We start from the raw sequence: 57671 nt of genomic DNA, 5'->3' as shown, positions 1-57671 counted from the left end.
GGTCTGATAGTTATGAATTCAAATCTGAAAAAAATTGTTATGACAGCTTTATTTGCTGCTTTATCGTGTGTAGCAACCATGTCGATTCACATTCCTACTCCTGGAACCGGCGGATATATCCATCCGGGTGATGCAGTTGTGATTCTCTCCGGTGTGATCCTTGGTCCGGTATACGGACTCCTTGCCGGCGGTATCGGTTCTGCAATGGCTGATTTGATTGGCGGATATTTTATCTATGTACCGATTACATTTGTGATCAAAGGTCTGGTTGCTCTTGCAGCAGGACTGATTTACCAGAAACTTGGACATTCTTCCAAGACAAGATTTACATCAGTTATCCTTGGTGGAATTGCTGATATTGTACTTGTTGCCGGCGGCTACTGCCTCTGCGAAATTTTTCTTTATGGTGTATCTGGTGCACTTGCAAGTGTTCCTGCCAACATCATCCAGGGTATCGGAGGACTGATCATTTCCGCAATCTTATATCCGGCTCTGATCGCTATCCCGGACGTGAGACAGCTTGCCGGGGAACGCGCTCATTCCTAAGTGACATTATCATTTTTGTTCAGATATTTGCCCCTCATAAAAGAACCAGCACATGAAATCATGCGCTGGTTCTTTTTAACTACTTATGTATGTTTTCTTTTTAGACGTTTATATTATATTTTAAACTTTTCACCTTATATTTATAAGATGATTTTGAGTTCTTAACAATTCGGATGAATCTTAAGTTGTTTTTTCTGTCCTTACACAAGAACGACCTTTTTTGCTGAATCTGCCGACGCAGTTATGCAAGTTCGTCCAGATGCAAGACCTCCCACAACCAATGCAGAGAGCATGACAAGCAGGCAGCTTTGTACGACTTTTCTTTTTGATCTTTTCATTTTCCTTCTCCTTTTTCTACCGAAAATCCGGTGTTCATAACATAATATATCTCCCAATATATTAATCAAATTACTGCTTTTTTACAATCTTTAACTCATATCCTAATGCATTTAATAAATTATTAAATGCCGTTATAGTAGGAACTGTTTCCTTGCGTTCTATCTTTGAAATTGTCTGTTGTCTTTTACCGGATAATTTTGCTAATTCTTTTTGTGTTATATTTTCTTCCTTTCTCAGCATAATCATTTTTTCTATTAATTCATACTCCGCACGAGATTCATCCCATGCTTCTCTAAATTCACTGTCATCCTTTCTTTTTTCTTCAATTTCTTTTTTTATATTTGCTTGTATGAATGGCATATCTTTCACTCCTCTTTTTCTATATTTTTATATAAATTTCTTTCCCAATGCCTTTCCCAATTCTTTTGCTCTCTTTTTTATTATTTTTGAATCTCCCTTTTCCGTTTTGTTTTTTTGCTTTCTGCATGCATGTAATAAATAAATATTGTCACCGTCTGGGATAATATAAAATATGCGATTGTATTTGTAAAAATATACTTCGTATATTTTTTTCTCCCATCTTTTAATATTCAGTTTCTCGAATTCTCCATTCTCCATTTTTTCTCTGACACTATATCCATCAACCATTTCAGGGATTGTCAAAGAATCAATATATTCTTTAATTACATTCCTTCCAGAAGAAGTTTCATAATCATGTAGTATCATAATTACATATTCTCCTTTCTTCTTTTATATTACACATAATACATCATATATGTTGTATTCGTCAATGTAAAACATCTGTTTATATTATTTTTGCATTAAAAAAAGGAATGCCTTAATTGGCATTCCCATTTTTTAACAATTTTTCTATTTCTGTACACCTTTTCTACACCATTTTCGTAACAAATCATACTAAATTATAATAAATTATGTGATATATAGGATACTCGTAATCCCCGTAAAATCAACGAAAATCCGGTGTTCCGATCATATCATACGGCGTTGCCTGATATACGTAATAATTCAACCAGTTTGTATACAGGTTATTCGCAGTCGCTCTCCACTTAAGGAGCGGTGTCTTTTCCGGATCATCACCCGGATAATAATTCTTCGGCATTGCGATCTCCAGGCCTTTGGAAAGATCACGTTTGTATTCGCCATCCAGAGTTACCCGGTCATATTCCGGATGTCCCATTACGAAAATCTGTCTGCCGTCATCTGCCATAGCAAGGAAAAGTCCAACTTCATCGGACTCAGCAAGCACAGTAATTCGCTCGTCATTCCTTACTGCATCCATCGGCACTTCTGTATGTCTGGAATGTGGTGCAAGGAAGCAGTCATCAAATCCACGGACAAGTGGAATCTTACGGTTGAGTACTTTATGCCAGAATAATCCAAAAGCTTTCTCCGGCAACGGCTTCTTATCAATTCCGAAATGATAATACATACCTGCCTGCGCACCCCAGCACAGATGCAGTGTTGAGGTAACATGCGTCTTTGTCCATTCCATGATCTGCTTTAATTCTTCCCAATAATCTACTTCCTCAAATGGGATCTGCTCTACAGGAGCTCCCGTAATGATAAATCCGTCAAATCTCTCATCCCGAATCTCGCCAAAACGATTATAAAACTGGTTTAAATGACTGGTCGGTGTATTCTTTGCTTCATGACTGGATACCATAACAAACGTTACATCCACCTGCAACGGTGTATTGGACAGCGACCGGAGGATCTGAAGCTCCGTATCCTCCTTAAGCGGCATCAGATTCAGAAGTCCGATCTTGATCGGACGGATATCCTGATGCATCGCACGGTGTTCATCCATTACAAATATGTTTTCACTCTCTAAGATCTCCTTTACCGGGAGATCATTCTGCACACGAATCGGCATAATTAAATTCCCCTTTATTTGTTATCTTTTTTATGATTCTCTTCCTGATCATCCTTTTTCTTTGGTCTAATTTTTGCATCAAAGGTTTCCATATGACCAAAATGCTCCATATGTACTGCGGAATGTTCCGGATACTTATATTCCTGCGTCGCATGCACATGCTCCTGTGAAGAATGTACATACTGTCCTGCATTGTCTACATAACTGTACTGATCGTAAGCTTCCGTATTTTTAGGAAGCATTTTTTGTTCCAGCTTGCTGCTTACAAGCATCTGAACAATGTAATAGATCACAGCAAATGTCGGCACTCCCATAAGCATACCCGGGAATCCGAACAAACCTCCCCCGAGAAGAATTGCAACGATTACCCAGAATGCAGACAATCCTGTGGAATTTCCAAGGATCTTCGGTCCTAATATATTACCGTCAAACTGTTGCAATACCAGTATAAATATCAGGAAATACAGTCCTTTTATCGGACTATCCAGCATGATCAGGATTGCACTCGGAACAGCTCCAATGTACGGTCCAAAGAACGGGATGACATTCGTCACACCGACGATCACACTTACTAATAACGTATATGGCATATTTAAAATTGACAATCCAAAGAAACACAGTACTCCAATAATTGCAGAATCAATGATCTTTCCAATAATAAATCCACCAAATATCTCATTACTTTTCGTTGTCAGATGCAGGAGCAGATTAGCATGTCTTATTGGCAATACTGCATAAACAATCTTCTTGCACTGTTTTGCAAACAGTTCCTTACTGAATAAAATGTAGATGGATACAATCACTCCAATCAGGAAGTTCACAACTTCACCAAGAAAATTGAGCACTCCGACTGTTAGATTCGACATCAGTTCATTGACCTTTCCAAGAAGGTCGTTGCGCAGCCAGTTCTGAAGCATTGTTGTTCCCTGCTCAATCGCTGTCTTTACAATGGAACCGGTTGTAGAATCATCCATTTTGATATTATTCAGTGATGACACCATATGGTTGAGCTGTCCCGGTAATGTATAGATCATATCACGGATACTAACATATAATTCCGGTATCAGTAGGTTGCATAAAGCAGATATCAATGCGCCCAATATAATCAGCGATGTAAACACACCGACAGATCTGGAAATATTCTGTGCTCTTCCCGGTTTTGTAACCTTTTTCTCTAATACAGGGATCAGCCTCTTGTCTACTCTTTTGACGATTGGGTTCAGCAGATATGCGATCACGGCTCCGTAAATAATCGGTTTCAATACGTCGTATACCTTCCACAGCACGTTAAAAATATGCCGGAAACGCAACAGTGCAAAATAAAATGCAAGCGATGCCGCTATCACAAGAAAATATGTCATTCCTCTGTTAAACTGCTGTCTGATTTTCGAAGGACCATTTCCGCCAAGTCTTGGTTTTGAATTGTAATATGTTTCCCGTTCTTTCTTTTCATTTTCACTCATATAATTATTCCTCTTCTTTGCACAAATGCACATAAAATAATTATACTCTCCGATCTTTTATGCGTCAACTATAAAGGCGTAACAGTAAGCAATCAGCGGCACAAAAGGAAACTCCCGGAGAGAGATCTCCGGGAGTTTCCTTTGTGCTATGAGAGGCACGCTTATTTTTCTTATCTGCAGCTGCAATCAAATGTTGCACATTCTGTCTGCCCACATGTGCAGGCGTTTCCACCTTCCACGCTGATCTTACCAGCCTGACAGGAACAGTTGTTATTATATTTACATTCTGTTGCCTGGCAGTCTACCTGGCTGACCGGCGATGCCTGTTTTCCTGTGCTGTTTGAATATCCGTCTTTACGTTCTTCAAAACTGTCGCAACAAGTGTCCTTCGGTGCAACTGCGGCGTCTCCGCCCACTGTGATCTTGTCAAGATCACAATAATAATTCTGATTGTGCTTACATGTCTGTACGGTACACTTTAATTCCGGCATATTATACCCTCCTTTTCTATCCTGTTACCAGATCAAAGTTAGTATATCCGGAAATAAAATTTTTACCCGTTTGATATCATAAAAGTTTTAATCTTCTTTTTCGACTTCGCGGATTGTTTTTGTATCGATCTCTTCTTTCAAAGCATCCATAAATGCTGTCAGATCTTTCTGTCCTTCGTCACCTGCAAAACGACTTCTTACAGATACCACACCTGCTTCTTCCTCTTTTGCTCCCACAACAAGCATGTATGGAATTTTCTGCATCTGTGCTTCACGGATCTTGTATCCAATCTTCTCTGCTCTGGAATCAATTTCTGAGCGGATACCTGCATTGTATAATGTATCCTGTACTTTCTGTGCATAATCCATGTATTTATCGGAAATCGGAAGTACTTTAACCTGTACCGGTGCAAGCCATGTCGGGAATGCTCCTGCAAAATGCTCGATCAAGATACCAATAAATCTTTCGATAGAACCAAATGCAACTCTGTGGATCATGATCGGACGATGTTTCTCTCCGTCAGCTCCTGTATATTCTAATTCGAATCTTTGTGGAAGCTGCATATCAAGCTGGATCGTTCCGCACTGCCATGTTCTTCCGATAGAATCTGTCAAATGGAAATCAATCTTCGGTCCATAGAATGCTCCATCCCCTTCATTTACAACATAATCCAGGCCAAGATCGTCTAATGCTCCTCTTAAACCTTCCGTTGCAAGTTCCCAATCTTCATCGCTTCCCATACTGTTGTCCGGACGGGTAGATAACTCTACGTGATATTTAAATCCGAACAGGCTATATACTTCATCGATCAGTGCTGCAACACCTTTGATCTCATCACGGATCTGTTCCGGCATCATAAAGATGTGCGCATCATCCTGTGTAAAGCAGCGTACACGCATCAGTCCGTGAAGCTGACCGGATTTTTCATGACGGTGTACCAGTCCAAGTTCACCGACACGGAGCGGAAGATCTTTATAAGAACGAGGCTCTGCTTTATAAACAAGCATTCCACCCGGACAGTTCATTGGTTTGATTGCAAAGTCTTCATCATCGATCACGGTTGTATACATATTTTCTTTATAGTGATCCCAGTGTCCAGATGTCTCCCACAGATGTCTGCTTAAGATGATCGGTGTGGAAACTTCCTGATAACCACAGCGTTTATGCAGTTCTCTCCAGTAATCGAGCAGTGTATTCTTTAATACCATTCCCTTTGGAAGGAAGAACGGGAATCCAGGTCCTTCTTCACACATCATAAAAAGTCCGAGCTCTTTTCCGAGTTTTCTATGGTCACGTTTCTTCGCTTCTTCCATCATATGCAGGTATTCATCTAACTGTGCTTTCTTCGGATAAGCAACACCATAGATTCTTGTCAGCATCTTATTCTTCTCATCTCCACGCCAGTAAGCACCTGCAAGGCTTGTCAGCTTAAATGCTTTTACTGCCTTGGTAGACATCAGATGTGGCCCTGCACAGAGATCTGTAAATTCTCCCTGTTTGTAAAAACTGATCTCTGCTCCTTCCGGAAGGTCTTTAATCAGTTCTACTTTATATGGTTCCTCCTTTTCTTCGAAAAATGCAATTGCCTCTTCTCTTGATTTTGTAAATCTTTCCAGAGGAAGTGCTTCTTTTACGATTTTTTTCATTTCTTTCTCGATTTTTTCAAGATCTTCTGCTGTAAATGCAGTTTCACGATCCAGATCATAGTAAAAACCGTTAGCAATAGAAGGTCCGATTGCCAGTTTTGTCTCCGGATACAGACGTTTTACAGCTTGTGCCATAATATGTGCTGCTGTATGATTAAATGCACCATTTCCGTCTTCTGAATCAAAAGTAAGAATTTCCAGTTCGCAGTCTTTGTCAAGTACAGTACGAAGATCTACAATATCTCCGTCTACTTTTGCAGATGTTGCTACTCTTGCAAGACCTTCGCTGATTGATTTTGCAACATCAAGAACGGACATTTCCTGTTCAAATTCCATAACAGATCCATCTTTTAATGTGATTTTCATAATGTTTTCTCTCCTTTTATTTTATTATTTCGCTTTTTATTCGCTGGTAAGGGGTTAAATAGAATGTGCGAGTACACATCCTGCCGGAGGCTTTTAAAATAATAGGAAATGCGGTTTTCTATTATTAAAAAAATCCCTTACAGCAATCACTGTAAGGGACGAGTTCTCTCGCGGTTCCACCCTGTTTGAAACGATCATACTTGTATGTTAAAAATATCTCTGATCGAAACCACTTCATTCATGATGATAACGGAATCACCGGGCTGTTTTACAGCCACTCCGAGGTAGTCTTCAGAAGGTTCCAAAATAAGAAGCTTGCAGCCGGTGACTTCTCTCTCTGCTATTCCTTTCCCAACTTACTCGTCTCATCTACGCATTTGGCATATGTCTTTCATATACGCTTTATATTATATCACTGTCTTTTTCTTTGTCAAGCCAGAACTTCCACATCGCCGGAACCTCACGCATCATATAATTCAAAAAGAGACTTCCTTTACATCCGGCAGAAATCGGATACACATGTGGATATCCGAGTCTATTTGCAAGAGCACATGACCTGTGTAAATGGAAATTATTTGTCACAATTCCAACCTTTACGATCTCCGGTGTAAATAATGCTTTGGAAAATCTTAAATTCTCTCTCGTCGTTGTCGATGCCGTTTCCTTTAAAATCCGTTCTTTCTCAATGCCATGCTCCCACAGATAGATCTCCATCGCTTCTGCTTCTGTAATATCTTCGCCCTTTCCCTGACCTCCGGAGACGATGACTTTAGTCATCGGATGTGATTTCAGATATTGCTCCGCTTTTCTGATTCTGCGTTCCAGTGAATCACTTGGTACCCTGCCATTCACATGCGCACCCAATATGATCAGATAATCGCATGCATCATTTTCTTTAACAAACATCGTATACAGAATCGGTATACAGGTCAGTATGATCAATACACAGATTGCCAATATTGCCAGCATCATTACATGTGGCAGACGTCCTCTCCATTCCAGATAGGAAAAAGCCAGTAACAGGACTCCTGCTACTGGCCAGACTCTTGCAAATGTTGAATTCCATCGCCCGGTTGCCAGTCGAATCACTCCATAATAGACCAGGCACAAAACTGCGAGCATTAGCAATATTATTTTCCACAACATTTCTTATACTTCTTTCCTGAACCGCACGGGCACGGATCGTTACGTCCGATCTTCTTGCCTTTGCGGATTGTTGTAGACTCTTTCTGCTCTTTGTATAACTTTTTCAGTTCAGACTCAGAAAAAATCTCTTCCCACTGCGGAAGTTCATACAGCCAGTCAGCTCTCGCTGCAACCATGTTTTTGTAAAGCTTTTCCTTGTCAAACACAAGATTCACAACGGTATCTTCGTCCATTGTATCGATTGGGTTTGGCACAACCAAACTCTCGTCAATACCATCCAGAAATCCTACCATTGTCATGACATCCTGTCCATATCTCTCAGCCAGCTCTTTTACAGTTCCTCTGACTTCTTCATCCGGATTAGAAAGAAGCTTTTCATAAATCTCCTTCTCAATCTGGAAATAGCTTCCCCAGAAGTTCTGAAGCTGTCCTCTGTCAGCAGTCTCATCATAAGCGATGTCTTTCCACTGTTCTAATAATGTACGACTCATATCTATGTTACTCCTTCTTATGTTTCTAGTTCATTTCTCTTATATATACATCTCGGCGAACGCCCATGCAACATTCACAGGAATGGTAGCTTCCATCTTGCTACTGTTCTCAGGGGCATTCTTTTTCTGTCTTTTTCTCTTGTCTAAATACTCTTCCATCGATATCACTTCCTGATATTCTGAAGTAGTTTTCTGATTCATAAGTATACCTCCTTCTCGGTCATTCTTACTCCCGCCTTACTATTATATTCACAGATTGCTCTGTATATGACGTAATCTTAGCGGCAAAATCATCTTATCAGCAGAATGTGTACATCCTGTGGCAGATTTCTAAAGATAAAATAACACTTTTCTTAAGAGGTATTAAGAATCTTAATTATTTATTACGATAAATAATGTCTTCTCTTCCAGGTCCGTTTGATACCATTGTGATCGGATAACCAATCTGTTCTTCTACGAACTCGATATACTTACGGCAGTTTTCCGGAAGGTCTTCATATTTCTTGATTCCACGGATATCACAGTTCCATCCCGGCAGTGTCTTAAATACCGGTTTTGCTTTCTCAAGAAGATGTGTCGGCGGGAAGTCTGTTGTAACTTCACCGTCAATCTCATATCCTACGCATACCGGAATCTCTTCCAGGTATCCAAGGACATCCAATACTGTAAATGCAACATCTGTTGTTCCCTGCATACGACATCCATATTTGGAAGCTACACAGTCAAACCATCCCATACGTCTCGGACGTCCGGTTGTTGCTCCGAACTCGCCACCGTCTCCGCCGCGGCGTCTTAACTCGTCTGCTTCTTCTCCGAAGATCTCACTTACAAATGCACCTGCTCCAACTGCACTGGAGTATGCTTTGCATACTGTCACGATCTTCTGAATCTCATACGGTGGAATACCTGCTCCGATTGCTCCGTATCCAGCCAGTGTGGAAGAAGAAGTAACCATTGGATAAATTCCGTGATCCGGATCCTTCAGAGAACCTAACTGTCCTTCTAACAGAATATTCTTTCCTTCTTTTAATGCATTGTGCAGGAACAGGGATGTATCACATACAAACGGCTCAACTTTTGCTTTGTACTCCATCAGCTCTTCATAGAGATCATCCGGATTGATCAGCGGTTTGTGATACAGATGCTTCAGAAGAACATTCTTCTGCTCTGCAACTCTTACTACTTTTTCTTTTAATAATTCATCATCAAATAACTCGCTTACCTGGAAACCGATCTTTGCATACTTATCTGAATAGAACGGTGCAATTCCGGACTTTGTAGATCCGAAAGACTTGCCTCCGAGTCTCTCTTCTTCATATGCATCAAAATCTTTGTGGTAAGACATTACCATCTGCGCTCTGTCAGATACAAGAATCTTCGGCATCGGAACATTTCTGTCAACGATAGACTGTACTTCCTTGAAAAGTACCGGAATATCTAATGCAACACCATTTCCGATGATACTTGTTGTATGATCATAAAATACCCCTGACGGTAATGTATGAAGGGCAAATTTTCCATAATTATTAACGATTGTATGTCCTGCATTGGCTCCACCCTGGAAACGTACGATAATGTCAGCTTCCTCAGCAAGCATATCTGTAATTTTTCCTTTACCTTCGTCTCCCCAGTTAGCACCTACGACTGCTTTAACCATATCAATTCCTCCTGTGTTATTATCACATATCATTCTTCATTCGGGTGTCCTAAGACACCATTCGTTATTATACTATATTTCCGTGTTTCTGTAAAACAAATTTTGTACATTTTCACTGTTTTTCTACGTTTTTTTCTATTTTTACATAAGCGGCGCTACAAGTTTTAATACCTGTCCGACAATCTTGGTCAGCAGTGACCGATTCTTTACTTCCATCAGCGTCACTTTATGACATTTCTCCAGTGTTTCCTGAAAATCACGTTCAATTCTGTCAATTTCTGAATTATTGTAAATAAAGGCTCCGCATTCAAAATGCAGATATAGGCTCCGGTAATCCAGATTGATCGTACCTACACTTGCCGTATCATCGTCTGCCACAAATACCTTTGCATGAACAAACCCCGGCTCGTATTCATAAATCCGGACGCCGCCTTCTATCAGCTCTTTGTAATATGTCTTGGCCACAGCAAAAGCATACCACTTATCCGGAATATGTGGCATGATGATACTGACCTCCACGCCACTTTTTGCCACACGCGTCAACGTCGTGATCATCTCGTTATCCAATATCAGATACGGGGTCATAATATGTACATATTTTCTCGCATGGTTCAGAATATGGAAATAAACCTCTTCGCCTACATTTTCATCATCATACGGACTGTCTGCATAAGGAATTATATAGCCGTATTCCCGGTGCAATTCCCGGCGTTTTGGTGTCAGATAGCGATGATAGTTTTCTGAATATCGCTCATCTACATTCCACATCTCCAGAAACATCATTGTAAAGCTCTGTACCGCATCCCCCTTTAACATGATTGCTGTATCTTTCCAATGGCCGAACCGTTCTTTCCGGTTAATGTACTCATCTCCAATGTTGATTCCTCCTGTAAATGCTGTTTTTCCGTCTATAACACAGATTTTCCGGTGATCTCTGTTATTCTGTGTTGTAGACAGAAACGGCTTTACTGCATTTGCCATTTTACACTGGATTCCATAGTGTTTTAATTTCTCCGGATAATCATACGGAAGCATGGAAATCGCACACATTCCGTCATACATAAAACGAACTTCCACACCTTCTCTTACTTTCTGGATCAATATCTCCAGAATCTGATCCAACATGTATCCTTCTTCGACAATAAAATATTCCATAAAAATAAATTTTCGTGCTTTCTTAAGCTCCGCAAGCAGGCAACGGAATTTGTCTTCCCCCAATGGGAAATAACGGACCTGCGTATTCCGGTATGTCGGAAAGTTCAGCTGGTTTGAAAGATAATGCGACAGCCTTGCATTCGCTGATCGGCTTGCCCATAGTGCATCTACTGTATCTTTATCCTGCACCATATACTGGGACATCTCTGTTTTGAGTGTACTAAGTCTGTGCTTCAGAAAGCGTGTCCCCACCTGCAGCTTCACATAAATATAAAACAGCGTTCCTACAACCGGAAACGTGATAATACACAAAATCCATGTCATCTTAAATGCCGGATTGCCCTCCGAATTGATTACGTAAATGATTACTATAACTCGCATGCAAAGCATGATTCCGCTGATTGCTGTCGAATATTCCTGCAGCCGGAATGTAGTTATCGTAAAGACTCCGATCTGCATGAGAATCAGCAGGAGCATAATACCGGAACGACTGAAAACAATACGAAACAATCCTTTTTTTGCTGTTTTTTTTGGTTCATGTTTCTTCATAAACTAACTACCAATCTCCTCTTTTACTACACTTTCTTCAAAAAATATATTTTACAGTGTATCACAATTTTGTCAAGTTTTATAGTATTTTTATAAGTCTATCCCTTTCTTTTTCTTCTGAAAAGTATTACAATACATCTATTAGAACAACACGACGAAAGGAGTATTTACTTATGAATAAATTATGGAAACGTTTATTCGGACTCGCTGCGATCGGCAGTGCTGCCGCAGGTATTTTCTATTACTTTAAGAAGACAAAAGCTGACGACGAGGACGATTTTGACGATGATCTCGACGATATCTTTGAAAATGAAGGCTTTGATCTGGACAATGATCTGAAGCCGGTCTCTGACAGAGGTTATGTACCACTTACACCAAAGACTAACAGCGAAGAAAATGCTGACTCTGATGAGGATCACTCCTCTGATAACAGTACTGAAACTGATATAACAGAAAACGTTGACACTTCCAGCGAAGGAACCGAAACAGAAAATACTGATCCGGATAAGGAAGAACAGGAATAAATTTTCAAATCAGCATTCATTTAATAATAAACACAGATTTTGTTAAATGAGCAAAAGGGCATTACACAAATTCTAAATTTGTATAACGCCCTTTATTTTATGCCTGTGCTCTATATGCTCACATCTTGTTTATTTCTGCCATGGCAGTAACCGACAGCCGCTGAAGCTTTTTATAACTCTGTCCAGCACTGGTTCAGAAGGTTTACTGCTTCTTTGATATCTTCTTCAGACATATTCGCATATCCAAGAAGAATTGTCGCCGGCTCTTCTGTAGTTTCGATACGGTACTGGGACATTCCGTACACACGGACGCCGGCTTCCTTTGCCTTCCGGATCAGAAATTCTTCTGATGTACCATCCTTGAAATTAAGTAGCAGATGCACACCTGCATGTTCCCCGGAAATCCTGCATCTGCCAAGCAGTGGCTTTAATGCCTCAATCAGCACGTCATGCCGGTTCTTATATAACGCTCGCGTCTTGTTCAGATGGCGCTCATAATATCCTTCTTCAATGAATTTTTGCACAATCAGTTGATCCACCTTCGATACGGTAGAATTAATGAACCGGTAATTTCCCCTGTATTTTTTTAGAAGCGGTACCGGCAGAACCATATAGCTCAGTCGGATCGCCGGCGCGATCGATTTGGAAAATGTTCCCAGATAAATAACTTTCTCATCGGAATCATATCCCTGTAATGCCGGAATCGGTTTCCCTTTATACCGGAACTCACTGTCATAATCATCTTCAATAATGAAACGTCCTTCCTTTTCATTTGCCCATCGCAATAATTCCAGACGGCGTTTCAACGGCATGACAATCCCTGTCGGATACTGATGAGACGGCGTTACATAAGCAATATCAGCATTTTTCATTTTCAAAGCATCCACACGCAGACCATTTTTATCTACCGGAACAGGCACTGTCTCGTATCCCAGACCGGAAAGTACGTGGTATGCCTGTTTATAAGTCGGATCTTCAAAAGCAATCCGGTGATTCTTTCCTAAAATGATACTTAACAACATCAGAATATAATCACTTCCGGCTCCGATCAGAATCTGCTCCGGCGTACAATGCACTCCCCGCGCCTGATACAGGTAATTACAGATTGCATTGCGGAATCCATATTCTCCCTGCGAATCCCCGCTTCGGAATAATTCTGTCCGATCATCAATCAATATATCTTTGGAAAGCTTTCTCCAGACATTATACGGAAAACTCTTAAGATCTACACCATTTGGTGTAAAATCAAACCGATATTTTTCTTGTTTTTCTTGTTTTTCTTCCACAACTGCAGGCTTTGCTGCCGACAACTGATACAATTCTTCAATCTGTGCTACAAAATAACCGCGGCACGGTTCTGATTCCAGATAACCTTCGGACAATAACTGTTCATAGGCTAGTTCAATCGTGCTGCGGCTGACTTCCAGATGTCTGGACAGCGCTCTCGTAGAAGGAAGCTTCTCCCCATAGGAGAGCTTCCCTCTGCGGATCTCTGTTTTAATATGTTCGTAGATCTGCTCATAAAGTGGAACCTTACTGTGTGCTTTTAGATCAATCGTTAATTCATTCATATCCTTTATTTTGGAAGTTTAAACGAACTCTTCAGTGAAACAATCCGGTTAAATACGAGCTGCTCCGGTGTAGAATCTTTGGAATCTACGCAGAAGTAACCATTTCTTACAAACTGAAAACTGTCAGACGGACCTGCCTCAGCGAAGCTGTCCTCTACATAACATCCCTTGCGGATCTCCAGTGAGTTCGGATTTAAATTAAGAGAACCATCTTCTTTGTTATACACACCCTTCTCTTCATCGATCAGATTCTCATAGAGACGGATCTCTGCCTGTTTCGCAAGAGGTGCATATACCCAGTGGATCGTTCCTTTCACTTTTCTTCCTGTAAATCCGGTTCCACACTTCGTCTCCGGATCATAAGTTGCATGTACAACTGTTACATTGCCATACTCATCCGTCTCATAACTTGTACAAGTCACAAAATATGCATGCATCAGGCGTACTTCATTGCCAGGGAACAAACGGAAATATTTCTTCGGAGGCTCGATCATAAAATCGTTACGCTCAATATATAATTCTCTTCCGAATGGAACTTTACGCATGCCAAGCTCCGGATTCTCCAGATTATTCTCAACATCCAGATATTCTACTTCTCCTTCCGGATAGTTGTCGATTACTAATTTGATTGGATCTAACACTGCCATCATACGTGGTTTCTTCATCTTCAGATCTTCACGGATGCAGTACTCAAGCATTGCATAATCTACAGAGCTCTGGGATTTGGAAACGCCACATAATTCTACAAACTTACGGATAGATTCCGGGGTAAATCCACGTCTGCGCAAAGCTGCAATAGAAACAAGTCTCGGGTCATCCCATCCATCTACGATTCCATCCATAACAAGCTTCTTGATGTAACGTTTTCCCGTTACAACATTTGTCAGGTATAATTTGGAAAATTCGATCTGTCTCGGTGCCGGATCAAATTCACATTCCTTTACAACCCAGTCATATAACGGTCTGTGATCTTCAAACTCCAGTGTGCAGATAGAGTGTGTGATCTTCTCAATCGCATCTTCGATCGGGTGTGCAAAATCATACATCGGATAAATGCACCACTTATCTCCTGTATTGTGGTGTGTCATATGTGCCACACGGTAAATAACCGGATCACGCATGTTGATATTCGGTGATGTCATATCGATCTTCGCACGGAGAACACGTTTTCCGTCTTCAATCTTACCTGCACGCATCTCTTCAAATAACTGTAAGTTCTCTTCCACGGAGCGATCTCTGTACGGGCTATTCTTTCCCGGTTCTGTCAGCGTTCCACGGTATTCACGGATCTCTTCCGCACTCAGGTCGCAGACATATGCTTTGCCTTTTTTAATCAGCTTGATCGCGCATTCATACATTGTATCAAAATAATCGGATGCGAAATAGAGATGGTCTCCCCAGTCAGCACCTAACCACTTTACATCTTCTTTGATGGACTCTACAAATTCCATGTCCTCTTTCATCGGGTTCGTATCGTCAAAACGAAGGTGGAATGTTCCTCCATACTCCTTTGCCAGACCGGAATTTAAAATGATGGATTTAGCGTGTCCGATGTGAAGGTATCCGTTCGGTTCCGGTGGAAAACGGGTACATACTTCCTGGTAAACGCCCTCTTTCAGATCTTTATCTATCTCTTGTTCTATAAAATTCTTAGAAACTGTCTCTTCTCCCATGTTCTTCCTCCTAGTGATTATTCTGCCCCTTATCTTACCATAAAACATATGGACGAACAAGGTTTAAAACAAAAGAAAACCTCTGAAAGTCATGACTTCCAGAGGTCTTTATCTTTTGTACAAGCTGCCTAGCGGAATCGAACCGCCGACCTCCGCCTTACCAAGGCGACGCTCTACCGACTGAGCCAAGGCAGCACGCATATGTGCTATGCAACGTTAATACTATACAACACATACGCTATATTTGTCAATATGATTTTTCGTCACTCTTTAAGATTTTTTCGGTCTTATTTTTGATGCGCTGCAGTGCATTATCAATCGTTTTCGGGCTCTTATCCAGAAGCTTTGCAATCGTCTTATAGTCTGTTCCCCGAAGGTGCAGATACAATACTCTGCTTTCCAGATCACTGAGTGCTTCTTCCAGACGGCTCTCAATAAGAGTCGCATATTCCTGGCTGATAAGCAGCTCTTCCGGATTGTTCTGACCTTCCGCTTCTACTGTTTCAATCAACGGATTCTGGTCATCCGCACCGGTCTCATACAGAGAAATGTACGAATTTAACGGGCTGTGTTTTTTTCTCCTGGATGCCGTTATTGCTGAATACAACTGTCTTGTAATACATAATTTTGCGAAACTGTAAAAGGATGAATTCTGATCCGGTGCATAGTCACGAACAGCCTTAAACAGACCGATCATCCCTTCCTGAATCAGGTCATCTGTCTCACCGCCGAGAAGATACATTGCATTGGCTTCTTTGCGGACAAGATTTTTGTATTTTTCCATAAGAAAATCAATGATCTCTTTCTCACCGCCACGCAGCTTCTCAATCAGCAGTTCATCTGTCATCTTCTCATATTTCATGCGCTTCCATTCCTTTTGATTCTTATGACATTCTCTGTCTTACGATCTCATAAGCAAGGACACCGGCTGCCACAGACGCGTTCAGTGAATCGATATCACCGTGCATCGGAATGCTTGCTACATAATCGCAGGTTTCTTTTACGAGGCGGCTGACTCCCTCGCCTTCGTTTCCGATCACCAGTCCGATCGGTCCTTTCAGATTAAGATCATACATCTTCTCGCCGCCCATATCGGCACAGACAAACCAAAGACCTTCTTTTTTCAGTTCTTCCATTGTCTTTACCAGATTTGTAACTTTTGCTACCGGTGTATAGTTCAGTGCACCGGCAGATGTTTTTGCCACGGTTGCTGTCAATCCGACTGCTCTTCTCTTCGGGATGATCACTCCGTGTGCACCGGCAAGATTTGCCGTACGGATGATCGCGCCAAGATTGTGCGGATCTTCAATTCCATCCAGAAGAACAAGGAAAGGATCTTCTCCACGCTCTTTTGCAAGCGCTAACATATCCTCTACTTCTGCGTATTCATACGATGCAGTATAAGCAATCACACCCTGATGTCTTCCCGTCTCAGAAAGCTGATGCAGACGCTCTTTTTCTACAAACTGAATGATCGTGTCGTGTTTCCTTGCTTCTCTTATGATCGTGCGCACCGGTCCGTCCTGGCAGCCGTCCAGAACAAATAATTTGTCAACCGGTTTTCCGGAACGAAATGCTTCCAGAACCGCATTTCTTCCCTCGATTTTATTTTCGTTTGTTTTCTTATTATAATCTTCGCTCATGTCCGACTCCTTATTGTTCCTCTTCAAGGCTCTTAAGTCCCATTTTCACCAGTTCCATCATTCTTGCGTAATCCTTTTTCAGATACAGATATCCCATCACTGCTTCAAAACCGGTCGCACGTCTGTAATCGGTCACAGACTGGTTCTTCGCAGGTGATACACTCTTGGAATTCCGTCCCCTTTTGTAAATGCTGTGCTCTTCTTCTGTCAGTTCTTCCTGCAGAACACGCATCATTTTAGACTGTGCTTTTGCCTTCACATAGGTACTGGTTTCTTTGTGCAGTTTCTGTACCGGTTTGTTGCCCTGGTTTACAACTAACGTCTTCATGATCAGATCGTAAATACTGTCACCGATATACGCCAGAGTAAGAGGTGAATATTCTCTTATATCCACCTCTTTTAACCGGAACGTTTCCTGCATGCAGGAGTCAAACTCCCAGTTTATGCTCTTTTCCATTGTACTCCTTCTCTTGTATCTTTTAAAACGATACCTTTTTCTAATAAATCGTCACGGATTGCGTCTGCTCTTGCGAAATCTTTGGCTTTTCTTGCTGCCTGACGCTCTTCGATCAGTTTTTCAATATCTTCATCCAAGATGTCTTCCTTCTTGTCAACGAGCAGTCCAAGTACATCTGTTAATTTTACCAGAAGATCAAAAAGTTTGCCAAGGTATTCTGCTGAGCTCTCACTGTCTGTATTACTGTTTGCAAATTTAACAAGGTCAAATACTGCTGCGATTGCATCTGCTGTATTGAAATCATCTTCCATTGCTCTCTCAAAATCAGCAACAAATGCATCTGTCTGTATAAATAACTTGTTCTCTTCCTCTGTCATCTTTTCATTTGCAGCATTTTTCTTTAAGAATTTCAGATTATCTGCCGCATTGACAATACGCTCCAGACCATTCTTGGATGCTTCCATAAGATCTGCGCTGAAGTTCAGCGGATTTCTGTAATGTGCGCTTAACATAAAGAAGCGAAGCACCTGCAGATCATACTGTTCACTGATCTCACGGACAGTGCGGAAGTTTCCTAATGACTTGCTCATTTTGCGATTATCGATATTTAAAAATGCATTGTGCATCCAGTATTTAGCAAATTCTTTTCCGTTGGCAGCTTCACTCTGTGCGATTTCATTCTCATGATGTGGAAATACAAGATCTTCTCCACCGGCGTGAATATCGATCTGCTCACCCAGATATTTTTTAGACATCTCTGAGCACTCAATGTGCCATCCCGGACGTCCCTCGCTCCACGGTGCTTTCCAGAAAGGTTCTCCTTCTTTTTTCGGTTTCCAGAGAACGAAATCCAACGGATCTTCTTTTTCATCTTCGCCGCTTACAAGGAGTGATCTCTCACCGGATCTTAAATCATCCAGATTTTTATGGGAAAGCTTTCCATAGTCTTTGAATTTTCTTGTGCTGTAATATACCGTTCCGTTTTTCTCATAAGCATAGCCTTTGTCAATCAGTGTCTGGATCATCTCGATCATTCCGCTGATTTCTTCTGTTGCAAGCGGATTCTTTGTTGCCGGCTCGATGTTCATTCCATCCATATCTTTCTTACACTCTGCAATATAGCGTTTGGAAATCTCATCGGACGAAACGCCTTCTTCATTAGCTTTCTTAATGATTTTATCATCTACATCTGTGAAGTTGGATACATAATTAACATCGTATCCTTTGTACTCAAAATAACGTCTGACCGTATCAAATACAATCATCGGTCTTGCATTTCCGATATGGATAAAATTATAAACCGTTGGTCCGCAGACATACATCTTAACTTTGCCTTCTTCCAGCGGGGTAAATTCTTCTTTTTGTTTTGACAGTGTGTTATACAGTTTCATCTTTGTCTCTTCCTCTCTTTTCTTATTCTTCTCTGGAACTTTCTATGAATTCCATTTTTTCTATTTCTTTGATCAGTTCCTTCTTATCTTTACGCAGGCATTTCATATTCTTCTCCATTGCACGGATCTCTTCTCTCATGCGGAGATTTTCTTCCTGCAGGTTCTGGATATCTGCGCTGATCGGATCTGGTAAATGTACCTGATCTAGATCCATACGCGGAATCTTCTGGTCATCCATCTTCACAATTCTTCCCGGCACACCGACAACTGTACAGTTCGGCGGTACTTCTTTTAATACAACCGCTCCGGCGCCAATCTTGGAATTTTCTCCGATGGTGAAGGAACCAAGTACTTTTGCGCCGGCACTTACCATGACATTATCTTTAAGTGTCGGATGTCGCTTTCCCTGTTCCTTACCTGTTCCACCAAGGGTGACACCCTGATACAGTGTAATATTATCACCAAGCTCTGCTGTCTCTCCGATGATCACACCGCTTCCGTGGTCGATAAAAAGTCCTTTGCCGATCGTAGCTCCCGGATGGATCTCAATACCGGTTTTGCGCACGGCACGCTGTGACACCCATCTTGCCAGAAAATAATGTTTCTTTAAATATAATTTATGTGCAATTCTGTAATGTAAAATTGCCTTGAAACTGGAATATAAAAAAACTTCCATATTGGATTTGATCGCAGGATCCCGTTCACGAACAACCTGAATCTCCTCTTTTACGTAAGAAATAACTCCCATATCTATCGCTCCTTCATTATAAAAAACGCCTCTTGCTTTCGCAAGAGGCGTATATATCGCGGTTCCACTCTTCTTCCAGAATCAGACCTTCCTGCTGAAATGTCCCCCGCTTAAGGAAAATCTTCTTCTGCTTAAGTACACGTAACGTGTGTAATTCCGTACCCGGCTACCCATCTTATCTGAACGCATCAGACTACGCTCGCCGGATCAACTCCCGAATGCACTTCACGATGCTCTTTTCTGAAGACCGCTTTCAGCCGGTGACGGTCTCTCTCTGACAGTTGCAAGTATCGCTACTCTTTTCGTTCATCGTCTTTTCATATAGAATATACTATATGCGAATTATCGGCATTTGTCAATGGGAGACAAGTGGAAATCTCAATGTTATTTTGAAAAGATCTGCTTCTGTCTCAATATCCAGATGTCCTTTCTGCAATTCTGTAAAACTGCTTACAATGGCAAGTCCCAGTCCGGAACCTTCGGTTTTTCGGGATTCATCTCCCCGCACAAACCGTTCGGTCAGTTCTTCTGGTTTTACATGCAGTTCTTCTCTGGAAACATTCTTCATATGCACAACCGCTTCTCCATCTTCTTCACGGATGGAAATATAGGCTCTCGTATGCGGCATCGCGTATTTTGTAATATTAACAAGCAGGTTTTCAAAGATCCGGTATGTTTTCTGGCTGTCCAGATGTACGATCAGCCTTTCTTCCGGAAAATCGCAACGGAACTCCACACCGGATTTCCGGATCTGTTCATCCAGTTCCAATTTTACCTGCTTAAACAGATTTACCATATCCAGATCCAGCAGGTTCAGTTTGACAGCCTGGCTGTTCGCTTTGCTCACTTCAAACAAATCTTCGATCAGTACTTTCAGTCGCAGTGATTTTCGTTCCAGAATCTCAATGTACTCTTTCTGTTTTTCTTCATCTTTTTCATTTTTCAAAAGATCCACATAAGTAATGATCGCCGTGAGCGGTGTCTTCAGATCATGCGAAACATTGGTGATCAGCTCTGTCTTCATCCGCTGGCTCTTCACTTCTTCATCCACTGCCTTTTTAAATCCGCTCTGAATCGTTCCTAGCGCGTCACCGATCGGCTGGAACATCCTTAAATCCGTACCTATTTCTGCATCTAGATTGCCGTCTGCGATTGCTTCTGCTGCATTCAAAAGCTGCATGTATCTGCGTCTCATTCTGCGATACCAGATATTTAATACAACAAATAAAAGGACTGCATCACACAGAAGAAACCACAACATATCTCCTTGTCCGACTATAAAACAAGGCACTAATAATATGGAATTAATAAGAACAACCTTTAACATATAACGCTGTCCTCTGTCTCTAAAATCAATCTTTTCCAGCATATAGAGGATTTTTCTGCCAGCACTTTTCACGGTGCCGCAGATTTTTCCGGAAATATTCTTTATCGTCTTCCTTTTTCTGCAGCACAGTGAATATTCTTTTATATATCCTCTGACTCCACAGGTCCAGATATGTCTGAGATTCGTCACGATCCAGTAATCCACAGCAAATACTGCCGCCCACAAAAGCGTTTCCATGCCTTCTGACTGCAAACCGTCTGTAACACGTGCCCGGACAAGCGACGGCGCACACGTAAGCAACACAATGAATGCAGGCACAGCTACTTCCACAGGAGCCTGGAAAATCCGTTCTTCTCCGGTCTGAAAGCTCTTCACTGACGGATAAACACATGCAAGAAGCGCAACTGCAGCAAGCAGTGCATAGATCATCCTGTCTGCTGAATCCGGTACTTCATCCTGTTCACTGAAATCCATTTCCGTGCTGTCTTTTAAATAAGCTTTCAGATTTTTCTCTGTAATTCCATAACGGAATGTGCAATTCTCCGGATTCTTTAATATCGTATTTGTTTTTCCGTCTGTCTGCGTATCTGCTTCATCATCTTCATAAAGAAACGCCTCATCCGGCTGTGTACTTACATCGTTCAATGCCCGCCTGAGCGCAAGAAGCTGTTTGCTTTTGTTACTTCCGGATAAAATCTGCGCCATTGGTTTTCCATTTTTATCATACTGGATAGTAAATGAAAATGCATATTTCGTCATATCATCTTCCATCGCCTGTTCACCTGTACTGACAGAACTTCTTGCTATGACCTCACCTTTTTCATTTTCCATTTCGTAATCAATATATGGATAGAGCATTTTGTAATTTGTAAGCCATTCCCAGTATGCATCCTGATCTAGCATATCCCGTAACTTCGTGCGTTCTTTTTCCGTTCCGTTTTCATTTGTATACATAATATATCCATTCTGAACGAATGGCATCATAAAATCTTCAGATGACTCGTGGCTTCTTTTTTCCTTTTCTACGTTTGCCGCGGCCTCTCTCTGATAGAGCTGATATCTTCCGACAACCATCGCAGCCGGTATCAGTATCGTAAAAAAGATTAGTATGCACGCCAGTTTATGCCTGTTTTTCAATTTTGTATCCAACTCCCCACACCACCTTCAAATATTTTGGTTCTTTCGGGTTAATTTCTATTTTCTCCCGAATATTTCTCACATGCACCATAATAGTGTCTGTATTCACCGCCTCTTCTTCCCATACCCATTCATAGATTTCATCAGCGGAAAATACTCTGCCTGGATGTTTCATTAACAACAGAAGAATCTTATACTCTGTCGGTGTCACTTTCACGTCTTCACCGTCTACGCTCACTGCTTTGCGGTCCTCATTCAGTTCCAGTCCACCGATTGTATAAATATGTTCCTTTTCTTCTTTTTCCTTTAATCTGCCCATAAAATTCCGGTATCTGCGAAGCTGGGAATTAACTCTAGCCAACAGTTCCATCGGTATAAATGGTTTTGTCACATAATCATCCGCTCCCATATTTAGTCCCATGATCTTGTCTACTTCTTCTGATTTTGCGGATAAGAAGATAACCGGGAAGTCATATTTTTCTCTTAATTTTACCGTCATTGTAATTCCATCCATGCGCGGCATCATAATATCTACGATCGCGAGATGGATTTCTTCTTTTTCTATCACCTCCAGACCTTCGATTCCATCTTCTGCCTGGTACACTTCGTATCCCTGGCTTTTCAGATAGATCTCAATTCCCTGACGGATCTCCTTATCATCTTCCACTACAAGTACGTGATTCATTTCCATTTTCTTTCTCCCTGCTTCTCTCTTAAATATCATGTCGGGGCAAACCCGGCTCCGATACCTGCGGATTCTTCCGCATTATTCGGTATCTTAAAAAATGTGTGGATACAGTTTCTTTTTCTCTAACCTTTGTATCATATCACATTTTATGATTCAAAGTATAAAGATCTTTTCTTAAGAGCCGCCGGATAGCTTTCTAAAGATTTTCTAAAGAAAATACCCGGAGCAGCTTTTCTTGCATACACAATATTTTTCTGTTATTTCTTACAAGAATAACAGTGATAAGCGCGATTGCCACCAACACCTTTCCTATAAAAAGTCTATATTTATTATGATTTTCTATAAATTGTTTCTATGTATTTTCACCTTGACATACAAATAAACTACCGATATAGTAGATTAAGTACTTTCTATATGTACCACAGAAAGGAGGCATTTTCAGATGTCTTTAAATGCGAATAACAGTAAGGAATTACAGAAGAAACAGAATACCATCACTTTCATCAATGCTGCGACAGAGATGATCGCTGAATTAGGGATTGAACATATTTCGATTCGAAAGATTGCAGAAAAAGCCGGATTCCACAACTCAACCATTTATCTTTATTTTAAAGACCTGGATGAACTTCTGCTCCTCGCTTCCATGAAATTTTTTCAGAAATACAGTCACTCTCTCAGTCTTTTGAGCAAGACAGCTACTACATCCGGTGAGACTTTCATTAAGATCTGGGATTATTTCCTGACAACGGTTTTCAAGTGGCCAAATCTGTTCTTTAATTTCTTCTACGGAAAGCGAAGCGACGACCTGACGCCTTATATGAACCATTATTATGAACTCTATCCGGAAGAACGTAACGAATATACGGACGATATCCACAACATGTATTACGGCAAGAATATTGAGGAACGAAGCAGCAACCTGCTCAAAACTGTCCTGAATGAAACAGATAAGGTGACTGCAGATAATATGGATATGGTAAATGAGATTATTGTCAGCTACTGCAAATACAAGCTGGAGCAGAAACGAGCGAATATGGATCTTGACAATACGAAGTTAAAAGACGAATGTCTGCATGTCATCTCCTATGTTACAGGCGTATAAATGCAGTTCATTGTGTAAGCATAAATCTGTACCTGGCTCATCGTATACCTGCAGAACTTGCCATCGGCAGCTTCCTCTGGATGCTATGGCAACACAAAAAAGTCAGCTTTCCCAAACCGGAAGCTGACTTTTTTATTTGTTATGGCGACAAGGAAAATGCGCCCTGCTTGCATGGCAGCATTTGACGGTAGCTAATCAGCGAATAAAACTCGCGGAGCGTGTTTTATCGCTGTTATAGCGTCCGGGAAATAACTCCCTTATTTTTTCAGAATTAATGCTGCAAATACAACATCTTCTTCCCCGTCGTTGCGGATCCCGTGTCCGTCTCCGTCCTTACAGAAGAATACATCTCCCGGCTTTGCCGGAATCTTCGTGCCATTATCTTCGTAAATCCCTTCACCGGACAATATATAATATGTCTCTGTCTCGCCGTGATGCTCATGGTGTCCAAGTTCCGAATGTGGCGGCAATGTCACTTTGCTGAACATCTTACAATGTGCACCAAGCTCTTCTGCACCAAGAAGTGCCTCTTTCAGAATATATCCTTCACCGCCACTTGGTTTTTCTACTTTTACGATCTCTCTTTCGCCTTCTCTTGTCATTGTTTTCTACCTCCTTCTTCCACTCACTCTGCCTCTGCTGATAAACAGTTTTTCAGAGTCCTATAAAAACAAGATACAACCTGTGGTGGCAATCCGTCAATCCACTTTTTCAAAATACTATGCCTTTTCGTACACTTCAAAATCTAATTTACGATTCGATAATATTCTTTTGCAGTAAGACTGTAGACGATTGCATAAAAAACTGCAAACACACCAACCGTTACCAGTGTGCATCCGGCAAATAAGGACCGGTTATTTAAGTTTAATACTCGCAGAAGTTTCACCATGATCGGAAATGCCACAATTACATGCAGAATTGCCATAAAAAGCGGCAGGAAAAATACACTTAAGATCTGGCTTCCGATGGAATGACGCACTTCGCGCTTACTCATTCCGACATTCTGCATAATCTGAAATCGTTTTCTGTCTTCAAAGCCTTCGGATATCTGTTTATAATAAATGATCAGCACCGTTGCGATCAGGAACAGGATTCCCAAATAAATTCCAATGAAGAACAATCCGCCATAGAGACCATAGAAACTCTCCCTGCTCGTCTCTCTGCTTTCCATTTCTGTATAAGGAACTTTGTTTAGCCCTTTTTGTAATTTTCCCAGTATCTTTGCATTTTCTGCATTCTTTCCATTCAGGTCAAATGCTGTATAATAGCGGAGCATCTGCTGATTTTTCTTAAAAGCTTCCGGTACATTCTGCCCAGAATAATTCTGCATCTGCAAAATTTTTAAAATCGCATCTGTGTTTTTGAAAACAATATAATAATTACCATATACCGACTGTGTTTTCTCCACCTCTGCTTTCAATTTCCTGATCTGTTTTTTCACATGAAAATTCTCTTTTGCAATTTTCAGATCATAATAATTATATTTTCCATCCGGACAGTACAACAGAATTTCGTTTTCATTTAATGTTTCTGTTTTTCCTTCCATGTGATTATAATCTTCCAGCGGAAGCAAAGTCAGATAGCAGATTTTTGATGAATTATATGCATCCGCATTTATTTCAAACTGTTCGTCTTTCTGTGATGCCATAAGCTGACCGCATCGGTAAGAAATCTGTGATTGTCTCTGTAAATGCAGACGATCACATTCTTTTTCAAGGGCTTCCTGCAATTGATTTCTGGATTCTCTGCTAGTCTGATAATTTGTTACTGCCACTGCTTTCGGGAAACGTGTATGTAAAACGTCCTCCATTCCTGCATACAGTGATGTTGTTGTAGATATCATTACAAGCACCATCGTACTTAAAATACAGATATTTGCAAGCCCGACTGCATTCTGTTTCATCCGGTAGATCATCCCTGATATGGTTGTAAAATGTCCCTGTCTGTAATAATATTTTTTGTTTTTCTTTAAAATCTTCAAAAGCGCAATACTACCTGCTGTAAACAGCGCATAAGTACCGATGATGACAAGAACCACCGCCAGAAAAAAAGTTAATAAAGCTTTTAACGGCTCTTTTGTAGTCAGGGCGATATAGTATCCGCTTCCCAGTGCCAGGACTCCGACAAGGGCGAGCAGCCATCTCGTCTTCGGCTCTTTCTCTCCCTGACTGCTTCCACGCAGAAGTTCCATCGGATTCGCAAGCTGCACCTGCAGAAGGTTGTAAATAAACGTAAGCATGAAAATGATCAGAAATAAAACGAGACAGTCTTTTATTGCCGCCATGCTGACCGCAAACTTCATTTCCACTCCGCTGTGCAGGATTTTAAGCAGGATCAGATACATCATTTTTCCGAATATAATTCCAAGGATCAATCCTCCGATCATGCTGACTCCTGCAATAATCACCGTCTCTACTGCCATCATTTTCGCAATATGCCGTTTTCCCATTCCGAGAACATTGTAAACACCAATTTCATTTTTTCGCTGTTTCATCAGGAAACTGTTTGTATAAAAGAGAAAAATCACAGAAAAAATAACCATCACGCCTGTTGCGTACTGCAGGCAGAGCCGCAGCGTTTCCATTCGCAGGTCTTTGCTTTTTGTCAGTGCATCAAACATATAGAACATCATAACCATCAACATAGAGGTCAATATATATGGCATGTAAGTCTTCCGGTTATTTTTCAGGTTTGTGACGGCAAGTTTTGCATAAATGTTTCTAGCCAATGTGCTCACCTCCCGTTGCAAGAACGCTTAAGGTGTCTGAAATCTTCTGATACATCTCATCTTCGCTCAGATTTCCACGATATAACTGATGAAACACCTCTCCGTCCTTGATGAAAAGCACTCTTTTCGCTGTGCTTGCCGCACGCACACTATGTGTAACCATGACGATCGTCTGTCCGTCCTCATTGATACCGGTAAAGAGATCAAGCAGTGCTTTGGAAGCCCGAGAGTCCAGCGCTCCTGTCGGTTCGTCCGCGAGAAGGAGCTGTGGTTTGGTAACCAGCGCTCTGGCAACTGCCGCACGCTGTTTCTGTCCTCCTGATACCTCATATGGATATTTGTCCAGAAGCTGCGTAATCTCAAGCTGCTTTGCAACCGGCTGCAGCCGCTCTTCCATTTTCCCATATTTCATTCCAGACAATACAAGTGGAAGAAATATGTTGTCTCTTAACGAAAATGTATCCAGAAGATGAAAATCCTGAAATACAAATCCGAGATTTTGTCTTCGGAAAGCTGCCATTTCTTTCTCTTTTATCCCGGAAAGGTCGCGTCCTTTCAAATACACCTTTCCTTTTGTCGGTCTGTCAAGTGCTGCCAGAATATTTAAAAGTGTTGATTTTCCGGAACCGGACTCTCCCATAACTGCTACATATTCTCCCGGTTCAACTGAAAAATTAACGTTTCGCAGCGCCTCTACCTGGTTGCCTCCAAATCTGGTCGTATATACTTTTTTTACATTTCTTACTTCTAATAATGCCATTTGTTTCACCCTTTCCATATCATCTGTTTTACATCTATGATTATAGAAAAAAGGAAAATGTACAGCCATCGATTCAGGTTACATTTTCCTTCCTGTTTCTTACATTTTTGTAAGATATCTCATTTTACTTCCAGATTCTCTTTTGTATCTATTCAACCGGTAATTTTTCTCTGGACAAATCCATGCAGGCTCTTGTTCCTTTCCCCGCTTCCGATTCCAGCCACAATCCATGCTGAAGCTTATCCATTACCGATTTGCATAAATAAAGTCCGATGCCTGTCGATTTCTTATCATTTCTGCCATTATAGCCGGTAAATCCGCGTTCAAAAATCCGTGGCAGATCTTCTTCACGAATACCGATCCCAGTATCTTCCACAACAAGTATCTGACCTTTTTTATAAATATGCACACTTCCGTTTTCTGTATATTTCAAAGCATTGGAAAGCAGCTGCTCCAGAACAAACGACAGCCATTTTTCATCGGTTAATACTGTTTCCTGAATCGGCTCATATACCAGTGTGATTTTCTTTAAAATAAACATCTTGGAATACTTGCGCACTACTTGGCGAATAACCGTATCAAGATCACAGACTGCAAAGGACAGATCCGCTGACATATCTTCCATACGCAGATAAGTTAAGACCATTTCTACATACTGCTGGATTTTAAATAATTCCATCTCCAGTTCTCTTACCAGAACCGGATGCTCCTCTTTTTCTGTCTGAAGCAGGAGATTCATCGCTGCGATCGGAGTCTTGATCTGATGCGCCCACATACTGTAATAATCCAGCATGTCCTGCCGCTCTATTGCCTGTTCCGACTCAGTCTCATTGATCTGCGTATATAATTTCTGTACCAGTTTCTGATAATCCTGTTCCAGAAGTGTGGTTCCTTCTGCAAATTCCAGAATCTGCTCTTTCTCACCTTTTATAACATTCTGCAGTTCTCTGTGCGTTCTTCTGTATCTTACAAATCCAAGAACCGCATAAAGCAGGCTCCACACACCTGACAGTAGAAATGCATATTCCACACATGCCAGATCGATATGATACAGATCAAATATAACGAAAAAGATTCCATACGCACCCAGATACATACAGATCTGCGTCCGATGTTCTTTTATATATGCTCTTAAGATTTTCATAGTTCCACCAAATATCCAATTCCTTTTTTCGTACGGATCACATCTGTCATTCCGATACTTTCCAGTTTTTTACGAAGTCTTGTCACATTAACTGTAAGTGTATTATCGTCCACAAACGAATCATTTTCCCAGAGTCGTTCCATGATCGTATCTCTTGAAACAATCTTTCCCGCATTTTCAAGTAATATCTGTAAAATTCTAAATTCATTTTTTGTCAGCTCGACTCTCTGCTCCTGATAAGTCAGCACTGCATCATTCAGATTCAAAAGAGCACCTTTATATTCTATCGCATTTGTCGTTCCGCCAAAAGAATAGGTTCTTCTAAGCAGTGCCTGTACTTTTGCAGTCAGAACTGTCAGATCAAATGGCTTTTCAATAAACTCGTCCGCACCCATATTCATCGCCATGACAATGTTCATATTGTCATTTGCTGAAGAAAGAAAAACAATCGGTACTTTCGACACTTCACGAATCTTCTGGCACCAGTAAAAGCCATTAAAAAACGGAAGCATAATATCCAGGATCACAAGTTCCGGTTCAAAAGCCAGAAATTCCTGCAATACATTTTTCAAATCTTCTGTCGTTTTTGTTTTGTAATTCCATTTTTCCAAATGCATTGCCACTGTCTGTGCAATCGTCTGGTCGTCTTCTACAATTAAAATCTTATACATCTTTTTCCCCACCTGCCGAGACTATGGTAGCCATCCCACTCTGATTAGCGGTCGTCAAATGCAGCCATGCAAGCATGGTGCATTTTCCTCGTCGCCATAACAAAATGAGCAGAAACGTCCCGCCTCTGCTCTTACATCCTAATACCTTGTCCGGAAGTTGTCAATTCCAGAAATAAGACTTTTTTGCTCTATCTCTTAGTGGAAATAATGATCACCGATCTTCTTTCCGGAGCCTCCCTGATTAAAATACAGACATCCATTTATCGGATCTTTTCCTTTTAATGCATCCGCTGCTGCTTTCCAGGCGGTTTTGGTATAACTTTTATTCTGCAAAACACGATTCAGCCATCCGCTGCCTGCCGGTCCGAACTGTCCGCGCTGATAGATAACTTCCTTCATAGAATCCGGATAAGTTTTGCTTTTTATCCGGTTTAAAACAACCGCTCCCACAGCAACCTGTCCTTTATACGGCTGATTTCCCGCTTCACAGAATATAAGCGCTGCTAACAGCTCCTGCTGTTTTTTCAGTTTCTTTTGTTCCTGTTTTTTTCTTGCTTCTCTTTTTGCACGGATTTTCTGTCGTCTGATTTCCTGCTCTTTTTCCAATACTGCCTGCTTTAATCTGATCTTTTGTACTCGTATTGTCTCCCTCGTCTGAACTGCAATCGATCTGGAATGTCTGACGTTTCCCTCCACCGATGCCGCTTTCGCTGTAAATCCAGTCATACACACGGTACATATCAAAGCCGCTAAGAATAATACAATCTTTTTACTTCCCTTACCTGCAGAACCTGCCACTGGCAACTTCCTCCGGATGCTATGACAATTCATAAATATAATACCCTCCTATATGTGCCAAACCATTTTCTTTACATAAATCATACTCATTCATTTCAATTTTATTACAAATATTACAAAAATGTTACGCACAACGTCTGGTATCATATCATAATCTGGCTGTTCTGTCAAATATTACTCGAAGAATAGAAAAATCAAATAGGACAACATTCCTAATATGTAAAAAACCTGCTACAGAATCCTGTAGCAGGTTTTATCTTGACATCTTTAAATTGTGGCAATATCGATCAATGTCAGTTTCTTAATATCTGTATTCTCCAGACTGGATACAAGCGCTTTTGCTGTATCAATCGCTGTCAATACATTCACACCTGTCTCAATCGCATTTCTACGGATCACAAAACCATCTCTAGAATGTTCTGCTCCCTGATGCGGTGTATCGATAACAAGGTCGATCTTATGTCCCAAGATAAGATCCATCAGGTTCGGAGATTCCTGCTCGATCTTATTTACTGCATTTGCTTTCACTCCTGCTTCTTTCAGGATATCCGCAGTTCCTCTCGTTGCAAAGATCTTATATCCAAGTTTCTCGAATCTGCGTCCGATATCGATTGCTTCTTCCTTATCTTCATCACGAACAGTCATGATCATATTCTTATGCTTCGGCAGACGGATTCCGGCTCCGATAAATGCCTTATACAATGCTTCGTCAAATGTCTTCGCAATTCCCAGACACTCTCCGGTAGATTTCATCTCAGGTCCTAAGCTGATATCTGCACCACGTATTTTCTCGAAGGAGAATACCGGCATCTTAACAGCAAAATAATCTGCTTCCGGCTGTAATCCTGGTGTGTATCCGAGATCTTTGATCTTTGCTCCGATGATGACTTTTGTTGCAAGCGGAACGATTGGGATACCGGTTACTTTACTGATATATGGAACCGTACGGCTGGAACGAGGGTTTACCTCAATGACGTACACTTCTTCACCACATACAATAAACTGGATATTGATCAGTCCGATAACGTGCAGTGATTTTGCAAGTCTTCTTGTATATTCTGCGATCGTCTGCTTCGTCTTCTCGGAAATGCTCTGTGCCGGATATACGGAAATACTGTCTCCGGAATGGATTCCTGCACGCTCAATATGTTCCATGATTCCTGGGATCAGGATATCTTCGCCATCGCATACTGCATCGACCTCAATCTCTTTACCCTGCAGATATTTATCTACAAGAATTGGATGATCCTGTGCAATCCGGTTGATGATGCCGATAAATTCATCAATATCATGGTCGTTGATCGCAATCTGCATTCCCTGTCCGCCAAGTACATAAGAAGGTCTCACAAGTACCGGATACCCCAGTCTGTTTGCAACTTCTTTTGCTTCTTCTGCTGTAAATACAGTACCACCTGTTGGTCTTGGAATCTTACACTCTTCCAGAATCTCATCAAACAGCTCACGGTCTTCCGCTGCATCTACATTCTCGGCAGAAGTTCCAAGGATTGGAACACCCATTTTCATAAGCGACTCTGTCAGCTTGATCGCTGTCTGTCCACCAAACTGTACAACTGCTCCGTCCGGTTTTTCAAGATCAACAATACTCTCTACATCTTCCGGTGTCAGCGGTTCAAAATACAATTTATCTGCAATGTCAAAGTCTGTACTTACTGTCTCCGGGTTATTATTTACAATGATTGTCTCATAGTCTTCTTTTGCAAATGCCCATGTACAATGCACAGAACAGAAATCGAACTCAATTCCCTGTCCGATACGGATCGGACCTGATCCAAGAACAAGTACTTTCTTCTTGTCATTCGTCTCTTCAACTTCGTTCTCGCTGCCAAATACAGAATAATAGTACGGCGTTTCTGCCGCGAACTCAGCCGCACACGTATCAACCATCTTATATGCTGCCGTAATTCCATATTCATGGCGCATATCGTGAATCTGGCGCTCTGTATTGCCTGTTAATTTTGCAATAACAGAATCTGGAAATTCCATACGTTTTGCTTCTTTTAATGTCTCTGCATTCAATGTTTCATTCTGCAGCTTCTGTTCCATCTCAACAAGAATTGCAATCTTGTCAATAAACCATTTGTCAATCTTTGTGATTGCATGAATCTCATCATAGCTGATTCCCTGGCGGATCGCTTCTGCAATCTTCCAGATTCTTCTGTCATCTACAACTTTTAACTCTTCTAACAGCTCCTCACCTTTCAGATATGAAAAATCGTAAGACATCAGGCTGTCTACATGCTGCTCCAGAGAACGGATTGCTTTCATAAGTGCACCTTCAAAGTTATCACAGATACTCATAACTTCTCCGGTTGCTTTCATCTGTGTTGTCAGTGTACGTTTTGCACTGATAAATTTATCAAATGGAAGTCTCGGGATCTTTACAACGCAATAGTCAAGCATTGGCTCGAAACTTGCATAGGTCTTCTTCGTAACTGCATTCTTAATCTCATCCAGTGTATATCCAAGTGCGATCTTTGCAGCAACTTTCGCAATTGGATATCCGGTTGCTTTGGAAGCCAGTGCAGAAGAACGGCTTACACGCGGATTTACCTCGATAACACAGTACTCAAATGTGTCAGGATTCAACGCATACTGTACGTTACATCCTCCGGTAATATTCAGCTCGCTGATAATGTTCAGCGCGGAAGTTCGCAACATCTGGTACTCCTTATCACCCAGTGTCTGGGAAGGTGCAACTACAATACTGTCACCGGTATGCACACCAACCGGATCAATATTTTCCATATTACATACAGTAATGCAGTTTCCATTGCCGTCACGCATCACTTCATACTCAATCTCTTTCCATCCAGCAATACAACGCTCTACCAGTACCTGTCCGACACGGGAAAGTCTGAGACCATTTTCCAGAATCTCAACTAACTGTGTTCGGTCGTGGGCGATACCACCGCCGCTTCCACCAAGTGTGTAAGCCGGACGAAGTACAACCGGGTATCCGATCTTCTCCGCAAATGCAATACCATCTTCCACATTCTCAACAACGAGAGAAGCTGCACATGGCTCGCCGATCTTCTCCATCGTCTCTTTAAATTCCAGACGGTCCTCTGCTTTCTTGATCGTCTGGGAAGTAGTACCGATCAGGCGTACGTTATGCTCTCTTAAGAAACCATTCTCTTCCATCTCCATGGCAAGGTTCAGTGCTGCCTGTCCACCAAGCGTAGGAAGTACACTGTCCGGTTTTTCCTTTAAAATGAGCTGTTCTACAACTTCAACGGTAAGTGGTTCAATATATACACGGTCAGCAATATCTTTATCTGTCATAATCGTTGCCGGGTTAGAGTTCAGAAGAACAACTTCAAGCCCTTCTTCTTTCAGTGAACGGCATGCCTGGGTACCGGCATAATCGAACTCTGCCGCCTGTCCGATTACAATCGGACCGGAACCGATTACTAATACTTTTTTGATATCTTTAATTCTTGGCATTACTGTACCTCCTTCATCATATCCATGAATCTGTCAAATAAATATCCTGAGTCCTGTGGTCCCGGGCAAGCTTCCGGATGAAACTGTACGGTAAAGATATTCTTTCCGACATAAGACAGACCTTCATTGGTTCCGTCATTGACATTTACAAATGCTTCTGTTGCGATTGATGAATCCAATGTAGAAGCATCTACTGCATATCCATGGTTCTGAGAAGAAATGTACACACGGTTATTACTTAAATCTTTTACCGGGTGATTCCCACCTCTGTGTCCATATTTTAACTTATATGTCTTTCCACCATTTGCGAGTGCCATAAGCTGATGTCCCAGACAGATTGCAAAGATCGGGATATCACTGTCATATAACTTCTTCACTTCTTTAATAATAGAAACACAGGTTTCCGGATCTCCAGGTCCATTTGAGAGCATGATACCATCCGGTTTAGAATCAATGATTTCTTGTGCAGATGTATGTGCCGGATAAATGGTCACTTCACATCCACGCTTATTTAAAGAACGGGCAATGTTATTCTTGGCACCAAAATCCATCAATGCAACTTTTGGTCCATCACCTTCCAAGATATAAGATTTATCACAGGTTACTTCTGATACAACGTCTCCGACTACATATTCTTTTAACTTCGGAAGGATCTCATCCAGATCGTAATTCTCATTCGTTGTGATCATACCGTTCATCGTACCTTTCTCACGAAGAATCTTCGTCAGCGCACGCGTGTCAATTCCTGCAATTCCCGGAATGTCCTGCTTTTCAAGAAAATCCTGAATTGTTCCTTCACATCTGAAATTGCTCGGTACTCTGGAAAGTTCTCTGACGATATAACCTTTTGGCCAGGCTTTCTTCGATTCCATATCCGGTGTAATTCCATAGTTGCCGATCAATGGGTATGTCATAACGACTGCCTGTCCCGCATAAGAAGGGTCAGTTAATACTTCCAAATATCCTGTCATTGAAGTATTAAACACAATCTCGCTGATCATATCTTTTTTAGAGCCTATGCTGGTTCCGGTAAAGACGGTTCCGTCTTCTAATATAAGAAATGCTTTCATATATCCACCTATTCCCTTCCTGATTATCCTATTGTATCCGTGGGTTTCCAAGGTATCTTTTTCCGCCAGAGTTTTAAGCAAACGCATTCCCCGGCTTGTCGCCTCCATAAAAAAAGCAGTCTGCGTATGCACAACTGCTCTGTTATGACACTTGTTCAGACGCCTTCGTCTCCACAAATTGTAAAAATTATACTACATATTTTTTTTAATTTCAACCTCATTCCCGTAAAAATATTCATATTCTTTTTCTTATCTGCATACATTATACATGACAAAGTATTTTGAGGTATGATCCCATGCCAGAAAACGACCGTATAAATACGTCTTTGCCGGACAATTCTGCAAAAGGCAGTCTGAAAGTCAGCCTTACTTCCTCTCTCACTGCCGCCCCGGTTGCAAATGCTAAAGTATCCATCTCTTACACCGGTATACCAGACAGTACTCTGGAAGAACTGATGACTGATTCTTCCGGTCAAACAGAATCTCTTACATTAGATGCACCGCCCCTGGAATACAGTCTTGATCCCGCCTTTGACGAACAGCCTTACTCTGAATACACACTCCGCATAGAAGCCGAAGGATATGCACCAATCAGTGTTGCCGGTGCAGAAGTTCTTGCATCGACGCTCTCTCTGCAAAATCTTGCGCTTGCACCCCTTGGCGCTGAAAACAATGATTCCGTCTATGTTATTCCTGCTCATACTCTATATGGAGAGTATCCGGCAAAAATTCCGGAAGAAGAAATAAAACCTGTTCAGGAATCCGGGGAAATTGTTTTAAGCCGGGTTGTTGTTCCTGAATATATCGTTGTCCATGATGGAAGTCCGAGAGATTCCACCGCTAAAAACTACTATGTAAAATATAAAGATTACATCAAAAATGTTGCTTCCAGTGAAATCTATGCGACCTGGCCTGCCGCCACGATCCGTGCAAATGTGCTTGCCATCATGTCTTTTACCCTGAACCGTGTCTACACAGAGTGGTACCGCAATCAGGGCTATGACTTTACGATTACTTCCTCTACGGCTTTCGATCACAAATGGATTCCGAACCGGAATATTTTCGATTCCATCTCTGTCGTAGTCGATGAGCTGTTTGCCGACTACCTCTCCAGACCAAATGTCAAACAGCCGATCCTCACGCAATACTGTGATGGGCGTCAGGTACAGTGCCCGAATTGGATGACACAGTGGGGATCTAAATCACTTGGAGATCAGGGTTACACACCAATCGAAATTCTCCGCTATTATTATGGAGATGACATGTATATCAATACTGCTGAAGCAATTTCCGGTGTTCCGGCATCATGGCCGGGGTACGATCTTAGTGTTGGTTCTTCCGGTGACAAAGTACGTCAGATGCAGGAACAACTCAATGTGATTGCCGGTGCCTATCCTGCGCTTCCGAAAGTAGATGCCGATGGAATTTACGGCACAGCTACGGAAAACTCAGTTCGGAAATTCCAGTCCATTTTTAATTTACCCCAAACCGGAGTTGTAGATTATAAAACATGGTATAAAATTTCTGAAATCTATGTCGGAGTCTCCAGAATTGCTGAATTAACATAATTATATTTTCAAAAAGCTGTCCGGGAGCAATATCATTTTCACTTCATGATATTGTTCCGGACAGCTTTCTTTTATCATCCGGGATAATAAGCACTACCTTCCGTCTGTGACGTTCTGCTAATACCGTATAATCCTAGAAGAATATTCTCTTTACATCATTAAACAATACAAACACCATCAAAAGCATCAAAAGCACGAATCCCAGTCCATGCACATAGCCTTCTTTCTCCGGTGGAATCCTCTTTCTCCGGATTGCTTCTACAAAGAGAAACACCAGTCTTCCTCCGTCCAGTGCCGGAAGTGGCAGCAAATTCATAACTCCCAGGTTTGCCGATAATAAAATTCCGATATAGAGAAACTGTTCAATTACAACAATCGCTCCATAGCTCTTCGTCTGTTGGTATGCATCTGCTACAACATTTACAATTCCGACCGGTCCGGATAACTGATCCATTCCTATCTTTCTCATAACTAACATTTTCAGGCTGTCTACCGTCGAACAGATCCAATATTTCACTTCATAAACACCATACTGGAGACTCTCTGCAAAAGAAGCTTTTGTATTACCGGCCCCAGTGATTCCATAACGATAATATCCCAGCTTCTTATCCATCTTCGGAGTCAGCTTTACAGTATAGGTTTTCCCATTTCGCTCATAGGTAACTTTGGCAGCCTCTCCCTGATGAAACTGATTGTAAGAAGTAACTTCACGAAAAATGTGAATCTTTTTATCTCCGATTTTTACAATCTTATCTCCTGCCCGAATGCCTGCCGCAGCAGCTGGATACCCCTGTTCCACAGAAGCCGCTACCGGAGCGTCATATCCTACCATCATAATCAATACTATTGATGCGATAAATGCAAGAATAAAATTAAAAACCGGTCCTGCTGCAATAACAGAAATTCTCGCCCACACAGATTTATTATTAAAGTTTCCCGGTGCATCTGACGCTTCGTCATCTTCTCCCATCATGCACAAGCCGCCAATTGGAAAAAGTTTCAGACAATATCTTGTTCCCTTATACTCTTTTGAAACAAGATTCGGTCCCATTCCGATTGCAAACTCTTCCACATCAATTCCATTTTTTTTTGCCAGTGTGAAATGTCCCAGTTCATGAAAAATTACAATAAAACTGAAGACCAGTATTGCAAATATAATACCTACTATATTACTCAATCTAATTATTACCTCCTGCTTTCGATTCGTTCATACGTCTCTGCTTCGGTCTGGAGAATCTGTTCCAGTGACGGATTCGCTATATTCTTATGTGCATTCATACAGTCTTCGATGATTTCCATAATTTCCAGATATTTGACTTCACGTTTCAGGAACTTGCTTACCGCCAGCTCATTTGCCGCATTGAGCACGGTCGGAAGACTTCCGCCTTCTCTTCCTGCCTTATATGCGAGTTTTAGACCATAAAACGTCTCCATATCCGGCTTTTCAAAATCCAGTTTTCCCATTTCCCAGAAATCCAGTCTGTCACCCGGCAGATATCTACGCTCTGGATAATAAAGCGCATACTGAATCGGCAGTTTCATATCCGGTGTCCCAAGCTGCGCCATTACGGCTCCGTCTTCATATTCAACCATGGAATGGATGACACTCTGTGGCTGTACAACAACCTGGATCTGATCCACATTTACATCAAACAGCCATTTCGCCTCAATCACTTCCAGTCCTTTGTTTACCATTGTAGAAGAATCAATGGTAATTTTCTGTCCCATCGACCAATTTGGATGTTTCAATGCATCTTCCACACGGATATTCAGAAGATCTTCTTCTTTTTTTCCGCGGAATGGACCGCCGGATGCCGTCAGAAGTATCTTGTGGATCGGATTGCCTTTATTTCCCTGAAGAGACTGGAAAATAGCACTGTGTTCACTGTCTACCGGTAAAATACGGACATTATATTCCTTTGCCATCGGCATGATCAGATGTCCGGCTGTTACCATCGTCTCTTTGTTGGCAAGCGCAATGTCTTTTCCTGCCTGTATCGCTGCGATCGTCGGACGCAGTCCGATCATTCCTACAATTGCCGTCACAAGAATCTCTGCCTTTTCAAGCGTTGCGATCTCAATAAGCCCCTCCATTCCTGTTACAACTCTTGTATCTGTATCTGCAATTTTTACTTTTAACTCTTCTGCTTTGCCTTCGCTCCATACAGCAACACACACCGGATGAAACTCCCGGATCTGTTGTTCCAGCAGTTCGATATTCTTACCGGCTGCAAGCCCAAGCACTTCAATATCTTTATTTTCTCTGACTACTTCGAGTGTCTGTGTTCCAATCGATCCGGTGGAACCAAGAATTGCTATTTTCTTCATAAAATCCCTCTCTTTAATCCTATAACCACTGTTTTATTTTACAGATTGCCGGCGAGAAATGTTGTCAGGAAATAAATGACCGGTGCTGTAAAAAGAACACTGTCAAAACGATCCAGAATACCGCCGTGTCCCGGAATCAGCGTACCATAATCTTTAATATCATGATTTCTCTTAATGGCAGAAGCTGCCAGATCTCCAATCTGGGAAATCGCTCCTCCGGCTCCGCAGATGATTGCATAATGCAACACATTTGCCTGTGCTCCGGCAAAATGATTCATTGCAGCTGCAAATATCGCGCCAAGCAACGCTGCACCTACAATTCCTCCGATTCCACCTTCTACCGACTTCTTCGGGCTTAACTTCGGCGCCATCTTATGTTTACCGATCAGCATGCCGACGCAATACGCACAGGTATCACATCCCCAGGAACTCAGGAAAATGAGCCATACTACAATGCCACCATCCTCTAACATTCTTGTCTGATATACATAAGACATCATCATTGCCACATAAAATACTCCAAAAAATACTGTTGCAACCTGATCTGCTACAAATGCAGGATACGAAAATACATAAACTGCCATCAATACGATCATAAATCCCATGATCAGTAGCGGCAAACGATTTAACTGATTCGTATACAGAAGTGCATAATAAGCTACTGCTACCAGATAACCGGCAAATGCAATTGGTTTCTTCTGCACACCCACTACCTTATACAATTCTGTCATACCGATCAGACTGATTACGCCAAGTACGCCAAAGAGTACTTCTCCTCCGCATCCAACTGTAGCGATCAGGATGATCACCAGAACAATTCCACTTAAAAGTCTTGTTTTAAACATCTTTTTTCTGTTCCTCCTTCACGCCTCCGTAGCGGCGGTCTCTTCTATTATATTGCTCAATCGCCTTTTCCAGTTCTGCTTTTGAAAAATCCGGCCACGGAACATCTGTAAAATAAAATTCCGTATATGCAAGCTGCCAGAGCAGATAATTGGATAATCTGAGTTCCCCACTTGTACGGATCAGAAGATCCGGATCCGGGATTCCATGTGTATCCAGATAGCCTGAAATAACTTCTTCTGAAATCTCTCCCGGCTTTAATTTACCTTCTGCACAGTCTGCGGAAATTCTGCGGACTGCACGCATAATCTCATCTCTGCTTCCGTAATTCAATGCAATCTGGAAATTCAGTCCACCGTTATCCTTTGTAGCTTCTTCCAGTTCCTCTATACGATTTCGGATGTCATCATCCAGTCTGGTCTTATCACCGATTACACGGACTTTCATATCATTTTTCGCTGCTGTTTTCAGGCAGGTCTTCATATAACTGCGCAACAGCTTCATCAACGCGTTCACTTCATCTGCCGGACGGTTCCAGTTCTCTGTCGAAAACGCATATACAGTCAGATATTTGATCCCCATTTTCCATGCTTCTTCACAGATTTTCTCAACATTCTTGCTTCCCTGTACATGCCCATAATTACGTGGCATTCCTTTTGCTTTCGCCCAACGTCCGTTTCCATCCAAAATAATCGCAATATGCTGCGGTACATTCATCTGGTTTCTCCTCCCACGAATGGGGGACAGTTACCAAAATCTCTTTGGCTTCTGTCCCCTCATTTATTAAACCGTCATTACTTCTTTTGATTTTGCTTCAACTGCTTTGTCAACTTCTTTGACATATTTGTCTGTCAGTTTCTGAAGATCATCTTCCATATCCTTAATCTCATCTTCAGATACATCAGAACCTTTCAGTTTCTTGAATGCATCATTTCCGTCACGACGAATATTACGGATTGCAACCTTTGCTGCCTCTCCTTTTTTCTTAACATCCTTTACCAGTTCTTTTCTTCGTTCCTCGGTCAGTTCCGGGAATACCAGACGGATACATGTTCCATCGTTTGTCGGATTGATTCCAAGATCAGAAGTCATGATCGCTTTTTCGATTACTTTTACCATCGACTTCTCCCATGGCTGGATCTGGATCATACGCGGCTCCGGTACAGATACGTTTGCAACCTGCTGGATTGGTGTCGGTGTTCCATAATAATCTACCATGATTTTATTCAAAACATTTGGATTGGCACGTCCTGCACGGATTGCTCCGAGCTCTCCATCCAGATTACCCATTGTCTTGGTCATCTTCTCTTCATATGCTTTTAATTTCTCGTTCATAAATATTTCCTCCTATTATTATACAGTTACTTTTGTACCTGTAAATGTTCCTGTCATCGTCTCAACGATACTGTTCTCCTCATTCAGTCCGAATACTAGCATCGGCATCTTATTTTCCAGGCACATGATAGATGCTGTCAGGTCAACTGCCATCAGCTTCTTATCGATGATCTCCTGAATCGAAATCTCATCATACTTCTTCGCATCCGGATTCACCTTCGGATCGCTGTCATAAATTCCATCAATTGCTTTTGCCAGAAGCATTGCATCTGCCTCGATCTCGATCGCACGGAGAACAGCTCCTGTATCTGTTGAGAAATACGGATGTCCTGTACCGCCTGCAAAGAATACAACCTTTCCTTCATTGAGTGCTTCTACTGCTGCATCTTTGGAAAATAGTGATGTAAATGCACCACATACAAATGGTGTGAAAATCTCTGTCTCCATTCCGACATAACGGAAAATATCAGATACATAAATACAGTTCATAACCGTTGCAAGCATACCGATCTGGTCAGCTTTCACACGGTCAATCGTCTCACTGGTTCTTCCTCTCCAGAAATTACCGCCTCCGGTTACGATTGCAACCTGGATGCCATCGTCTACCAGTTTCTTAACCTGCTTTGCAACGCCTACACATGTAGCTTCATCAAATCCGGTTTTTTTATCTCCTGCGAGTGCTTCCCCGCTGAGTTTTAATAATACTCTTTTCATCGGTTTTCAAACTCCTTATCTTTTCTCTTTTTATGTTTTCACATACTTGTTGTAATTATAACATAGGAATTTCAAAAAAGGAATAACTATCGCATTTCTTCTGCTTTTTGTACAACAAAAAGCTTATTTCCTTCTTTTGCTATATAATCCAGATTCCATCCGGTGCTTGCCTTTTCACCTGCTGCTCTGTACAACAACGCTGCATCGTAGCTGTATGCAACCTGATGCAACTTATAAAAAAGACGATTTGGTGCAGTCGCTGCATCCTGCATAAATCCGAACGCTGCATCATAGTCCTTATTTGCCATTGCCCTCCGGAAATTATTGCATGCACACAAATGTGCAAAAAGAGCCTGTCCTTTTTTATTTTTAGAAAGTTTTCTGCGACATGCCTGTTCCAGCTCCGGAACTTGCTGTCCCATGTCTCTCTGAAAATAGATCATGGATAATAACAGATAATAATTCAGTGCGAATTCTCTTTTTAATTTTTCTGGATTAATCGCCATCAGCGTATCATATGCTGCATCTATATTTCCCTGATAGTACCTTGCGACTGCAAGATTACAATTCACACGATCTTTGAAAAATGGCTGCTTTATACGCATTGCACATGCCTCATATAAAAACGGATCACATTCCTCAAATAAAATCTTCTCTATTTCCAGTTTCCCAAATGCTTCCAACAGACATGCCAGAACAGCAATTGCGGCATATGCTGCAAAAACAGCCACATATATCAGGAAAGTTCCAAATATTCCAAATGACCAGGAACATATATCCAGATCCAGTTTGAAAATCACCATGTAAATCAGAAACAAAATATCTATTGCAATGGCTCCATACGAAGCCCACATCTTCTTATGATATTTGTGTAACCTTTTCTGAATCTCGTTTTCTAATTCTATGTCCATCTTAAGTCCTCCATTCTTGTCTTTCTTCTTACTATTATAGAAGATATACCGGAAAATGCACTTAATTTTTTCTGAATATTTTGTGAAATCTGCTTTTTATATTCTTTATTTCCAATGGAAGTGAAACATGAATGAAATTATTCCATAAAATAAAACAACACACAGGGAGCAGTTCGTCCTGATAAACGATACTGCTCCCTGTTCTTTTCCACACAAGCACGAAAAACTCTTCGTAGCCACTTAAAGTCGATTCATAAACCCAATTTTTTTCATGGAATATCCATATTTTTTTAACAAATCGTCATAATAGCTAAATGCATTTTTTACACTTTCGGATGTCTTTGGCCATGCCCACTCTCCCGGCACTCCTTTGTCAGGATCTTCTTCTTCTCTAATAATTTCATAATACGTTAAGTCCAGACCTTTTTTGTTTTCATCACAGTTTTTCTCAACCTTGCCCTGTATGCGGGTAATAATGTCACTGTAACCGTCTTCATATACATATTTTAATTGTCCGGCCTTATCTTTTGAAACATCCAGTTTTATATCCACTCTCGTTAATTCATCCGGTTCTTCCAGATCCTCCTTAAACACAAATTGCATCTGCCATTTTTTCGGATACGCACTTATTATAACTGTACGATAATTTTCTACGTCATACTGTTTTATTTTCATTGATATGCGTCTGACATCCGATGAACCTTTTGCTCCTTTTTGTCTCACAAGCATATATAAATTTCTTCCATAATATTGCTGTTTGGAAACAACTTCCACCTTACACTTTAACTTTTTGCCCTTTACTTTTGCATAAATTGTACATTTTCCCGGCTTAACTGCTTTTACTGTACCTTTTTTACTGACTTTTGCAATTTTTTTATTACTGCTCGACCATTTTACTTTTGCCTTTGTATGATTCACTTTCAACTTTTTGCTCTGCGCCACGTACAACATAACACTTTTTTTATTGAGCTTTGGTTTCGCTGCCGCCTCTACTCTACATCCCTGTACTCCGGAAAATATAAAAATTGCTACCATTGCAACCGCCAAAAAGTTTTTTCTTATACATCTCCATATTTTTTTATCCATACGCTTTCCTTTCCAGTTATCCCTAACTTAAAGAACACATTTTTTAAAACTTCCTTTGCTTCCGGAAGCAATGTCAGAAGCATTACAAGCACGCTCGCAAAATATCTTCGTTTTCTTTCATATTTATCTCCTCCTTTTCCTTGAATTTGTACATAAGATCTCTAATTCTAGTTTCAGTTTAACAGAAGAAAAAATGTATAACATCCCTCAAAAGAGTATGTTTTTATATTTTTTCCCTTTCTAAAATCCCCGTATCACAATTCCGCTTTCTCTTGCCATTACCGCAAGCTGTGTCCGCGTTGTAAAACCAGTTTTCTGTAGCAGTGTTTTTACATATTTTTTTACTGTATGTATTGAGATATGTAATCTTTTTGCAATTTCATCATCCGTATCTCCGCTGGTCAGTTCCCGCAGTACTTCCAGCTCTCTTGCCGTAAATTCTTCGCTTGTTGCAAGTCCGATCTGCAATACAGGCAGTTTATCCGGATAAACAGATTCTCCTCTCATCGTCCGATCCATGACATCCAGCAAATGTTCTGCCGAAGGATCTTTATACCAGAAACTTTCTACTCCACTTTTTCTTGCACGCTCCACGAAATCACACTCCGGCTGACTTGTCACAATAATAATTTTCTTCTTTGGATAAATCTTTTTAATTTTTGCTGCCGCTTCCAATCCACTCGAGCGTAGCGCTGTACAGACATCCATTAAAATCAGATCCACCGTGCTCGTCATACAGTAAAATTCTGCAAGAGATGCACTCTCAATTGCCGCTGTAACTATATATCTGTCACTTTCCTGCAAAATAATCTCAAACAATTTTCTTGCCATTGGATCGTCTTCCACAATCAATACATGTATCATTCTCTCTTCCTTCCCCTGCTTTTGGCAGCCGTATTTTCAAGGAAAATACATTTTCAGCTGTAATTTTCATAGACCCGCCTGCCAGTTCTGTTTTCTGACGAAGCGTTGACAACCCTCCGCCCTCTGTAATTTTTTTCTGTGGAATCACTCCATCATTTGAACAAATAAAATATATTTCTCCCTTTTCGGTTCCTGTCTCAATCCACAAATTGTCCGCCTTTCCATGGCGAACAGCATTTGTCAAAGCTTCCGCCCCCGCTGCCAGAAACAATTCCTGAATACTTCTGTCATCTGGGATTTTTCCTGTTACTTTAAGTTTTATTCCTGCGGATGCTGCTGCATTTTTCAAATAATACAAGGCATCCTCTTGCTCTTCCTTTGTCTCTTGCTGTAAAAGCGAAATGATATGATGCCATTTTTTTAATAATTCATCCGTTTTATCTTTTACAGTTTTGCTTGAAAGAAAATATCTGGTTTCCATAAGTATTTGTCCGAACGTATCATGAATCCGGACTTTTGTATCAAGTCTTTGACGCGCACGCGTAAGTTCTTCTACCCTCTGTGCATACACTTTCAGTCTTTTGTTGATACTTTTCAGTTCTTCATTTTCTTCTTCCTGCCTCTTCAGTAATTGATATAGCATCGTTCTTTCTGAAGCTGTCACCTGTATCATTTTCTTTTTTCTCACATAGATTTCTTCCCGGTCAAATTGCCAGACTGTTTGATCCGCCATTTGAAAAATCATTGGACTCTTCCTGGACAGGCGCTTACATCCTGGCACCAAACTTCCTTCTTCTAAAAACTCCCAGAAATCTTCACCGTTTACAATTGCTTTTCCACGCAATTTATGTCCCAATTGATTCATTCTCTTATTTATAAGCTGAATCTGACCATTTGTATCATAAAAGCATAGTCCCATTGGTAACGTATCTGCAGCTTCACGTATTGTATTATTCGTTATTTCCGTTTTGCTTCTGCAAATTTGCCGGTAATAAACCTTTCCTGCCACTACACTTGCCATAGCAATATAGAGAAATATGTATATTTTCGGAATTCCAAGTACCACATTTTCTATCGCTGAAGTGGTGCTTTTATCTGCCAGCTTCTGTACCCCTGCCGCAAATATAATTAACAATCCCAGATTCAGTAAACTGCTGACTAAAAGACCTGTTCTGACTTCTCGTCTGCTCTTTTCTTTCAAAAATGCATTTGCCTGTAAAAAGAAACAAAGAAACAATAAACTACATATCATTGCGCTCATTTTTTCCTATCTCCTTTCCGGCATACAGTTGTACCTGACATTCCTCATTCTGTATTCTTTTCCTGATTTGTATATTCCCTGCCACTGCAATATCTCTTACATGAGACAGGCATCTGGTATTTCCCGCTATATTCAATTTTAATACCGCCTGCCTATTTGCCGACTGTAAATGTAACAGCACTGCATCCACATCACCAAGGATCTGTTCCATCAGCTTTTCATATGTTTCATATAATGCGATCAAATCTTGTTTTTTCAAAACTCCTTCACATTTTCCGGATAAAGATACTGCTATTTTGCATACTTTCAGATTTTCCACCGACTCCCTCAAGCAATACTCCAATTCTTTTGCCGGCAAAAAATCAGATTCTTCACAAAGTAATATTAAATTACTCATCCGTTTCACATAGGCGGCAAGTACACAGATTTTTTTCAGATTTTCCCATTTCTGTTTCTCATTTTTACTGTTTTCGAGCCAGTATTTAATCTGATCGATCTGACCTTTTGTATACTCTGTAATTTTATTACAAAACTGCATCTGCTCATCCAGTTTGCTTTGTTTTTTCTTTAAATCCACTTCCGCCTGCAAAAGACTGCGGCTGGATTCCAGTTGTTCCGCATTTGCTTCTAATTGTTTTAATACACATCTGATATCTGTTACATCTTCACACCATACAACCGCTCCTCCTCTGACCGGTGCAAGAAGCAATTGTTCTTCCCCAAGATCAATCGGTCTATTTTTTGCCTCTTCCAGTACATTTTCTGATATTTGTTTTGCATTTCCAGATGCAAAACAAACTTCCTTATTCTGATTCAGAATCTGTGCTCCGATTGTAGTTGCTTCAAACAGTTCTTCATATCCTGTATTTGACGGGATCAGACCGCTTTTTATACATCCTTCACAGATAGCAAGGATCACAAGAATCATCATCACCGTCAGATCTCCTGCATAAGTCCGAAGAAACGAAATTCCGGAAAGGTACAATCCTACATATAGAATCCCCACGCCCAACGGAATCATTGGCAACCAGATTCGTTTTTTTCTTCCGGGCACATGACTTTTTATAAACAACAATACAAAAAAGATCAAAACTTCCATACTGAGCCACGCAAGAATCATTTTGTATCCCCATCCGTAATAATAATTTCCATCACTGGAAGGCACCCCATTTTCAAAGCGAAACACACACTGATGGATATGATTCGTCAAAACAAGAAGACAGAGCACAACTGCCGGGAAAACAAGACTATACAAATACTTTGGTAACCTGTAATGCTCTGGCTGTCCAAGGCAGACTGCCAGATATAGTGCAAATAATGGTATAAATAACATCGGTATATAAAATCCATACCAGCACAGACTTTTCAGGAAATCCATATTTCCCAGGAAAAGATACTTTATTGTACGTATAAACAACCAGAAAATAAGAAGGTAACCGATCATCAACAAATATTTCCGAACTGCACTGTACAAGATCCTTTTTTTCACAGATGAAATCCAGTACAGAACCAGTTCCATGTAAATTGCAGAACGTAATACATCCAATCCCATAAAGACATCCCCTGGGAGTAAAATATTCCGTGGGAGCAGGCGAAAGACATATCCGCACAAAATTGCCAAAAAAAATATCACATATGAAAATTCTGCTCTTGTGCTTTTTTCCATCTGTCTCTCCTCCATACAATTTTTCTACATATTTTTATTATAACATGATTCCTGGATACCGTATATGAAAGAAACTTCTTTTCTGGAATGACATATCAGGAACAATCATACAACAAGAGCTATGACACCTGCGGTTTTATCGCCTGCGTCAAAGCTCTTGTCATCCTTTTATAATATAGATATTTTTGCTACCGGAAACCTTTTATCTCACACTTTTTCTCTTCCGAATTACACAGACGCCAGCAAGTCCTGCTGCCCCTGCCATAATTCCGATCAACAGTCCTGTCTGCGCCGGATCACCGGTCTTCGGCAGGATTGTAACTGTTTTTACCGGCTTCTGTGGCTGGTTTGGTTTCTGCGGGTTAGTCGGTTTCTGTGGATTTTGTGGTTCCTGCGGCTTCGTGTACACATTTGTAAATAACACTTCGTCCGGCGTTGTCTCGACCTTCGCCTGATAAGCGCCCTGCTCATTATCCGTCACCGTTATTTTGTACGTGTATACAGAAGTGTCATAGGTAATACCTTTCGCCTGCTCATGCTTCTCATTTACTGTATAAATATACGTGCCCACACGGTTAAATGTTAATTTATCAAATGTCACTCTTCCGGACGCATCATTTTTCACCGTCTGCATAACCGCGCCATTTACGTCTTTTAATTCAAACGTAAATTCTCCTTCTGCGAGCAATCTGCCTTTCAGCACTTTCACAGCGCCCGGAACCACTTCTACCGGCACTGCCTGATACTGATTGGAAAACGTCGGAATATTCACAGCATCTCCAGCATATGCATACGATGTCTCTGCTTTCAGATATCCTCCGGCATCCGTAACCTCCACTGTCACCCCATAAACAGTCTCATCATACGTAACGCCACCGGAAGTTCCTTTTGTTTCTCTCATTGTATAGCGGTAAATTCCTGCTTTTTCATAAGTCATTGCAGGGAATATGACATTTCCGTCTGCCTGGTTCCTGGTTTTTGCAACAACTGTTCCATCTTCATTTAATAGCTCAAACAAAAATTCTCCACTCTTCATATCCCGTCCATGCAACGTTTTTTTAGCGTGAATGATATTCTTTCCTTCCAGTGTTACCGGATTCGGCGCGTACTGGTTGTGGAATTCTGGATACTTTCCTTTCTGTCCGTCCGTATAGACTTCTGCCTGTAATATGCCGTCCTGATCTGTAACGACAACTTTCACAGTTGCAACATGGGAATCGTACGTGTACCCTTCCTTATCCCCCTGAACTTCAGATACCTGATAAATGTACGTTCCCGGATGTGTATAGGTAAGCTCTCCAAAATGAAAACTTCCACCCTGGCTATTTGTAACGGTTTCGTCTACATTTTCTGCCACTGCTTTTCCTGTATCATTTTGCAACTCTTCCTGCACTTCTTCCGGAATATCTTCGCTGATTGATTTCAGCCTGAACTGAAACGTTCCTTCTTCCAGTGTCCTGCCTGTCAGTTCTTTCATTCCCTGTAAAGTAACAAGTACTTTGTCCGGGTTGTATTTGTTCGTAAATAAAATGCTATCCGCTTTTTTCTGTCCTTTTTCATAAGTTACCGTTGCTTCCAATTTGCCGTTCAGATTGTCTTTTACCGTCACGATTACCGTTACCGGAACTCCGTCATAGCTGATTCCGTTTGCATTTTCCTGCTTTTCACGGATTGTATACACATATGTTCCACTTTCTGTGTACCGCATAGTATTTTCAAAACGGAACTGTCCGTCTGCATCATTTTTCACTGTGCGTGCAGCCTCTGACAATGCTTTCACCGGATCTGACTCTGGATTATTTTCAGCAGTTTCCAGTACAAATGTAAATTCTCCGCCTTTCATTGTAAACATATTATTTTCACTTGACTGTACCTGCTTTGTGCCGCGTATACCGGTTTTAAAATCAGCCGGAACAACCGGATCTGCTTTGTAGCGGTTCATAATCTTCAATGGATTTCCGTCCGGATAAATAACTTCTGCCTTTAATGCTCCTTTTCCATCATCCGTTACTTTTACTGTCACTTCGTATTTAACTTTATCATAACGGATACCCGGAATCGGATGCTCCGTGTCCTCCACTTCTTGAATCGTATATTTATAAATCCCTGCCTTCACATAAGACATCTGGAAATGGAACTTTCCGTCTACATCGTTTGTTACAACCGTTTCACCCGGAAGTGGCGCATCATTTTCTGCCTTGATCCGGAAATGGAACGTATCATCTGCTCTTAAGTCTCTGCCCTCCAGCACTTTCTTTCCATGAACAGATGTTTGCACCGGTTTTACTTCGTACCGGTTCGTAAATGTCATCACACGGTCTCCTGTAATCGACACGCCGTTTCCTTCTGTCTGATATCCGGAAGGAAGTGCTTTTGCAGTCAGTGTCCCATCCAGATTATCAGTCACGACCACTGTCACTTTTACATTTCCGTCTGCATAAGTAACACCCGGAAGACTTCCTGTTCTTTCTTTTATAACCAGTTTATAAACTCCCGGCTCTTTAAATACGATATCACCAAAATGCGCTTCCACACCATTTTTTACAGTAATCGCTTCCGGAAGCTTTACATCTTTTGCTGCATCTGGATTGTCTTTATCCCATCCGATTGCAAATGTAAACGCATCATCCGACATCCAGTCCCGTCCGATAAGTTCCTTTTTCACTTTCAGATTTGCTGCGCCCTGAAGTGTCACCGCATCGGTCTCATAGTCATTCTGAATCCTTGCAATCTGATCTGCAACTGCAAGATTTAATTCCGCGCCTTTATCATCCTTTTTCTGCCACATCGTTAATTCCGCATGCAGATTCCCCTTTCCGTCATCTGTCACTTTCACAACAACTTCATAGAGTGCCTGCGAATATTTCACACCACCGGCACGATTATTTTCTGCCGGTATCTGTTCCCGGATCTGATACTTAAATGTACCCGGTCTTGTAAATTTAATTGTTCCGAACCCAATGTTCTGTGCATTTGTTACATTTTTTGTCATGCACCGGACACCGTCTTTTTCTGTCACCTGCGCTCCTTCCGGGAACGGCGCATTTTTCTGGTCACTGCTCAGCACAATATCAAAAGACAGTCCCTGAAATGCTTCCCAGTTCGGGAACTGCTTCTGTACGCAGAAAATTCCGTTTGCAAGTTCTGCCGGATCTGCCCTGTAAACATTATGAAATACTGCTTCCATCGTTTTTCCTGCATTAATTTTTCCATTTTCTCCTGATTTTTCATCCAGCGTATATCCTCCCGGCAGATTCACTTCCTCGATGCTGTATGCCGCATTTGCTTCCAATCCGTAAATGCAGAGAGATTCTCCGTCTTTTAAGACAATGTCTGCTTTTCCATTTGCAAATGTAAGTGATATCAGATTGCCAGACTTCTGTCCATTCTGATATTTCTGCACCTGGAATGTCTGATTCGTTGCAGATGGAATCTGGATTTTAAAATGGAATTCCGTTTCACCGGCTTTTTCCGGTCCTGTAAATCCTTCTGCCACTTCCGCACATTTGCTGATCAGAAGCGCTCCCGGACACACAACCTGTAACTTTCCGTTATTACCGAGTTCTTCTTTTATCTCAGAGGCATCTCCACTTGTCCTCTTTGAACTCCAGACATTTTTTGCGGTTTCTGTCACATTTTCCTGCTTTGTTTCAGTCTCATTCTTCGCCTGCCGGTAATACGGATTTTCAGATGCCGGTGTAAATATGCACGTTGTGTCTCCGTTATCTTCTCCTTTCGTATAAACATTGCTGTAAAATGATACAATTCCATCCTTCTGGTTTTCAGCCAGATAAGACTGCATATTCTCATCCGGAACTGCCATTTTCTCTTCCACACCATCTTTCAGGCTTACACCATAACAGATGGAGATTGGTGATGCTTCTTCCACTGTCACGTTCTCTTTTCCGTTCACTTCGTTCACCTTGAAATTCAAAAGTGGCAGCAGCGATGCCGGAATCTTCACTGTGACAAGATCTCCCGTTTTTAAATCATTTGATTTTTCTACCTGAATGATCAGGTCATCAAGACTGGCATTTTCATATAAAGCATTCGCCGAAACCGTGCCGGAGAAATGATAGACATCCTTATTTCCGCTGGTTGTCTTCTCTTTCAGATCAAATGTTTTTCCTGCACAGACAATATTTGCAAAGCGATCCACTTTCATATAATCCCCAAGCCGATCTGTAAATATAACATAACCGTCTTTACTGCCGTCTGCCTCTCCTAACTCTGTTGGTACACCACTTGTTGACTGGCTGATATCCTGCGCGATTTCATCGAAAATCTTATTCAGTTCCGCCACATTGGATGCCGCCTTGTAATACTGGCTGTCTTTTGCTCTGTTGCCGAGGTTCTGATAACTCTGTGCATCCGGATAGTTACTGGAAACGCCGTGCATATATGCATTAAATGAATTTCGCGTATCTGACGGATCTGCCGAATCGAATACACCAATCGTGTAGATCCTTGTTCCATCCTTTTTCAGATCTTTCGCATAAGAAATCGCCCGATTTGCAACGTATCCGTCAAATCCGCTAAAATGATTCGGTTCTCCGTCCGTAAACAGGATGACGATCTTCTGCGATTTTTTCCGTTCTATCTGATCTATGATCTTTTTTGTATATTCCATTCCATAATCCGCTGCCGTACATCCGCTGGCATTCAGTGCATTTACATCCGCTTTCAATACAGATGCATCATCCGTCAGATTGCTGAGAATCTGCGTATGATTATACTTATAACCATTGGAAGTATATGTGGTATTTCCAATTTTATCGGATTTATTTCCTGCATATTTTACAATTGCAATCTTATGTTTTTTTGATGCATCCGTGATATTTTTATTGACTGCATCTGTTTTATCAATGAAATCATTTACCGCTGTTTTCAGCGCAGAAAGTTTAGAAGTGCTTCCATTCAGATTATCGCTCATAGATCCGGATACATCCAGTGTCAGCACGATATCTAACGGCTTATCCGAAACTGTTTTCCTGTTGGACATAGAAGAAAGTGCAGATAATGCAACGAGGAAATCAGATCCGTCATTTGATACCGTGATCTTCTTTCCTCCGTTTTCTATTTCCAGATTTTCTGTTGTAACTGTTTTGTCTGACCAGATCTTACCGGTATTTTCTATCAAATAGTTCCCGTCTCCATCCGTCAGTGCTTTTTTCCAATTGGTAATACTGGACGCATCTGCCATCGTACCCTCGCTTTGAGATGTCACTCCTGAAAGTGTACCCTCTGATGTCTGTTCTTCCGCCTGTACTGCCATACCAGAAGATAACATTCCCCAGACCAGTGCCATCATCAGCATGATCGTCAGAACTCTTCTGATCGTATTCTTACATCTGCTTCTTCCAAAAAACTGCCTTTTCATTGCTCCACTCCTTTCCAGCTTATTCTTTCTCTGGTGTGGATCATGAAATCTGCTAAAGCAGAGCTTCATTTATCGTGGCAGTCTTTCAAGCTGCTTTTTGTAAAGTACTGTAATTATATACGATTCTTATTATTGTGTCTATATCTCATTCTATTTAATTATATTTTTATTTTAGTCAGATTATTCCATTTTTTGTCAATATTTACACTATCGTCAGCTCTTTTGTCGATTCCTAAGATTTGACGGTATTCCTTTTTATAAAAATAGCTGTCACCACCAAATAAACCGCTCCCAATATCAGAATGCTCGCTGCCATAACAGCAATCATCTCCTGCGTAGAAACAACTTCGCCTCCGAACATCGGACGGCAGTCTAGACTTTTTGCAATCTCTGTGACACTCTGTTTTGGAAATCCATCCTCTTTCATCTGTGCAAACACGCCTCTTAACATATGATTTTTCAGCAGAGATGTTCCATACGTACCCGGAAGGTAAGATAAAAATTTCTGTAATCCGTCTCCGAAATTGGACACCGGCATATACGCACCACAGATAAAACCATATCCTGCGCTGACAATTGTTCCGACTGCTGACATCTGCCCCTGTGTCTTTAACGGATAACAGATAATGCTAGATAACACTGCTCCAAACAATACCAGAAGAAGTACATCCAGAACCATCCACGCAAGATCTGTTGCTGATAAGTACCAACCCATTTTCCTTATATAAAAAAGACACAGAACCAATGCCAGTACATTTACCATTAGGGAATTGAACACAGTTGCGCAGAAATATCCCAGATAGAGAACCGGTCTTTTTACCGGTGACACATCAAAATCTTTTCTTGCGCCACTTGCTTTATCCTGCACCATCGTAAGATTCACGCAAAACGTAACTGTTACACAGCTGACAGCAAGAAGCGCCGCACCAAGCTGGGACGCCACCGCACCATCGATCAGTTTTTCAGATACATGCAGGATCTTCGGCAGGTAAGACGTAAATGAGTCTTTATATACTTTTGCAAGGAACGTAGCATAAAGCACAATCAATATAACTGGTGTAATGAGCGAAGAAAATAACATTCCTCTGTCCCGGAAAAATAATTTTCGGTTACGGTTTATCAATGCCTGTAATGTTTTCATACTTCATCCCCTCCCAGTCTCTTTCCGGTAACTTCCAGAAATACATCATCCATACCGCCTTTTATCACTTCATAATCCTGGAACAGTTCCGGATGTGCCACGATCAGCTCTGTCGCCTCTTTTGTAGACCGCACCATGATCTGATAACCGTCCCGGATTATTCTATACTGTTTTCCAAGAAGCTGCACCTGTTCTTCTGTTACTCCATAAAGTGCTACCACATCATCCGCATACTGATTTTTCAGATCATGCGGTGTTCCTTCCGAAACAATACTTCCACTGTCCAGAATCACTACATAATCCGCACTTGCAGCTTCTTCCATATAATGTGTTGTCAGGAACACGGTCATCTTTTCTTTTTTCCGCAGGTTTTCTATAACATTCCATAATGTCTTACGCGTCTGCGGATCCAGTCCGGTTGTCGGTTCATCAAGGATGAGTATTTCCGGGCGGTGCAAAAGTGCTCTCGCAATATCTATTCTTCGTCTCTGTCCGCCGGAAAGCTTACCAACTGCACGGTCTGTATAATCTGCAAATCCTAACAGTTTCTCTAACTCCTGCAATCTGTTTTCAAAAGCTTTACCTGTAATTCCATATAGTGCTGCCCGGCTTTTCAAATTCTCCCGGACAGTCAGCGGTTTATCTAACACACTGTCCTGAAATACCACTCCCAGCAGATACCTTGTGTCCTGCCCGGCATGCGTCTGGTCTGCCCCGTTAATTCTTACTTCTCCGGCATCCTTAGATAGCTGCCCGCACAAGATGGAAATCGTTGTACTTTTTCCTGCTCCGTTTACACCAAGAAATGCAAACAATTCTCCCCTTTTCACCCGGAAGCTTAAATCCCGGACTGCTTTAACTTTACCAAATGCTTTATGTAAATGGCTGACTTCGATTACATTCTCTTTCATAGTTTTCCTTTCTTCACAATGCTGTTTATAATACGAAAACGGCAGGATAGACGATCTTCCTGTTCTTCTCCCGAATGAAATATATTTTGTCAAAAATTGCACACCCCTGATTTAATACATGCTCTTTAACAAATGCGTTCCCGTTGAAGTACGGAAAATATTTTTGCACGTATTTTCAATTACTTCCTCAGAATATCCGCTTTCATCGGCATTCACCAGAAAATCCGCCTCCAGCAGGATCTGATGATCCGCGCTCTTTACATCTGTATATGTATGATGATGCTCAACCAGCCATCTGATTCGTTCTACCTTCTGCTTCTCAACCGGCAATTCAGCAAAAAATGCGTCTACCAGTGGCGCGCTTTCTTTCTCCTGCATTTTGCCATTTGCATTACCGTATTTTTCTCGGCACAACGGACATGCAATATCATGTACAACAGCCGTTAATTCCAGAATCTTCTGTGTATCCTCATCCAGTCCTTCCTTTTCTCCGATCGTCTTTGCGAACGACCAGACTTTAAGAAAGTGATTGATATCGTGTCTGTTTCCCTTATAAAAATCAATCATTTTTTCAATTGCAGTCGCAACCAGCATTATATTATTTCCTCCCAGCGTATATTTTTACTTGTATGATGTTAGGGTCAAAAGATTCCATACCGTTTTAGGCTTTTGCCCCTGGCATCTTTATATGCTATTATAATATTATCTTCTGCTGTATTGCAAATACGATTTATCACCCTTCTTTTCTCGCCACAACATACGCAACTCCTGCCGGCGCCTCCATCTGACACCCTAGATTGTACTTATTATATTCCGCTGTCTTTTCTAATTCTCTTCACTCTTCCACATCATCGTAAATCCACTTTTCCCATACCCTTGTCTTTTTAATTCCGGAGTAATACAAATCGGTCCCATAGTCATAAACCGGATCATTTCGAAGCTGATGCAATACATAATGTTCATGTTACTTTTTTCAAATTGAAGACTGAACCACAAATATCAGAAAACCGAGGACTGTTCCCCGGTTTTTTTTGCTTAACTATTTATAGTCCTCTTGCAAACTTAACTGCATTTTTTATATCTTCTTCATCTGGATGCCCTTTGGCAATACCACCCACCAGTTTAAATGGACCAAATGTGTCATAACCCTTGCACCCGAATTTTCCTATCACTTTAGAATGCTTCTTGTCTAAAATCTGCTCTATGGATTTATAATTCGCATTCCCACCATAAGTACAGATCAGAAATATCTTTTTGTCATCCGGTAGATTCTTCTCTGCAAATCCCAATATCGACTGATGAAACTTTGAAAAATAGATTCCTGATGCAAACCCAATTATATCATAACTGCTCAGATCTGCATCTGGCTGTTTCACAGCATCAATCAAATCCACCTGACATTCTTCTGCTATCCTCTTTACTAATTTTTCTGTATTTCCGTGATGCACAGATGCGTATACTATCGCTGTTCTCATTTTTCTTCCTTTCTGCCTGTTCCATCAATTAGGTCATAGCTCATATCCAAAAAGTCTAATGTCTTTGCTTCACTGACTGAACCATCCAGTAAAATCGTAATCCAGTGCTGTTTATTCATATGGTATCCTGGTAAAAAACCGTAAGTCTGAATAATCATACTGGTCATTTCCGGATCGCACTTTACGTCCATGATGTCAACCAGATCATTTCCCTCTAATCCCAACTTAGATTTCTCAACTGTCATGAGTACAGCATACCATTTTCCATTTTTATGACGAAGTACAGCACTGTCTGGCGATTTACTCCATAAATATTCCGGAACTGTGCCGTACTGTTTCTGCACATATTCAAAAATTTCTTCTTTCTTCACAATCTATTCAACTCCAGATTCTTCTGATATCCTGCCCATAATCATACCACATTTTCGTATCCCGTACTACCTGCCAAATTCTTTTGCATTTCTCTTATTCTTCTGACTTTAGCTAAATAACTTGTCAGTCGTATAGATTCATAGCTTTAGGTGCATATATAATTGTAAAAAAGTATTGACTCCGACGTTACGTAATAGTTTATGCTTAGAACACAAAGTTAGATAGGAGAAAATATTAATGATGACAGTGCATGAAGTGAGCAAGCTTACCGGAGTGAGTATACGCACTCTACAATATTATGATTGTCAAGATTTTCTTTTTGCTTATATTATCTCTTTTTATAAATCAACAGCTCCGGATTTTTACCATCCTTCTCATATGTACATACGAGAATAAAATCCATACCTGCCAGAATACCGAAGCACCTGTCTCCTCCAAATTCAGACTCCAGTTGATTCCCCAGATAGGTTTTCTGATCATTAAGGAATTTCACTTTTTGACCATTAGGCAGAGTATATTCCAGATTCACATATTTCCCCACAAGTGCATTTAGTTTGTCTACCCTTGGAAGTCCGTCTATATGCAGATCATTAATTTCATTTATCAATTGCTTTTTAAACTCTTCAAACTGCCCATTGTCACTAAGCTCATCATATCTTTTCCAGTAATCTAACTTTGGAAGCATTTCTTTCAGATAAGAACGTGCTTGTTCTTCGGTAAAGTTTTCATTTACCATATTCTTTACACACACATCAATCAATTCATCCATATCATTATATGTGTATGTTCCATCTGCATAGCACCATTTACAATACTCCTCATTTAATGCGCCATCCTTATCACGTCCCAATATGGAATCATCATCAATAGGCATGCCGCAGCACTGACAGATCAGCTTTCTGGGTTCTCCCAAAAGCGTATTGATCGAGACATCAAATTCTTTCGATAAGAGCTTAAGGGTATCAGTATTCGGAACGGTATCTCCATTTTCCCAGCGTGATACCGCCTGCCTTGTTACCATAATTTTATCCGCCAGCTCGTATTGTGACATTCCTCTTTCTGTACGAAGTTTCAAAATAATATTTTTTGTTTCCATAGTCATCACCTCCATAAGCATATCATATAGCCATGAGCAAAACTCCACACATTCAGTATTTATGCGGGTTTGCGAGGCA

52 protein-coding genes and 1 tRNA gene are annotated in these 57671 nt (G+C 41.1%); 5 read left to right on the top strand and 48 right to left on the bottom strand.

Going from position 1 to position 57671, the window contains the following annotated elements:
- Positions 1-12 precede the first annotated feature (12 nt).
- Entirely contained in the window at positions 13-546 is a 534-nt protein-coding gene (locus tag DW125_RS03375; protein ID WP_117537150.1) for an ECF transporter S component, read from the top strand.
- Between the two features lie 200 nt (positions 547-746).
- On the opposite strand, the gene DW125_RS13985 is transcribed toward DW125_RS03375, so the two are convergent.
- The 12 genes from DW125_RS13985 to cls form a co-directional block, all read right to left on the bottom strand.
- Positions 747-884: a hypothetical protein gene (locus DW125_RS13985; RefSeq protein WP_158549885.1), complete on the bottom strand. Its 138-nt coding sequence runs from the start codon at positions 882-884 to the stop codon at positions 747-749.
- 70 nt (positions 885-954) lie between these two features.
- Positions 955-1245: a helix-turn-helix domain-containing protein gene (locus tag DW125_RS03370; protein WP_021861047.1), complete on the bottom strand. Its 291-nt coding sequence runs from the start codon at positions 1243-1245 to the stop codon at positions 955-957.
- A 27-nt stretch (positions 1246-1272) separates the two neighbouring features.
- Positions 1273-1611, bottom strand: a complete 339-nt coding sequence (locus DW125_RS03365) for a type II toxin-antitoxin system RelE/ParE family toxin (protein WP_117537149.1) — start codon at positions 1609-1611, stop codon at positions 1273-1275.
- A gap of 241 nt (positions 1612-1852) precedes the next feature.
- Positions 1853-2779 carry a homoserine O-acetyltransferase MetA gene (gene metA, locus DW125_RS03360; protein ID WP_117537148.1) on the bottom strand — a complete coding sequence of 309 codons (927 nt, stop codon included), beginning with the start codon at positions 2777-2779 and terminating at the stop codon, positions 1853-1855.
- A 14-nt stretch (positions 2780-2793) separates the two neighbouring features.
- The gene (locus DW125_RS03355; RefSeq protein ID WP_226976316.1) at positions 2794-4242 is read right to left on the bottom strand and encodes an AI-2E family transporter; all 1449 of its coding nucleotides are present in this window, start codon (positions 4240-4242) and stop codon (positions 2794-2796) included.
- A gap of 170 nt (positions 4243-4412) precedes the next feature.
- On the bottom strand, positions 4413-4733 hold the full coding sequence (locus DW125_RS03350; RefSeq protein WP_021861051.1) for a DUF1540 domain-containing protein: 321 nt from the start codon (positions 4731-4733) through the stop codon (positions 4413-4415).
- A gap of 87 nt (positions 4734-4820) precedes the next feature.
- The gene (gene thrS, locus DW125_RS03345; RefSeq protein WP_117537146.1) at positions 4821-6746 is read right to left on the bottom strand and encodes a threonine--tRNA ligase; all 1926 of its coding nucleotides are present in this window, start codon (positions 6744-6746) and stop codon (positions 4821-4823) included.
- A 402-nt stretch (positions 6747-7148) separates the two neighbouring features.
- Positions 7149-7892 carry a YdcF family protein gene (locus DW125_RS03340; RefSeq protein WP_242992891.1) on the bottom strand — a complete coding sequence of 248 codons (744 nt, stop codon included), beginning with the start codon at positions 7890-7892 and terminating at the stop codon, positions 7149-7151.
- Positions 7877-8383: an SEC-C metal-binding domain-containing protein gene (locus tag DW125_RS03335; RefSeq protein ID WP_117537145.1), complete on the bottom strand. Its 507-nt coding sequence runs from the start codon at positions 8381-8383 to the stop codon at positions 7877-7879. Before DW125_RS03335 ends, DW125_RS03340 begins: the two co-directional genes overlap by 16 nt.
- A 39-nt stretch (positions 8384-8422) precedes the next feature.
- Entirely contained in the window at positions 8423-8584 is a 162-nt protein-coding gene (locus tag DW125_RS13980; RefSeq protein WP_158549884.1) for a hypothetical protein, read from the bottom strand.
- Between the two features lie 175 nt (positions 8585-8759).
- Positions 8760-10040 (bottom strand): adenylosuccinate synthase, encoded by a 1281-nt coding sequence (locus DW125_RS03330; protein WP_117537144.1) that lies wholly within the window; start codon positions 10038-10040, stop codon positions 8760-8762.
- Positions 10041-10181: 141 nt separating this feature from the next.
- Positions 10182-11744, bottom strand: coding sequence for a cardiolipin synthase (cls, locus tag DW125_RS03325; protein WP_117537143.1), 1563 nt, complete (start codon positions 11742-11744; stop codon positions 10182-10184).
- A 173-nt stretch (positions 11745-11917) separates the two neighbouring features.
- Between cls and DW125_RS03320 the strand changes: the two genes are divergently transcribed.
- Complete coding sequence (locus DW125_RS03320) at positions 11918-12268, top strand: hypothetical protein (protein ID WP_199537818.1); 351 nt, start codon at positions 11918-11920, stop codon at positions 12266-12268.
- Positions 12269-12438: 170 nt separating this feature from the next.
- Here the strand turns inward: DW125_RS03320 and pdxR are convergent, their stop codons facing one another.
- From pdxR to DW125_RS03270, 10 genes are all read right to left on the bottom strand, one after another.
- Complete coding sequence (gene pdxR, locus DW125_RS03315; protein WP_117537142.1) at positions 12439-13839, bottom strand: MocR-like pyridoxine biosynthesis transcription factor PdxR; 1401 nt, start codon at positions 13837-13839, stop codon at positions 12439-12441.
- 5 nt (positions 13840-13844) lie between these two features.
- On the bottom strand, positions 13845-15512 hold the full coding sequence (locus DW125_RS03310; RefSeq protein WP_117537141.1) for a glutamine--tRNA ligase/YqeY domain fusion protein: 1668 nt from the start codon (positions 15510-15512) through the stop codon (positions 13845-13847).
- 122 nt (positions 15513-15634) lie between these two features.
- Positions 15635-15707: transfer RNA gene (locus tag DW125_RS03305), tRNA-Thr, on the bottom strand.
- A gap of 52 nt (positions 15708-15759) precedes the next feature.
- Entirely contained in the window at positions 15760-16374 is a 615-nt protein-coding gene (sigH, locus tag DW125_RS03300) for an RNA polymerase sporulation sigma factor SigH (RefSeq protein WP_021861061.1), read from the bottom strand.
- 22 nt (positions 16375-16396) lie between these two features.
- Positions 16397-17155: a 23S rRNA (guanosine(2251)-2'-O)-methyltransferase RlmB gene (rlmB, locus tag DW125_RS03295; RefSeq protein WP_117537140.1), complete on the bottom strand. Its 759-nt coding sequence runs from the start codon at positions 17153-17155 to the stop codon at positions 16397-16399.
- A 10-nt stretch (positions 17156-17165) separates the two neighbouring features.
- Positions 17166-17612 (bottom strand): Mini-ribonuclease 3, encoded by a 447-nt coding sequence (locus DW125_RS03290; protein WP_117537139.1) that lies wholly within the window; start codon positions 17610-17612, stop codon positions 17166-17168.
- Positions 17597-19003, bottom strand: coding sequence for a cysteine--tRNA ligase (gene cysS, locus DW125_RS03285; RefSeq protein ID WP_117537138.1), 1407 nt, complete (start codon positions 19001-19003; stop codon positions 17597-17599). The genes DW125_RS03290 and cysS overlap by 16 nt, the downstream gene beginning before the upstream one ends.
- A gap of 22 nt (positions 19004-19025) precedes the next feature.
- On the bottom strand, positions 19026-19751 hold the full coding sequence (gene epsC, locus DW125_RS03280; protein WP_021861064.1) for a serine O-acetyltransferase EpsC: 726 nt from the start codon (positions 19749-19751) through the stop codon (positions 19026-19028).
- A 355-nt stretch (positions 19752-20106) separates the two neighbouring features.
- Positions 20107-22227, bottom strand: a complete 2121-nt coding sequence (locus tag DW125_RS03275) for a sensor histidine kinase (RefSeq protein WP_021861065.1) — start codon at positions 22225-22227, stop codon at positions 20107-20109.
- Complete coding sequence (locus tag DW125_RS03270; protein WP_117537137.1) at positions 22199-22906, bottom strand: response regulator transcription factor; 708 nt, start codon at positions 22904-22906, stop codon at positions 22199-22201. Before DW125_RS03270 ends, DW125_RS03275 begins: the two co-directional genes overlap by 29 nt.
- A gap of 439 nt (positions 22907-23345) precedes the next feature.
- On the opposite strand from DW125_RS03270, the gene DW125_RS03265 reads away from it, so the two are divergent.
- Positions 23346-24005 carry a TetR/AcrR family transcriptional regulator gene (locus tag DW125_RS03265; RefSeq protein ID WP_021861067.1) on the top strand — a complete coding sequence of 220 codons (660 nt, stop codon included), beginning with the start codon at positions 23346-23348 and terminating at the stop codon, positions 24003-24005.
- A 257-nt stretch (positions 24006-24262) separates the two neighbouring features.
- Here the strand turns inward: DW125_RS03265 and DW125_RS03260 are convergent, their stop codons facing one another.
- The 8 genes from DW125_RS03260 to DW125_RS03225 all read right to left on the bottom strand — a co-directional run bounded on the left by DW125_RS03260 (position 24263) and on the right by DW125_RS03225 (position 34641).
- Positions 24263-24607, bottom strand: coding sequence for a cupin domain-containing protein (locus DW125_RS03260; protein ID WP_021861068.1), 345 nt, complete (start codon positions 24605-24607; stop codon positions 24263-24265).
- 143 nt (positions 24608-24750) lie between these two features.
- Positions 24751-26742: an ABC transporter permease gene (locus DW125_RS03255; protein ID WP_334294204.1), complete on the bottom strand. Its 1992-nt coding sequence runs from the start codon at positions 26740-26742 to the stop codon at positions 24751-24753.
- Entirely contained in the window at positions 26726-27493 is a 768-nt protein-coding gene (locus tag DW125_RS03250) for an ABC transporter ATP-binding protein (RefSeq protein ID WP_021861070.1), read from the bottom strand. Before DW125_RS03250 ends, DW125_RS03255 begins: the two co-directional genes overlap by 17 nt.
- 148 nt (positions 27494-27641) lie before the next feature.
- Entirely contained in the window at positions 27642-28637 is a 996-nt protein-coding gene (locus DW125_RS03245) for a sensor histidine kinase (protein WP_021861071.1), read from the bottom strand.
- Positions 28634-29308: a response regulator transcription factor gene (locus DW125_RS03240; RefSeq protein ID WP_021861072.1), complete on the bottom strand. Its 675-nt coding sequence runs from the start codon at positions 29306-29308 to the stop codon at positions 28634-28636. Before DW125_RS03240 ends, DW125_RS03245 begins: the two co-directional genes overlap by 4 nt.
- A gap of 195 nt (positions 29309-29503) precedes the next feature.
- Entirely contained in the window at positions 29504-30139 is a 636-nt protein-coding gene (locus DW125_RS03235) for a cell wall hydrolase (protein ID WP_117537135.1), read from the bottom strand.
- Between the two features lie 234 nt (positions 30140-30373).
- On the bottom strand, positions 30374-33571 hold the full coding sequence (gene carB / locus DW125_RS03230; protein WP_021861074.1) for a carbamoyl-phosphate synthase large subunit: 3198 nt from the start codon (positions 33569-33571) through the stop codon (positions 30374-30376).
- Positions 33571-34641, bottom strand: a complete 1071-nt coding sequence (locus DW125_RS03225) for a carbamoyl phosphate synthase small subunit (protein WP_021861075.1) — start codon at positions 34639-34641, stop codon at positions 33571-33573. The genes carB and DW125_RS03225 overlap by 1 nt, the downstream gene beginning before the upstream one ends.
- Before the next feature lie 296 nt (positions 34642-34937).
- On the opposite strand from DW125_RS03225, the gene DW125_RS03220 reads away from it, so the two are divergent.
- On the top strand, positions 34938-36209 hold the full coding sequence (locus DW125_RS03220) for a peptidoglycan-binding protein (RefSeq protein ID WP_021861076.1): 1272 nt from the start codon (positions 34938-34940) through the stop codon (positions 36207-36209).
- Positions 36210-36342: 133 nt separating this feature from the next.
- Here the strand turns inward: DW125_RS03220 and rseP are convergent, their stop codons facing one another.
- From rseP to DW125_RS03135, 17 genes are all read right to left on the bottom strand, one after another.
- Complete coding sequence (gene rseP / locus DW125_RS03215; RefSeq protein ID WP_117537398.1) at positions 36343-37377, bottom strand: RIP metalloprotease RseP; 1035 nt, start codon at positions 37375-37377, stop codon at positions 36343-36345.
- Between the two features lie 17 nt (positions 37378-37394).
- Positions 37395-38537, bottom strand: coding sequence for a 1-deoxy-D-xylulose-5-phosphate reductoisomerase (gene dxr / locus DW125_RS03210; protein ID WP_021861078.1), 1143 nt, complete (start codon positions 38535-38537; stop codon positions 37395-37397).
- Positions 38538-38575: 38 nt separating this feature from the next.
- Positions 38576-39382 (bottom strand): phosphatidate cytidylyltransferase, encoded by an 807-nt coding sequence (locus DW125_RS03205; RefSeq protein WP_021861079.1) that lies wholly within the window; start codon positions 39380-39382, stop codon positions 38576-38578.
- Positions 39375-40097, bottom strand: a complete 723-nt coding sequence (locus DW125_RS03200; RefSeq protein ID WP_117537134.1) for an isoprenyl transferase — start codon at positions 40095-40097, stop codon at positions 39375-39377. Before DW125_RS03200 ends, DW125_RS03205 begins: the two co-directional genes overlap by 8 nt.
- A gap of 66 nt (positions 40098-40163) precedes the next feature.
- Positions 40164-40715: a ribosome recycling factor gene (gene frr / locus DW125_RS03195; RefSeq protein ID WP_021861080.1), complete on the bottom strand. Its 552-nt coding sequence runs from the start codon at positions 40713-40715 to the stop codon at positions 40164-40166.
- Between the two features lie 18 nt (positions 40716-40733).
- A complete protein-coding gene (gene pyrH, locus DW125_RS03190; protein ID WP_021861081.1) occupies positions 40734-41429 on the bottom strand; it encodes a UMP kinase in 696 nt (231 codons plus the stop codon).
- A gap of 86 nt (positions 41430-41515) precedes the next feature.
- Positions 41516-42340 carry a hypothetical protein gene (locus DW125_RS03185; RefSeq protein ID WP_021861082.1) on the bottom strand — a complete coding sequence of 275 codons (825 nt, stop codon included), beginning with the start codon at positions 42338-42340 and terminating at the stop codon, positions 41516-41518.
- A 240-nt stretch (positions 42341-42580) separates the two neighbouring features.
- The gene (locus DW125_RS03180) at positions 42581-43426 is read right to left on the bottom strand and encodes an Ig-like domain-containing protein (RefSeq protein WP_021861083.1); all 846 of its coding nucleotides are present in this window, start codon (positions 43424-43426) and stop codon (positions 42581-42583) included.
- A gap of 240 nt (positions 43427-43666) precedes the next feature.
- On the bottom strand, positions 43667-44290 hold the full coding sequence (locus DW125_RS03175) for a response regulator transcription factor (RefSeq protein ID WP_021861084.1): 624 nt from the start codon (positions 44288-44290) through the stop codon (positions 43667-43669).
- Entirely contained in the window at positions 44238-45551 is a 1314-nt protein-coding gene (locus DW125_RS03170; protein ID WP_117537133.1) for a sensor histidine kinase, read from the bottom strand. The genes DW125_RS03175 and DW125_RS03170 overlap by 53 nt, the downstream gene beginning before the upstream one ends.
- A complete protein-coding gene (locus DW125_RS03165; RefSeq protein WP_147323690.1) occupies positions 45532-47103 on the bottom strand; it encodes a hypothetical protein in 1572 nt (523 codons plus the stop codon). Before DW125_RS03165 ends, DW125_RS03170 begins: the two co-directional genes overlap by 20 nt.
- Positions 47104-47419: 316 nt before the next feature.
- A complete protein-coding gene (locus DW125_RS03160) occupies positions 47420-52597 on the bottom strand; it encodes a Spy0128 family protein (RefSeq protein WP_158549883.1) in 5178 nt (1725 codons plus the stop codon).
- Between the two features lie 232 nt (positions 52598-52829).
- Entirely contained in the window at positions 52830-53738 is a 909-nt protein-coding gene (locus DW125_RS03155; RefSeq protein WP_117537130.1) for an ABC transporter permease, read from the bottom strand.
- Positions 53735-54649 (bottom strand): ABC transporter ATP-binding protein, encoded by a 915-nt coding sequence (locus DW125_RS03150; RefSeq protein WP_117537129.1) that lies wholly within the window; start codon positions 54647-54649, stop codon positions 53735-53737. The genes DW125_RS03155 and DW125_RS03150 overlap by 4 nt, the downstream gene beginning before the upstream one ends.
- Positions 54650-54760: 111 nt before the next feature.
- Positions 54761-55243, bottom strand: coding sequence for an HD domain-containing protein (locus DW125_RS03145; protein ID WP_117537128.1), 483 nt, complete (start codon positions 55241-55243; stop codon positions 54761-54763).
- A gap of 449 nt (positions 55244-55692) precedes the next feature.
- On the bottom strand, positions 55693-56124 hold the full coding sequence (locus DW125_RS03140; protein WP_117537127.1) for a flavodoxin family protein: 432 nt from the start codon (positions 56122-56124) through the stop codon (positions 55693-55695).
- Positions 56121-56495 carry an MmcQ/YjbR family DNA-binding protein gene (locus tag DW125_RS03135; RefSeq protein WP_117537126.1) on the bottom strand — a complete coding sequence of 125 codons (375 nt, stop codon included), beginning with the start codon at positions 56493-56495 and terminating at the stop codon, positions 56121-56123. Before DW125_RS03135 ends, DW125_RS03140 begins: the two co-directional genes overlap by 4 nt.
- A gap of 238 nt (positions 56496-56733) precedes the next feature.
- On the opposite strand from DW125_RS03135, the gene DW125_RS14380 reads away from it, so the two are divergent.
- Positions 56734-56892, top strand: a complete 159-nt coding sequence (locus tag DW125_RS14380; RefSeq protein ID WP_330411783.1) for a MerR family transcriptional regulator — start codon at positions 56734-56736, stop codon at positions 56890-56892.
- Here the strand turns inward: DW125_RS14380 and DW125_RS03125 are convergent.
- A complete protein-coding gene (locus tag DW125_RS03125; protein WP_117537125.1) occupies positions 56825-57592 on the bottom strand; it encodes a zinc ribbon domain-containing protein in 768 nt (255 codons plus the stop codon). The two genes, DW125_RS14380 and DW125_RS03125, sit on opposite strands and share 68 nt — an antisense overlap.
- Between the last annotated feature and the right edge of the window lie 79 nt (positions 57593-57671).

This window comes from Dorea sp. AM10-31 (assembly GCF_003435815.1).
GTDB lineage: Bacteria > Bacillota > Clostridia > Lachnospirales > Lachnospiraceae > Dorea_D > Dorea_D hominis.
The sequence above is the reverse complement of the archived record's forward strand: the minus strand, read 5'-3'. Positions and strand labels throughout refer to the sequence as shown.

Excerpts from the sequence above, each read along its gene's own strand:
- DW125_RS03290 (WP_117537139.1), bottom strand. The coding sequence starts at position 17,612 with ATGGAAAAGAGCATAAACTGGGAGTTTGACTCCTGCATGCAGGAAACG.
- DW125_RS03240 (WP_021861072.1), bottom strand. The coding sequence starts at position 29,308 with ATGTATAAGATTTTAATTGTAGAAGACGACCAGACGATTGCACAGACA.
- DW125_RS03185 (WP_021861082.1), bottom strand. The coding sequence starts at position 42,340 with ATGGACATAGAATTAGAAAACGAGATTCAGAAAAGGTTACACAAATAT.
- DW125_RS03175 (WP_021861084.1), bottom strand. The coding sequence starts at position 44,290 with ATGATACATGTATTGATTGTGGAAGACGATCCAATGGCAAGAAAATTG.
- DW125_RS03235 (WP_117537135.1), bottom strand. The coding sequence starts at position 30,139 with ATGAATTGTCATAGCATCCGGAGGAAGTTGCCAGTGGCAGGTTCTGCA.
- DW125_RS03375 (WP_117537150.1), top strand. The coding sequence starts at position 13 with ATGAATTCAAATCTGAAAAAAATTGTTATGACAGCTTTATTTGCTGCT.
- DW125_RS03245 (WP_021861071.1), bottom strand. The coding sequence starts at position 28,637 with ATGAAAATCTTAAGAGCATATATAAAAGAACATCGGACGCAGATCTGT.
- cls (WP_117537143.1), bottom strand. The coding sequence starts at position 11,744 with ATGAAGAAACATGAACCAAAAAAAACAGCAAAAAAAGGATTGTTTCGT.
- DW125_RS13980 (WP_158549884.1), bottom strand. The coding sequence starts at position 8,584 with ATGAATCAGAAAACTACTTCAGAATATCAGGAAGTGATATCGATGGAA.
- DW125_RS03125 (WP_117537125.1), bottom strand. The coding sequence starts at position 57,592 with ATGGAAACAAAAAATATTATTTTGAAACTTCGTACAGAAAGAGGAATG.
- DW125_RS03265 (WP_021861067.1), top strand. The coding sequence starts at position 23,346 with ATGTCTTTAAATGCGAATAACAGTAAGGAATTACAGAAGAAACAGAAT.
- DW125_RS03365 (WP_117537149.1), bottom strand. The coding sequence starts at position 1,611 with ATGATACTACATGATTATGAAACTTCTTCTGGAAGGAATGTAATTAAA.
- metA (WP_117537148.1), bottom strand. The coding sequence starts at position 2,779 with ATGCCGATTCGTGTGCAGAATGATCTCCCGGTAAAGGAGATCTTAGAG.
- DW125_RS03145 (WP_117537128.1), bottom strand. The coding sequence starts at position 55,243 with ATGCTGGTTGCGACTGCAATTGAAAAAATGATTGATTTTTATAAGGGA.
- DW125_RS14380 (WP_330411783.1), top strand. The coding sequence starts at position 56,734 with ATGATGACAGTGCATGAAGTGAGCAAGCTTACCGGAGTGAGTATACGC.
- DW125_RS03205 (WP_021861079.1), bottom strand. The coding sequence starts at position 39,382 with ATGTTTAAAACAAGACTTTTAAGTGGAATTGTTCTGGTGATCATCCTG.
- DW125_RS03330 (WP_117537144.1), bottom strand. The coding sequence starts at position 10,040 with ATGGTTAAAGCAGTCGTAGGTGCTAACTGGGGAGACGAAGGTAAAGGA.
- pdxR (WP_117537142.1), bottom strand. The coding sequence starts at position 13,839 with ATGAATGAATTAACGATTGATCTAAAAGCACACAGTAAGGTTCCACTT.
- DW125_RS03310 (WP_117537141.1), bottom strand. The coding sequence starts at position 15,512 with ATGGGAGAAGAGACAGTTTCTAAGAATTTTATAGAACAAGAGATAGAT.
- DW125_RS03140 (WP_117537127.1), bottom strand. The coding sequence starts at position 56,124 with ATGAGAACAGCGATAGTATACGCATCTGTGCATCACGGAAATACAGAA.
- DW125_RS03320 (WP_199537818.1), top strand. The coding sequence starts at position 11,918 with ATGAATAAATTATGGAAACGTTTATTCGGACTCGCTGCGATCGGCAGT.
- DW125_RS03225 (WP_021861075.1), bottom strand. The coding sequence starts at position 34,641 with ATGAAAGCATTTCTTATATTAGAAGACGGAACCGTCTTTACCGGAACC.
- DW125_RS03355 (WP_226976316.1), bottom strand. The coding sequence starts at position 4,242 with ATGAGTGAAAATGAAAAGAAAGAACGGGAAACATATTACAATTCAAAA.
- frr (WP_021861080.1), bottom strand. The coding sequence starts at position 40,715 with ATGAACGAGAAATTAAAAGCATATGAAGAGAAGATGACCAAGACAATG.
- DW125_RS03260 (WP_021861068.1), bottom strand. The coding sequence starts at position 24,607 with ATGACAAGAGAAGGCGAAAGAGAGATCGTAAAAGTAGAAAAACCAAGT.
- DW125_RS03220 (WP_021861076.1), top strand. The coding sequence starts at position 34,938 with ATGCCAGAAAACGACCGTATAAATACGTCTTTGCCGGACAATTCTGCA.
- DW125_RS03200 (WP_117537134.1), bottom strand. The coding sequence starts at position 40,097 with ATGAATGTACCGCAGCATATTGCGATTATTTTGGATGGAAACGGACGT.
- DW125_RS13985 (WP_158549885.1), bottom strand. The coding sequence starts at position 884 with ATGAAAAGATCAAAAAGAAAAGTCGTACAAAGCTGCCTGCTTGTCATG.
- DW125_RS03160 (WP_158549883.1), bottom strand. The coding sequence starts at position 52,597 with ATGAAAAGGCAGTTTTTTGGAAGAAGCAGATGTAAGAATACGATCAGA.
- pyrH (WP_021861081.1), bottom strand. The coding sequence starts at position 41,429 with ATGAAAAGAGTATTATTAAAACTCAGCGGGGAAGCACTCGCAGGAGAT.
- carB (WP_021861074.1), bottom strand. The coding sequence starts at position 33,571 with ATGCCAAGAATTAAAGATATCAAAAAAGTATTAGTAATCGGTTCCGGT.
- DW125_RS03350 (WP_021861051.1), bottom strand. The coding sequence starts at position 4,733 with ATGCCGGAATTAAAGTGTACCGTACAGACATGTAAGCACAATCAGAAT.
- sigH (WP_021861061.1), bottom strand. The coding sequence starts at position 16,374 with ATGAAATATGAGAAGATGACAGATGAACTGCTGATTGAGAAGCTGCGT.
- DW125_RS03270 (WP_117537137.1), bottom strand. The coding sequence starts at position 22,906 with ATGGAAATGAATCACGTACTTGTAGTGGAAGATGATAAGGAGATCCGT.
- DW125_RS03170 (WP_117537133.1), bottom strand. The coding sequence starts at position 45,551 with ATGAGCGCAATGATATGTAGTTTATTGTTTCTTTGTTTCTTTTTACAG.
- thrS (WP_117537146.1), bottom strand. The coding sequence starts at position 6,746 with ATGAAAATCACATTAAAAGATGGATCTGTTATGGAATTTGAACAGGAA.
- dxr (WP_021861078.1), bottom strand. The coding sequence starts at position 38,537 with ATGAAGAAAATAGCAATTCTTGGTTCCACCGGATCGATTGGAACACAG.
- DW125_RS03335 (WP_117537145.1), bottom strand. The coding sequence starts at position 8,383 with ATGAGTCGTACATTATTAGAACAGTGGAAAGACATCGCTTATGATGAG.
- epsC (WP_021861064.1), bottom strand. The coding sequence starts at position 19,751 with ATGGGAGTTATTTCTTACGTAAAAGAGGAGATTCAGGTTGTTCGTGAA.
- DW125_RS03370 (WP_021861047.1), bottom strand. The coding sequence starts at position 1,245 with ATGCCATTCATACAAGCAAATATAAAAAAAGAAATTGAAGAAAAAAGA.
- cysS (WP_117537138.1), bottom strand. The coding sequence starts at position 19,003 with ATGAAACTGTATAACACACTGTCAAAACAAAAAGAAGAATTTACCCCG.
- DW125_RS03155 (WP_117537130.1), bottom strand. The coding sequence starts at position 53,738 with ATGAAAACATTACAGGCATTGATAAACCGTAACCGAAAATTATTTTTC.
- rlmB (WP_117537140.1), bottom strand. The coding sequence starts at position 17,155 with ATGAGCGAAGATTATAATAAGAAAACAAACGAAAATAAAATCGAGGGA.
- DW125_RS03340 (WP_242992891.1), bottom strand. The coding sequence starts at position 7,892 with ATGTTGTGGAAAATAATATTGCTAATGCTCGCAGTTTTGTGCCTGGTC.
- DW125_RS03150 (WP_117537129.1), bottom strand. The coding sequence starts at position 54,649 with ATGAAAGAGAATGTAATCGAAGTCAGCCATTTACATAAAGCATTTGGT.
- DW125_RS03180 (WP_021861083.1), bottom strand. The coding sequence starts at position 43,426 with ATGGATAAAAAAATATGGAGATGTATAAGAAAAAACTTTTTGGCGGTT.
- DW125_RS03165 (WP_147323690.1), bottom strand. The coding sequence starts at position 47,103 with ATGGGATTGGATGTATTACGTTCTGCAATTTACATGGAACTGGTTCTG.
- DW125_RS03250 (WP_021861070.1), bottom strand. The coding sequence starts at position 27,493 with ATGGCATTATTAGAAGTAAGAAATGTAAAAAAAGTATATACGACCAGA.